Raw genomic sequence first — 54521 nt, 5'->3', positions numbered from 1 at the left:
GTAACCGAGGGGCTGAACTCGAAAATCCAGAGTCTCAAGTCCGCTGCCCGAGGCTTTCGCAACTTTCACAACTACCGGATTCGTATCCTGTTCTTCTGCGGAAAGCTCAATCTCTACCCACTATGATCCCCGTAGAAACCGGATATAGGATTGCACTCGCTCGTACTGCTTCTGTGTGACCATAGGTCCGATGGCAGTCTTTCGGTCGGCCGGGTCGCCGACTGGAAAGGCGGGCATGGCATCCAAGATTGCTCGCTTGACTTCGTCGAGCCGGTTCTTCGGCACGAGGAGCCGGGCCCCTGCGTCGCATGCTTGGCCACTGTTGAGAAATCCGATGACGAGCGCATTAGGGATAGCCTTTGTGAGGTCGGCGTCGTCGAGCAGGATATTGGGCGACTTTCCACCAAGTTCGAGCGTGACGCGCTTCATCGTCGTGGCTCCGTCGCGCATGATCGACTTGCCAAGGGAAACCGAGCCCGTAAACGAGATCTTCACCACATCAGGATTGCGCACAAGCTCTGCCCCGACCACATCACCGCGCCCGGTCACAACGTTTCAAAGCCGGTACCTTCTAACCCGTGCAGTTGTGAAGCTGGAACCAGCCCGATAGGCTGACAGCTGGTTCCAGCTTCACTGCCTCGCGAATGCATTCGAGCCACGTTTGCGTTTGCATTGCGCTCAGCTCACTGGGCTTAATGACCGCCGTACAACCGGCGGCGAGGGTGGATGCAAGCTTGGCAGAAAGAAAAAACGAGTTCGCGTTCCAAGGAGTGATCAGGCTGGCAACGCCGACCGGCTCGAAGGTAACTGTCGTCTTGGCTCAACTCCGGGTCAGCGGTAATTCCTGGAGCGCCTTTTCGGCCGCCAGGAACACGTTAGCGCCCGCCTCAATAATCAATCGAGAGAAGGTTTTTGAGGTACGCGTTTTGGGCTTCGAGGAATTTGATGTATTCGCGGTCTAGTGCGGCTTGGGCTTCGGCGCTGACGTTGAAGGTTTCGACGTGGGCCAGGTCCTTGCATCCGCTATCGAGTCTGACCTGCGTTTCACGAGGTTGGATGGAATTGAATTCTACGCTCATATGTATTCGTGTGTGCATTTCATAGGGGAGCCGATTCAAAGAACCGGAAAATCCTGTGAGCCCCTAGACGCGTCCGAACTGCATTTTCAGAACGGCGTGAAGCAATCTTTCACCTGACAATCCCTGCCGACGCTTCCTTCCTCACTAACAAAACGAATTGTTGCAAGTCGCCCTTGTTGACATCGGACACAGCCCAATACTCCATCCCGCCCTGCAGCCAGTGGAGCATATTGTAACCATGCCGTGTCAGGAGATCCTCTTTGGTCGTTACGGTTTGGTTGGCGGGCGAGATGAACAGATTGATGTAATGTTTCCGGCGCTGATATACGACGGCCGCCGTGGGGGAATCGGCCACGTAATCCAATCGCCCGCCGATTAACGGAAAGCCCTCGGCCGTCGGGTCGATTACGGGTGGTCAATAATTCAGTTTGCCGGTGAACCAGGGTTTGACGGTGTGCGGGTCTGCGGAGGCCACATCGAAGAGATGGTTGACCATGAGTGAACGGACGTGGGCGGAGAGGATCTCCTGCACTCTTTGATCCTCCGTCCAGTGTTGAGTCCACAAATGCAAAGTAACAACCGTAACCAAAGCCGCCGCGGCGAATGGAGCAAGCCACACTGGAAGTTTCCAATTCCAAGTCCAGCGCCAAGCGGGACGAGATGTCTCGGCACGCGCAGCTTTTCTGACCGCTGAGCGCACTTTACGTTCTAGGCCGCGGGGCGCATCGAAATAGAGCAATGGGCTGGTGATTGCCGCCCGCAGAGACTGATACTCCTGATGCGCGCGCGAACAAGCGGGGCAGCCCTTGAGGTGCTCTTCGAACTCCACGCGCCGCACTGAGTCCAGTTCAGCGTCGAGATAGGCATGGAGCTGATTTTTTGTGTCTTCGCAGCTCATTTACCCTCCTCTTGGATGAAGCCAATCAGTTGCGTGCGGAGGCGCTCGCGCGCGCGGGCCAACCGAGACATCACCGTGCCCAGCGGTATATTCGCGAGCTGGGAGATTTCATTGTAGGAAAAACCTTCGAGTTCGCGGAGTACGAGGACTTCTCGAAACTCCAGCGGCAGGCTGGCAATGGCTTTGTGCAGCAGCTCATGGTCCGCCTTCTCCAGCAGCAGCCGCCCGTCGGGCCCTCGAGTTTCATCCATGACACCATGCACTTCTTCGTCGAACGGTTCGCTGGTTTCCTCGCCGCGGTTCTGTTTTAGCCAATCGTAAAATACGTTCCGCACGATCCGTAGGAGCCATCCGCGGCTGTGCATGGCGAATTCCTAATTCGTACGTCCAAGGCCACGGACCTGAGGTCGGATATGCTTGCAGGACGGACGTCACTGACCCACCACAACCACCCCACCGACCAACTGCCCAATTTAGGCTCGGGGCAAGAAAGTAACTCCAGGCAACATTGCCTATTGCGCGATTTACGATGGAGATATGCTTCGCCCAATTCTTCACCTAAATCTTCACCTGGCGAGCGCTGGGAGGGCAATAGGCGAGCAATGGCGAGGCGGTGGACGAACGATCGCGAAAAGTGCTTGAACCCTCGTAAAATCAATGTATCCTAGTGCTTGAATTTGAGTGAGTTGCAATCGGAACGGTAAAGGTTCCTCGTTCGATTCCGACCCTCGCCATGCCTGGAGCAAATTCGGCAACGACTGTCCCTCGGACTGAATTAAACCCGATTTTTGACCCCAGTCTTGCGGTTGTTTGATCTCAGTGTCTGCGCGGGAACCTGTCCTTCGGAGGGGTGGTCAGGCACAATTCTCGTACCTTCATCCGAAAACAAATTGCCGACTGGCAGAGCCGCGCGTTGACGCGGATCAGTGTAATGACTCGCCGTCATTTGAATAGTTGAGTGCCGGAGTTGCGCGCTACCGGCAAAGATTCCATTTCGCTTGACGATGGCGTCGCCAAAGAGTTTCCGCAATTCGTGAACTTTCTTCTTCGCATCAATGCCGTTGCTCTCCAACCACTCGATCAGCGTCCGCCAATGCGGTTCACAACGATAGCGGCGATACGTCGTCTCCTTCCATTCCAACGGAGAATCTATTACGAAGCCATCTTGCTCCGGCGCTTTGAAGCTGAGCAGTTCTTTCATCAATGACGGGTCAACATAGACAGTGCCGCCTGAACCGTGCTTGGGCTCGATATACTTGTTGGCTTCGATTCTAATCGAGTTGTCATCGGCGTTCAATTGCGTCCACAGGCAAACAGGCAAACATCAGCTTCCCCTCGGCGAAGACCGGCACAAAGGCACAGGAGGAACAACTTGTACGATTCGGGACTGTGCGCGCGCAACTCATGGCGCGCTTTCGTTACAAGCCCCTCGTACGTGACACCGGCTGGCGCCTGGAACTTCATCGAGCCTGGGCGCTCAAATTTCACCGTCTCAAACCAGTAAACCTCTCGTTCCCCCCGCTGGCCGTCGGGTACTTTGAATTTGGGAACTTTTACGCGGAAGTTCGGTTTGCAAATAATCGCTTCGCTGAAAAGACTTTTCGTGCACCGCAGCCAACTGTTGAAGGAGCGGTTTACTTCGAGCTTCCGTCGCGGATCGCTCCCCGCCCGTTTGAGGCGTAACATCTTATAGTCGGCAACAGCGGCGGGCGTCAGCGCTGAAAGGGGAATTGCGTCAATCTGCTGCCGCCATGCCGTGGCCCCACCTTTCCAGTAGTCGAACCGCGAAGCGTCTGATTTCACTCCTTGGGCGTAAGCCGCGAACTGTCGCAAGCATGAACCGTAATAGCGGAACGTCTTCGGTTTGAGATTCGCCGTTCTTTCCACTTCGGCGAGGAACCCGCCAACGGTCGCGCAATCGTTGCCAATTTCGGCTAATGGCACCAACTGCGGAGCGAGTTCATTGACTGTGGCGGACCAGCCTTTTGCCAGGATGGACAGATAAATATCGCGCGCTTTTACTGCCGCCTCCTCCTTGTTCGCCGTTTCCAAATCGAAACTCTTTCGGATGCCTTTGAAGTGGATGCGGACTGACCATTCGGCAACCTCGAACGCTTTCCCATCGCGCGAATAGGTGCGATGTTCCAGCCGAGATTTCCAATAATTGGCATGAGTCTTCGGGTAAAACCGCTTCGTTGCGGTTTCGGTTGCTGCGGCAGCCGCACCGTTGGAATCGTCAGCGATATTTCCGGCGCTCATGCCCCAATGCCATCAGAAAACCAGAGCGCTCCGGTGTATCAGCCACACAAGATGCGCAAAGCCCACGTAGCTTCAAAAGCCGGGGTTGCTTGGCCAATTCTTGGCCAATTTTTCGGTTTTGGGCGGTTGCAACGAGTTGCGTCGAGTTTAGCCCTCAGGTGTGTAAAGCCTTGAAAACGTGGAGGATTTGCAACTAAATGCAACTTGTTACGACTGGCCAAAACCCTAGTTTTCCGAACTACGGATCAGAAGGTTTCAGGTTCAACTCCTGATGGGTGCGCCACCCAAAAAAAACTTCACCCTTCAAATCACTCGGTAAATCAAGGGTTTTGTCGCGATCAAATAACCGGAATCCGGTGGTCGGCCTCGCGGAAAAAACGGCGCTGACCCCCAAGGTGGGACCGATTATACACAAGCAATATCAGACGGTTTGAATTCCTGGCGCTTGAGACGTTTTCGGCTCCGAAAGGAAAGGACAAACTGTTCGTTCCCTTATGGCGGGACTGCCAGCCCGGAACCTGCGTCCCTGGCCGCCCCGGTGGGATAGTAGCCGTGCCCGCAAACTCGCAACGTTGCAGAGTTGAGACGTTGCAAGCTTGCAAGCAAGCTCCTGTTCTGCTAGAGAGAGATGCATGTTTCAAACCAGTACGCCCGTTGTCGGAAAAGGCTTTCACAACCGAGCCAGCGAGTTGGAAGCCTTATCGCGCAGCATGCAGCGTCTGGTGGCTGGCGAGCCACGATGGATAGCCATCTTGGGACCTCGTAAGATCGGCAAAACGAGCTTGGTGCTCGAGGCGGCCAGGCGTGCGCGCACGGACACCTTGCGGGTCATTACCCTTGACGTACAGGAACAAGGGCCTGCTTCATTGGCGATCTTCCGCCGTTTGGCTTTGGAGGTCCTGGACGCCGCAGTTGGGCGGGAACTGGGCGAATCCCTCGAGAGATTGAGCGGCCACCCTGCAGCTTATCGCAAGCTGCTTCAAAAGTCGGATCGCTTCGGGAGCTTGCCTGACTCACTCCGGAGCGAGCTTCTGGAGCTTGTGGAGGGCGAGATCAATACGCATCGCGCGGGTGCCTGGCTTGATTTGCCGGAGCAACTGGCTGCCCACTTGGGGCTATTCTTCGTTATCGCGCTCGATGAGTTCCAAGAGTTGGAGGGTCTGCGGGCACGAAAGGAGTTCAACGCCTTCATGTTCATGCGCAGCCGTTGGCAGAAGCATAGGAGGGTCAGCTATTTTATCTCGGGTTCAGCGCGGTCTATGCTGCTGAAGCTTGTCCAATCCCAACAGTCACCGTTTTTCCAGCACTTCGCGCTTCAGGAATTGGGGCCGTTCCGCCCTGATGACGCTGTCGATCTATTGCAGCAGGAGAGCGGTCCGGAAAAGCCCATTTCCAGCGAGGTTGCCGAGCTGGCTGTCAAAGCGATCGGTGGCTATCCGTTCTATCTTCAGATGCTGGGTGAGGAGTTGGTCGAGTCGCCAAGCCATCCCAGCCGGTCCTCCCTGAAGACCTCACTGCAAAAGTTGTTGTTTTCACGAACCGGGCGCCTTGCCCTCTATTTCGAAAGCGAATTTCAAAAACTGGTGGGACGCTCGACTTCTTTGGCCGCTACCCTCGACGCCTTGGCAGAGGGGCCGGCGAGCCTGACGGCCATTTCCAGGACCATTGGAGCTTCAACCGGCCCGACGGTCACTTACCTGGAACGTCTGCAGGATGCGGTTGAGCGAACAGCGGAAGGGCTTTACCGCCTCGCCGATCCAACGTTTGGTCTCTGGCTGCGCTGGCGACGCCCCGGCGGAACCATCGTGCCCATGAGTGTGGTGGGCGACGAGGCCGAAAAATCGGCAGCAGGTGCGCTCTCGGCCATGGGATTCGACCTGGTCTATCAGTCCAAAGGATCTCGGGGCGCCTTCGATTTGTTGGCGACACATGGCGCCCTGCAATTGGGAATCCAAGTCAAGCGGTCTCCGTTGCCGCTCAGATTCAACCGCAACGAATGGTCTAGAATGGTCGCTGAAGGGCGCGGTTTCCGCTGGCATTGGATTGTTGCGTCAGTGAGCCCCAGCGGAGAGGTGAACATGCTCGATCCGACCAAAGCTTCCGTGAAAAAGGGCATCACCCTATCGGGGAGAGCCGTGATTTCCAATCTTTTGCTGTGGCTGGACCAAAAGGGACCCGTTGCCTAAGTAATTACCACAATTTGCGCTGTGGATGGCGGTGTGGAAGCGAGGCGGGGTCATCTGGAACCCCCGTTATCAAAATCATGTTTCCGGTATAACCCACAAAGGCCTGGAAAATGAACTCGAGCCAGTATCCGAGCCAGTCGCCAAATTTCAGATAATTTCGCAGTGAGCGATGATCGCCGGCCGTCGAAACGGATTGACGCTCGAAGAATTTCTCCCACACGTGCCGGCTGCTGTTCCTGAACACATAGGGCGTGTTCAAGGTCACGAACCGGTTGGAGGACTCAATAAGCGACGGCAACAGCCGGGCGTACCAGATTTCTCCTTTGCCACCGGCATATCCGCTGCTGTTCCAACATCGAAGCTACCGCTTGCCCGCGATGTCCCATAGCTTGAGTCCGGGTGCGCCGACATCCATCACCTCGTAGAATGAGCAGTAGGAATCGTTCAAGGCGGCCATGGCCTTTTGGACATACTCGTATTCACCCGCGTGCTGGATATAGTGGACAAATAATTCGCCAAGAGTCGCGCCGGAGTAGCCATCTTGCGCATCGAGCACCATCCAGCCGGCGAAGAAAGCTGACGTCACCGGGCTCATCGGGGGATAGCTCGGCATGTATTTGTCTTGAAGGTCGGCCAGCTGATTATTGAACGGAACCAGATCGAGAATAACCAGAACCTGCGAAGCGAAATCGTTCGCCATATTGAGGGCGGCGGCATACGCGTGGAAGCTCGGATCGCCCGGCTTCCTATTGGCGTACGTTCCCGCGTGGATGGAGCGCAAGAGTTTCAGGTCGGCTTGACCGCCGTCGAATGTGAAACGATGGCCGAGGACTTTCGTCAGCAGCTTATCGGTTTTGCCCGCTCGCTGGTTGCCTCCCTTGAGCATATCGTCCATTAAGTCCGCCGCGATCTCTGGGCCACGAAGCCGGACTCATCCCCAAGATGGAAAACGATTCTCCCGGTCAATCTTCCGCCTTCCGGTTCCGCCCACCCTCGGCCCGAAACTTCGTCGCCTTCATCAAAGCCCTCGAAAGAGAAACTCACGCGCTTGCCCGAGGGGTCTTGCCTCCAATCCAAATTGGCCTCCACTGCACCAAAGGAAAATTGACCCCGCCCACCACTCGCAAAAGTAATGTGGCCGGGTGCTACCAAATCCACAAATTCCTGCTCCCACTGCTCCATTTCCACAATCCGCCATCGCCCGACAAACGAGGATTTCATACAATCAATAGCGGCTAATCTCTCTATCCCGCCTGCCACTTCGGCGAAGCGTTCGCGCTTTTCCAAGACGATTCGAAACATGTTTCGATCCCTCGCCGACGGTGGCAGCATGAGCTTCGCATTCACTCATAGCACGAGGTTAGCAAAAGGTGTGTTGGCCGCAAGACTCAGCCGGGCCAGGGGGATCCGTGCTGCGCCCGCTTCACCGGAGTCTCGCTTTTCATTGGATTGTAGGCTTAAATGCGCCCGGCCGGTTCCTCTATAGCGAAGACATACGACCGGAGAACTCGCTCTCGGCTGTCCGAGATGAAGACCATGAACCTTCTGTTCTCTGCTGCCTCCCGGTAAACCTGGCGCGTTTCCTCCCTTGTTCGTTTGGTCAAATCAGCGATGTAAGGCAAGGCAGGATAGGCAAGGACGACCTTTTCGCGAAGGCGATATTCAATGATGGGCTTAATGTCTTTGAAATCGTTGTAGGCCCGCAGGATTGTTGGCCAAATTTTTCCCAGGTGGCGCAGGTACACATCCTTAACTTTGCTCGATTTTCGCTTGCCCACGGGCCGCTTGCTCATGGAACCATCCTGGTGGAAGGGACGTGGATTATCCAGCAACATCGTGGTTGGCTTGGCCACCCTGCCGGGTTACCACCCAAGGCGCTTGACCGGCCTTCCGCGCGCAGACACGATACGACCGATGAGTGACGAATGCTCAAATCGAGCCGTGCCGTGGATAACCGAGGAAGGCTCTCTGGACGCGGCCAAGTTCCCCATTGACGGAATCTTGCAACAAGCCGTGGAGAGTGACCAAAGGAAGTTTGAATCGGGCGTGGCGATCCTGCGGCTGATGCATGGCAGCGGTCGAAAAGAGGCCGGCGTGTTTCTTATGGGCTTGTTGGCCGCCAGCGACGAAAACTGGGAGCGGCGCCTGACAATCGTGGAGGCGCTGCGCGACGTCCAAACGGAGGCCTGTGCCCGTCTGCTGTTCACCGAGCTTCGACGCGTAAAAAGCTCCAACACTACGCGACAGTACCTGAGCGGCATCATTAAATCGCTGGCTGCTATGCCTGCCGAACTGGTTGAGGAAGAGTTTCTGGCTCTCGCAATGGACTCCTCGTTCTCCCATAGGATGAGAAGCAAGTTCAAGGAGGCGACTGGCGGTAACGCGGATTTTCCGGCTCGGTGGAGTTGAGCGGAGTTGACCCAACCCTCGCTTTCTCACTGCGTTTGACTGAGTTTTGGGTGGGACACATTTTACACGCGGGGTCGGCACCGGATACCTGCCGATACCCGCCGCTGACTTTCATAAGCTTTTGGCAGCACGCAACCTTGCCCGAAAAATCGCTTCAATGTTTGACTACGGATCAGAAGGTTTCAGGTTCAACTCCTGATGGGTGCGCCAGTCCATCAATGACTTACGTAAGCCGCCCACCATCCCTCTCCGTCGAGTAGTTTCACGAGGATTGAATGAATCGCCACAGTCAATGATGTCGTCTCCCCGAATCTTGAGTAAAGCGAGCCGAGCTGCGGAACGAACCGAGGCATCAGGGTCCGATGTTGCTTTTTGGAGTTGGGGTATGGCGTCGGCAGCCCGGCGACCGATACGCCCAAGGGCCAGGGCAGCGGCAGAACGCACTTCCAAAGACTTATCACCCAGAGCCCTGGCCAGTGTCTCAATAACGGGCTTCCGGGCAAAACGGTCGGCGCCGAGTTCTTCTAAGGCTTCCTTCCGTGCAGTGGTTGATGAAGCGTTTGCCTGGTCCAACAGCGCCGGCACTGCCGCTATCAGAGAAGGGTAAACTGAATCAAATGCTCTAGCCCCAGCTTCGCGGGCGCGAGCATCCCCATGCTCGATCGCTTCCATTAGGGCTGGAATTGCGGGCAGACCAATAGTGGATAAACTGTGGGATGCGGAAGACACGACCTGCTCGTTTGTGTCCTGGAGCCGTGCAATGAGAGCCGGCACTGCAGGCGCAGCCCTTGGGCCGATTTGGCCTAAAGCAAAGGCCGCGGCGCGCCGCACCATGACATCGGGAGCTTTCAGAGCCTCGATGAGCGCAGGCACCGAATCCTGGCCAATGCTACCCAGGGCTGAAGCCGCCTCCCAGCGGACGCGCCCTTCCTTTTCCCGCAACGCCTTGGCCAGAGGATAAACCGCAGCGTTGGCCTGACTGCCAAGGATGCCAAGCCCATGCGCACCGGCCTCCCGATACACGAACGCATCAGGCTGGAGCACCTTTCGTGGAACCAAACCGCGCCATGGCGACCCCAGGCTCGGTGTAAGAGACCGCAGTCTCGTTCCTAAAAAAGACCGGTGATATTGCAATAGACCGAGCAACTCGGGGACCGCACGCTGACCCATGGATTTCAGGGCGCGCGTCGCGAGTGGGTCTCCCGAATTCGCGCGCAACGCCCATTCGGTTACAGTGTTGCCCTGGTAGGTTGGGCGGCTGGAATGCGGGACAGACACCAAAAGGCCAGCCAGGATTATGGTTCCCACGAGACCTAGACCGATAGACAGGCGCCTTTTCACGGCTACTCTTTAGTCGTTTCCATCATCCGCTCGCGGAACAGAGAATTCAAGGGAGAGTTCAGAGACTGGTCAAGAGACTCCTTACGTACGTCGTCTCCTACATCGGGCGCGAGACCTGCGTGTGAAAAAACGCCTCAGATCGAAATGGCGGTTTCGGTGTCCTGGACCTGCAGGTAATCGAGGATGTGTGTCACCGATTCGGCCACTGTCAACTGGTCGGTGCGCAATTCGAGCTCGGGCGTAAGCGGCGCCTCGTACGGGGCGGAGATGCCGGTAAATTCCTTGATCTCTTTCGCGCGCGCCTTGGCATAGAGACCTTTGGGGTCGCGCTGCTCGCAAATTTCCAGCGGCGCATTGACAAAGACCTCGATAAAACGGCCTTCGGGAAGAATCTTGCGGACCAGGTCGCGGTCTGCCCGGTATGGAGAAATAAAGGCAGTGATGCAAATCACCCCGGCATCGGCAAATAGTTTCGCCACCTCGCCGATGCGCCGGATGTTCTCGGCGCGGTCTTTGGGGGAAAAACCGAGGTCCGCCCCGAGGCCATGGCGGATATTGTCGCCATCCAGCACATAGGCGTGCCGCCCGAGCGCGAACAGCTCGCGTTCGAGTTCGGTGGCGATGGTAGATTTGCCGGCACTCGACAGGCCAGTCAGCCAGATGACGCAGCCGCGATGGCCGTTGCGCAGTTCGCGCTGGCGCGTGGTTATCTTGCCCAGGCTCCAGTAGATATTGTTGCTCTTATTGGCCGAGTCATGAGTCCGGCGCGGGTAATTGCCCGGGGCAATGATGCCGCCACCCGCCACGTCGAAACCATCGACAATAACAAAGCGGCCTGTAGAAACGATCTCGGAGTGGATGTCAAAGGCAACCGGCTTTTTCGTATGGAGCGTCAACTCGGCCACTTCATGCCGGCCCACAAACCTATCCGTCTCTTGGCGCGAAACGGGTTCCAATGAGGAAGCGTCGATGATTTTTTCTATCGATTCGATATGGCAATCAACCTCCTGGGTGGCCAGCTTGAGCTTGTAAGCCTTGCCGGGTTTGAAGGGTTGTTTGCCCAGCCAAAACAGGCGCGCCTTGAAGCTCGACAGCTCGAAGGGCGGCGCGGATTCGAGGGCCGCAATCGCCCCGCGCGCCACGAAGATTTGTTCGGCCAAGGTGATTCCAATCGATTCGCCCGCCGACGCGGTGTCGCTGGCTGGCGCATTCCAGCGTTCGATGGTTTTAACTGCGCTGGTTTTGTTGGTTGGGGAGAATACGAGCCGATCGCCGACTTTGATTGTGCCGGACTCGATGCGCCCGGCCAGAACGCGGCGGTGATCGAACCGATACACATCCTGTATCGGCAGCCGCAGCGGCTGGTGTTTGGGCAACTCGGCAACCTGAAACTCGTCCAAGGTCTCGAGCACCGTCGGGCCGCGCCACCAGGGGGTGTTGGCGCTGCGCGTAGCGATGTTGTCTCCGTGCCTGGCGGCGATTGGGATAAAAACTTTGGGCTCGACGCCCACCGTCTTCAGCCAGGCCCGATACTCGGCCTCGATCTGGTTGAACCGCGCCTGGCTGTAGGCTTGCAGGTCCATCTTGTTGACCAGCACTGCAATCTGCCGGATGCCCAGCAGGTTCAACAGGTAACCGTGCCGGCGCGAGTTCTCCTGCACGCCTTCGTGGGCGTCGATGAGCAGCAGCGCCGCCTCGGCGTTGGCCGCCCCGGTGACCATGTTCTTCAGGAATTCCTTGTGCCCGGGCGCATCGATGATGACGTACTGGCGGCGGCGTGTTTGAAACCAAATCTGGGCTGTGTCGATCGTAATATTTTGGTCGCGCTCAGACTGCAGGGCATCCATCAGGTTGGCCCACTCGAAAGGGACCCCGCGGCGCTCGGCGATTTTCTGGAGTTGTTCGAGCTTGCCGTCGGGCAACGAGCCGGTGTCGTGAAAGAGCCGGCCAACAAAGGTCGATTTGCCATGGTCCACATGGCCGACAATGACGATCTTAAGCTGCTCGCTGGGAACGCTGCCGTTGGAAGAAATCATTTTTAGTTATCGCTCACATGTAGCCGTCGCGGCGCAGTTTCTCGAAGGCGTCTTCGCTCTCTTTATCCTGGGCGCGGCCAGCCCGTTCCGGGGTTTTGGTATGGCGCAGTTCTTCGATGATGTCGCGCACGGTCCTGGCGTTTGATTTGATCGGGAACGTGCACGGGGCGCACCCGAGACTGCGGTAGCGTTCGCCCTTTGCATTCGCAAAATAGAGGGGGATGACCGGGATTTGCTCGCGTTCGATGTACTCCCAGACATTCAGCTCGGTCCAATGCAACAGCGGGTGAATGCGGATATGGGTTCCTTTATCAAAATCGGTTTTGAACTGGTCCCAAAGCTCGGGGGGCTGGTCTTCGACATTCCATTCCATGTTCTTGTCGCGGGGGCTGAAGTAGCGCTCTTTGGCCCGGGTCGGTTCTTCATCGCGGCGCACCCCCACAATGACCCCGGTGAAGTGGTGTTTGTCCAGGACCTCTTTGAGGGCGTCTTTCTTGAGGGTGCCGCAGCATTCGACACGCGTGGCTTTGCCGTTGGGGTAAGTGACACCGCTCTTGAGGACGGCCTCGTTCTTGCCCACCACCAACTGCAGGTTCCAATCCTTAACCAACTGGTCGCGATACTGGATCATCGACTCGATCTTATAGGTCGTATCGACGTGCACGAGCGGGAAGGGCACATGGCCCAGAAAGGCCTTGCGCGCCAGCCACAGCAGCACGGTCGAGTCTTTGCCGATGCTCCAGAGCATCGCCAGGTTATCAAACTTATTAAAAGCCTCCCGCAGGATGTAAATGCTTTGGTTTTCGAGTTTTGATAAATAATCCATGGTCAAATCTGGAAATCGATCTTCTTGGGCATGAAGGTGTGGATGCCGCACTCGACTTTGTTAAACCCGGTCCAGCGGCCAGCGCGTTCATTCTCGCCATTGGCGGCGCGGCGCGTGCAAGGCTGGCATCCGATCGAACCGTAGCCCTGGAGGTGCAACGGGTTGTAGGGAATCTGATGGGCGCGCAGGTAATCCCAAACGGCCTCACGTGTCCAATTGGCCATCGGATTGAGTTTCACGATGTCCTGCCCTGAGGCCTCGTCAAAGGCATACAGCTCGATGATTCCAATGCCGGCGCGGGTGTCGGATTGCTGGCGGCGCAAGCCGGTAATCCAGCAATCGAGTTCGGACAACTTATCCCGCAGCGGCAGGACCTTGCGAATTGTGCAGCACAGGTCTGGGTCGCGCTTCCATAATTCCGGCCCGTTAATATCGGCCTGTTCCGCAACAGTTAAGTCGGGTTCAAGCGATTCAATGGTCAGTCCGAAAAAGTCTTCGAGCCGTTTTTTCAAAGCAATCGTTTCCGGAAAAAGCAGGCCCGTATCCAGGGTGAATACAGGCAAAGGCAATCCATCCTTCTTCGCCAGATGGATCATCACCAGACCGGCCCCTTGAAAACTAGTGCCGATGGCAGCCCGGTTGCCGAATCGGCGCCAGCCCCATTCAAGGATTTGCTCGGTCCGTTGCTGATTGAACTGCTCGTTTAGCCAACGGACCTCCGCGGGCGTAAGTTTCTGGACTGCGCTTTGCAAGATGGTCCTGTAAATTGAAGCGGTTAATGCGCCGGTTGGCCGGCCAGCGCCGGTTCGGCCCAGATAACACGCCGGCAGAAATCACCCAACCGCTCGACCGGCTGGCGCTCTTGAAGATAGCGGACCAGCACCGCTCGGACTTCGGCGATGAGGTCATCGCTCTTCACGGAGTCCTTATAGACCCGGTTGAGCCGGGTGCTGGCCTCATTGCCGCCAAGATAAATCTGGTATTTGTTGGGCCCTTTGCCGACAAAGGCGATCTCAGCCGTGTAAGGCCGGGCGCAGCCGTTTGGGCAGCCGGTCATCCGGACAATGAGTTCCTCTTGGGGAATGTTTAATTCCGCTTGGAGCCGCTCGATCTGGGTCAGAATGCCGGGCAGGACTCGTTCGGATTCTGCCAGCGCCAGGCCGCACGTAGGCAAGGCGGGGCAGGCCATCGAGGCCAGGCGCGTGCGGCTGAATGGATTCGCCACTGAAACGCCATGTTCGGCCAGTGTTTGTTCAATTGCGGCGCGCTGTTCCGGCTTCACATTCACCAGCAGAATGTTTTGCGACGGAGTCAAGCGCACCTCGGGCTTGAACTGTTCGATGACTCGTCGCAGACCGGACTTGAGGCGGTAACCGTCGAAATCTTTGATGCGGCCATTCTCGACGAAGAGCCCGAGGAAAAAGTTGCCGTTGGTCTGCTGATTCCAACCGAGCAAGTCGCCTTGTTTGGTGAACTGGAATGGCCGGGCGGGTTCGACCTTGATGCCCGTTCGCTGCTCCAGTTCAATACGGAACCAATCCACTCCACGCTCTTCGATGATATATTTCAGCCGGGCATGTTTCCGATTGGTCCGGTCTCCAAAGTCGCGGTGAATGGTAATGACCGCTTTGGTCATGACTTCCAGGTGCTCAGGGCGGATAAACCCCACCACATCCGCAAGGCGGGGGAAGGTCTGCGCGTTGCCGTGGGACATCCCCAAGCCGCCCCCTGCCAGGAGATTGTAGCCGGCCAACCGCCCTGGCTCTTCGATTACTATGTAGCCCAAGTCATTGGTGAATACATCCACGTCGTTCAGCGGTGGGATGGCAAAACAGGTCTTAAACTTGCGCGGCAGATACGTTTTGCCGTAGAGCGGGTCAACAAACTCGGCGCTGCTTTCGGTCGTGAGGTCCAATTCCTTGCCCTCAATCCATATTGTGTGATAGGCCGGCGTCTTGGGCGCCAGTTTGCCCGAAAGCGCTCGCGCCTCAGCCAGGACTTGGTCCACCAGCGGACTGGTGGCAGGCGTGGGTGGTGCCATCACGTTGCGCTCGACATCGCCGCAGGCCGCAATCGTCGTTACCAGCGCCTCGTTCAAATGCTTCATGCTTTGGCGCAAATTCCCTTTGAGAATGCCATGGAATTGGAAGTCCTGCCGGGTCGTTATCCGCATGGTATTGTTCCCGTATTGGCCGGTTAATTCGTCGCACGCCACGTACTGTGGAGCGCTCAGCACACCCCCAGGAAATTTCGTGCGCACCATCAGCATGTAATGCTTGCCTATTTTCCGCTGGTCCCGATCATCCTGCTGATAAATCCCATGAAACTTCAGAAACTCGTAATCGTCCTCCGAAAAACGGTCTGTGGCAGAATCTGCCAATGTTTGAGCGATTGTCCCGCAAAGCAGCGGATTATTTTCCTTAAGTCCCTCATTGCGAGCGAGTTTAATAGATTGACTTGCTGAAATCATAAGTTAGTTGCCTATGTTAGTAATGATTCTCCGATCTCCGTCTGCTTTTGTCAACTGGAGTTTGCCAAAAAAGCGGCGGGAGCGCATCTCATATCTTTCAGCGGTGGGGTCTCCAATAGGAACGTTCAGTGGCGTTGAATTGGCGGCCAATGGTTAGAGTGGAAGGACCTCCAAAAGCGTTAGAGGACTACCGCAGTCCAAGATGCTTCGCGCACTCTGGTACGTTAATGCCAGTGATGCCGGGGATTGCATGGCGTTTTCATGGCACCCGTCCTGCTTCTCCTGATACGAGCATAGTCGAAAACAAATCTGCTGCTATGAATGACCTCGGGCACTGCCCAAATTCCGGCGTGGGTCTGCCGGCTCCTGCTCTGCGCTCCTTCCTATGCATCTAATCCGCCCGACGAATTTGCTCAAACGACTTTTCTATTTTTGGGCTCTTCTGGGTTTGGCTTTGACTGGCCGAAGCCAAGCCGGGTCCGGAGTTTCGGGCCAAGCCTGGCATGGGGCACCTGGGGTCCGGCAAACCACAGCGCAAATTGTGACCAAAGACAAAGAGCAGGCCGGCAAACCGAAGGTGCTGCACGTTGCGCCTCGGCATGTCCTCAAACCGCAGAGCACCGCATCAACCAATCAAGCCAGCTTCCAGCAACCGAACAATCAAACCGCGGGGGTGTCCCCTCAACCGCTCATTGCGCAGACCGTCAGCCCCACGATCAATTTTACGGCGGCAACTTTCAATGATTGCTCGGGCTGGCCGCCCGATACGATGGGGGCTGTGGGCCCGACTCAATTCATTATCGCGCTCAATGGGCGGGTGCGCTCGTTCGACAAAACAACCGGGTCGAAAGATGGAGCCATTGATGTCACCACAGATATATTCTTCAACTCGGTGATGACTCCAGGGTCCAATTTCACCACCGACCCGCGAATCCGTTATGATCGGCTCTGCGGGCGTTGGTTTATCACAATGATCGATGTCCCCGGCCAGAAGGGGACACTGCCCAATCGTGTGATGATGGCCATGAGCGACTCGAGCATCATCACCGCCGGCACGGTCTGGACCTTCTTTCAATTTCAGCAGGACCAGGTCGGAACGGCCCCGAATTCGGACACGGGGGATTTTGCCGATTACCCGACGCTGGGGATAGATGCCAATGCGCTGTATGTGGGTGTGAGTATCTTCAACAGTTCAGGCACTTTCGTCAATACGACGGCCTTTGTGATTCAGAAGAGTTCACTCCTCAGCGGGGGTCCCATCCAGGTGACGGCCTTTCGCGGGCTTATCTCGGGCAGCGGACCTTTCACCGTGCATGGCGCCGACAATTACGACGCTGCAGCGACGGAAGGCTATCTGATTGGGGTCGATGCTTCCAGCACCAGCCAACTGGACTTGCTGCGGGTATCAAACCCCGGAAGCTCGAGCGTCTCTCTTTCGGCCAGTATTCCCATTTCGGTGACTACCTGGGGCCCGCCTATCAATGTGACGGTTCAAGGCTCTTCTACAGCTATTGACGGGCTGGATGACCGCTTATTGGCGGCGCATTTTCGGAATGGTTCGTTATGGACTTCGCACAACGTGGGGGTCACTGGCAGCGGCAGCGTTGGGTCGCGGCGCCAATCGGCGGACAGGAATGGGGTTCAATGGTTTCAGTTAACGGGCATCCCGACGGGCCAAACGCCCGCGGTGGTCCAATCGGGCATCGTTTATCAGAACGGCTCGGTAGGAAGCCAGAGCTTCTGGATGGGGACGATCATGGTCTCCGGCCAGGGTCATGCCGCGCTGGACTTTACCACAGCGGGTCCGACGAACTACCTCGACGCAGCGACGACTGGCCGGCTGGTGGGCGACAGCCTCGGCACAATGAACACGCCCGTCAGCTATACCGCCAGCACCTCGGCCTACAACCCCACGGATGGCTCAACCCCGCATCGTTGGGGCGACTACTCATTCACGAGCCTCGACCCGGATGATGATATGACGATGTGGACAATCCAGGAGTGGTGCGCATTTTCCGGAAACGGCTTCGGGGTTCAGGTGGCAAAATTGTTGGCGCCCCCGCCTGCAGCGCCCCTGAGCTGCAGCCCGAACACAGTGACCCAGGGCGTCGCCAGCGTGAGCGTCTCGATTACCGGCTCGACGGCGAATGGCGCCGGCTTTTTTGATCCTGGCACGGGCTTTTCCAACCGCCTTGCGCTTGCGATTAATGGGGGCGGAGTCACTGTAAACAGCTTAACCTACAATAATCCGAGCAATATCACCGCGGTGTTGGATATTGCAGCCAATGCGACGACGGGTTCACGCCCGATCGCCGTTACCAATCCGGATGGCCAATCAGCCACCAGCGCCTCAGGGCTCCTGACGATTGCTCCCGGCTCCAGCCCTCCTCAGTTGACTCTCAGCCCGCCCGCTTTCGCCTTCGGACAGGTAGTCATCAGCCAAACCAGCACGCAGACCTTTCAGGTGGTCAACACAGGCAATCTGAGTCTGACTGGCTCGGCGGCAACGACTTCGCCCTTCAGCATCAGCAGTGGCAGCCCTTTTACAATCGCTGGAGGCCAAACTGGGCTGGTGCAGGTAAGTTTCAGCCCCACTACAGCCACCTTTTCGAGCAACGTGGTTGTGTTTACCAGCAACGGCGGCAACAGCACCAACACCGTTACCGGTTCGGGGGTTACCCCGGCCCAACTGGCGGTAGCTCCCGTCAGTTTAAACTTTGGAATCGTCGCAGTGGGTTCGAGTTCGCAATCGAGCTTCGTCATCACGAATGAAGGCGGGGCGGCTATCACCAACGGTGTCGCAGCCGTTAGCGGCGGCCCATTCAGCATCCTATCCGGCACACCATTTAGCCTGGCGGGTTTTGGTTGGACTAACCTTGTCATTCGTTTTGCGCCAGCTAGCGCGGCCAGCTTCAGCAACGCAGTCGTTCTGACGAGCAATGGCGGCGATAGCAGTAATTCCCTGACAGGGGTTGGAGCAATCCCGCCGGTCGCTGCGTTTAGTGGCAGTCCCACCAGCGGTGTTGCGCCCCTAACGGTCTCCTTTACCGATACCTCCACCGGCACGATTACCAACCGTTTCTGGGCATTTGGCGATGGGGCCACAACCAACACGACCGCTGTGAGCCTCAACCATACCTACGCCACGGCCAGCACCAACACCGTCTCGCTCACCGTTACCGGTCCGGTTGGAACCAACACGCTAACCCAGGCCAATTATATCGTGGCGACGAACCTGCCGCCGCCGGAGTTGACCGTGAGCCCGGCGTCGTTGAGCTTCGGGACGCTGGTGATTGGACAGACCAATACACAGAGTTTCCAACTGGTTAATTCCGGTGGGCTCAACCTGACTGGATCGGTTACCGCCACGTTGCCGTTCAGCATTAACGGCGGCACGCCTTTCAACATTTCGCCCGGTCAAACGGGGTTGGTGCAGGTCAGCTTCAGCCCGGCCAGCGCCGGCAGCTTCAGCAACGGGGCTGTATTTGTCAGCAACGGGGGCGACAGCACCAATGCACTTACCGGCTCCGGAGAGACGCCGCCGCAATTGGCCATTGCGCCGGGCGGTCTGGATTTTGGCATCGTGTCGGTAGGCTCAAGTTCGCAGGCTAGTTTTGTAATCACTAATGAGGGCGGGGCAGCCATAACCAACGGTGTCGCCACAATCAGCGGCGGGCCATTCACTATCGTGTCGGGCACGCCATTGACGCTGCCGGGGTTTGGCTCAACCAATCTCGTTATCCAGTTCGCGCCCACCAGCGCAGCCAGCTTCAGCAACACCGTTGTCGTTTCGAGCAATGGCGGCGACAGCACCAATTCACTGACAGGGGTTGGCGCGGTCTGGCCCGTGGCGGGCTTTACCGCCAGTCCCACTAGCGGCATTGTGCCGCTGGCGGTCTCGTTTACTGATACTTCCACCGGCACGATTACCAACCGCTTCTGGGCATTTGGAGATGGCGCGACCACCAACACCACAGCGGTGAACCTCAACCATACTTACGTCACGGCTAGCACCAATTCCGTTACCCTCACCGTTACAGGTCCGGTTGGAACCAATACCCTGATCCAGGCCAATTATATCGTGGCGACGAACCTGCCGCCGCCGCAATTGACCCTCAGCCCGGCCTCGTTGAGCTTTGGCTCTCTCGTGATCGGCCAGACCAACACACAGACGTTCCAACTGGTTAATTCCGGTGGGCTGACTCTTACTGGGTCAGTTGCGACCACCTTGCCTTTCACTATCGGCAGCGGCACGCCATATAACATCGCGCCCGGCCAAACCGGGTTGGTTCAAGTCAGCTTCAGCCCGACCAGTTCGGGGAATTTCAGCAACACGGCTGTGTTTCTCAGCAACGGGGGCGATAGCACCAATGCGCTCACCGGTTCCGCAGCAACGCCGCCGCACCTGGCGATTGCGCCGGGCGGCCTGGATTTTGGGACTGTGGCGGTGGGCTCAAGTTTGCAGGCCAGCTTTGTGATCACCAATGAAGGCGGGGGGGCCATCACCAACGGGGCTGCAACCGTGAGTGGCGGACCGTTCAGCATTTTGTCGGGCACGCCGTTTATACTGCCTGGGTTTGGCTCAACGAATCTCGTTGTGCAATTTGCGCCGGCCAGTGCGGCTGACTTCAGCAACATGGTTGTGATCACGAGCAATGGGGGCAACAGCACCAATTCGCTAACAGGAGTGGGAGCCATCCCGCCTATAGCCGGCTTTAGCGGCAGTCCCACCACAGGCCTTGCGCCACTGACAGTGTCGTTTACTGATACTTCCGCCGGCACGATTACGAACCGTTTTTGGGTATTTGGGGATGGGGCCAGCACCAACACCACCGCTGTGAGCCTCAACCATACGTATGTCTCTGCCGGCACCAACACCGTCACGCTCACCGTCACCGGCCCTGTTGGAACCAATACATTCACCCAGGCGAATTATATCGTTGCGACCAACCTGCCGCCCCCGCAATTGACCTTAAGTCCGGCTTTGCTGAGCTTTGGGACCCTGGTTATTGGACAGACCAATACGCAAAGCTTCCAACTGGTTAATTCCGGCGGTCTCACGCTGACCGGATCGGTTAGCGCCATCTTGCCTTTCGCCCTTAGCAGCGGCTCGCCGTTTAATATCGCACCTGGCCAAACCGGGTTGGTGCAGGTCACCTTCAGCCCGACCAGTGCCGGCAGCTTCAGCAACGCAGCAGTCTTTGCCAGCAACGGCGGCGACAGCACCAATGCGCTTACCGGCTCCGGACTGACGCCGCCGCAATTGGCGACTACACCAGCGAGTCTGGATTTTGGCATCGTGGCGGTGGGCTCAAGTTTGCAGGCCAGTTTTGTGATCACCAATGAAGGCGGGGCTGCTATCACCAACGGGGCTGCAACCGTCAGCGGCGGACCATTCAGCATTTTGTCGGGCACGCCGTTCACACTGCCTGGGTTTGGTTCAACCAATCTCGTTGTGCAGTTCGCGCCCCCCAGCGCCGCAAACTTTAGCAACTTGGTTGTGCTCACGAGCAATGGGGGCAACAGCACCAATTCGCTAATGGGAGTGGGAGCCATCCCGCCGGTAGCCGGCTTTAGCGGCAGTCCTATTAGTGGCCTTGCGCCGCTGACGGTCACGTTCACTGACACTTCGACCGGCACGATTACCAACCGGTTCTGGGCCTTTGGCGATGGCGCCACGACCAACACGGCCGCTGTGAACCTCAATCATACCTACGCCACGGCTAGCACCAACAGCGTCACTCTCACCGTTACAGGCCCGGTTAGAACCAACACGCTAACCCAGGCCAATTACATCGTGGCGACGAACCCGCCTCCGCCGCAATTGACCCTGAGCCCGGCCTCGTTGAGCTTTGGGTCCCTCGTGATCGGCCAGACCAATACACAGACATTCCAACTGGTTAATTCCGGCGGGCTGACTCTTACTGGTTCTGTTGCCACCACTTCGCCTTTTGCCATCAGGAGCGGCGCGGCCTTTGATATCGCACCTAGCCAAACCGGGTTGGTGCAGGTCACCTTCAACCCGACCAGCGCCGGCAGCTTCAGCAACGCGGCTGTGTTTATCAGCAACGGCGGCGACAGCACCAATGCGCTCACCGGCTCCGCAGTGACACCGCCGCAATTGGGGATTAAACCGTTCAGCCTGGATTTTGGGGCTGTGGCAGTCGGTTCAACTTCGCAGGCCAGTTTTGTGATTACCAATGAAGGCGGGGCAGCTATCACCAATGGCATAGCAACCGTCGGCAATGGTACGTTCAGCATTTTGTCGGGGACACCCTTTACCTTGGCGGGGTTTGGTTCAACCAATCTCGTGGTGCAGTTTGCCCCTGCCAGCGAGGCCAACTTTAGCAACGTGGTTGTCCTTTCGAGCAATGGGGGCAACAGTACCAATTCCCTGACAGGTCTTGGAGCAATCCCGCCTGTGGCAAGCTTTACCGGCAGCCCCACCAGCGGCCTTGCGCCGCTGACGGTCTCCTTTACCGACGCGTCCACCGGCACGATTACCAACCGGCTCTGGTCATTTGGCGATGGGACCAGCACCAACACCGCCGCGGTGAGCCTCAACCATACCTATGCCTCTGCCGGCACCAATACCGTCACGTTGACCGTTAGCGGCGCCCTTGGCACCGATGGTCTGGCCCAAGCAGCTTTTATCGAGGTGACAAACCTTGGACCCGTTACGATTACCATCCAGCTTTTGAACAGTCAGGTGCAGCTTCTCTGGTCGGGCGGCACGCTCCAATCGGCTCCCCGCCCTGCGGGGCCTTTCACCAATGTTTCCGGTGCGATCTCACCCTACATCATCCCTCTACCGGCAGGGACGCAGTTCTTCCGGGTGCAGGTCAATTAAGAGTGACCTGTTTGGAGCCAGCGCCTGGGAAATTCCTGGGCAAAACCTGGTCAAAGCACCCCTTGCCTGCGACGCTAAAGGCACTATATTCGCCTTCATCAGCGGGCGGCTTGTTAGGGGTAGCGATAGCGCTGTTCCTTACACTTGTTTGGGCAGAACAGGCAGGCTCATTCCAATGGAGGAACTTCCTTGCGCATGGGAGAAGAAGAGCGGGTACCTCGCGAAGGCAGCGGTTGTCCGGGAACAAGACACCGCCGCCGCGGGCTCCGAGGAACAGGAGCCAATCCAGGTTGGTATAATGTCTGCTTCTGCCCTCGATGAGCGGGCTTGTAAAAAAGCTGAGAAGGGATATGCTGAAAACTGATAAGAAAGCTATGAAAACGCCTGCTCAAATGCAATCTGCGCAGTCGGAAAGGGTTGGAGACGAAATGAGGAGACAGCATCGAGCCTTCACCCTGGTGGAACTGTTGGTCGTGATTGCCATCATCGCCATTCTGGCGAGCCTGCTTTTGCCCGGCCTGGTCATCGCCAAGCTCAAGGCGCAGGGGACCTATTGCATGGGCAATCTCAAACAAATGCAATTAGGCTGGGCCATGTACAGCCAGGATTTTAATGATTACCTGGCGCCCAACAGCGATTTGGGCAATGAAGGCAAAGACCTGGATAATCCGGGGTGGGTGGCTGGAAACATGAGTTATTCCACTGACCCGGCGTCCCTTTCTGACGACACCAATATCGACCTGCTCGTGGGTCCGGAATGGGTCCCATTTGGTTCGCTGGGCCAATACACCAAACATGCTGGGGTCTATCACTGCCCCGGTGACCGGAGCACCGTTATTGCCGGCGGGATGAGTTATCAACGTGTGCGCAGCTATTCGATGAATGGGTGGGTGGGATTCGATACGCGCGATTGGCAGCAGCCGCCAGCTCCGCCTTTTTATAAACTCAATTTCAAAATGAGCGACCTCCAAAACCCCAGTCCCTCCGACACATGGGTTTTCCTCGACGAGCGCGAAGACAGCATTAACGATGGTTGGTTTGCGGTGGATATGGTCAACCAGGGCGGCCAGGCGCGGTGGGTGGATTTTCCGGCCAGTTATCACAATCGCGCCGCGGCGCTCTCGTTTGCGGATGGCCATGCTGTGGTCCATAAATGGACCGACCCGCGCACTTACCCGCCCCTGGTGAGCGGGGCGCCTATCGTTAAAAGCCAGTTTTGCCCCAATAATCCAGATGTCTCCTGGCTGCAGAGCCATACCACCGGTCTGGCACAATAAGAATCGATAATCGATACTCTCGTGCAACTTCATCCGCCGCCTTAACGAGCTGACGGAATTTGGCGGTAACCACACAGACATGCCTACACGCCACGAACTGGGAAAGGATACTTGCTTCAGAACACTGGCATTCACCCCGTTGATATGCCTGTTGCTCGGCTGGCCGGGAAGGGTATTTGGCCAGGGTTATATCATTAGCGACCTGGGCTCGAACGCATGGAGCTACAGCGAGGCCCATGGGATCAATGGCTCGGGCGCTGTCGTGGGAGAGTATGAGCCGACGACTTTTTTCTATGTCCTGGCCTTTCTTTACACAAACGGCACGATGACCGATTTAGGGCATCTCTCGGGCCAGCCTTATGCGATTGCTTACGGGATTAACAACACCAATGGAATTGTGGGGGAGTCGGATACGTCCAACGCGACCTATGCGTTTCTCTATGTGAACGGGAAAATGACCAGTCTGGGTACATTAGGCGGGGTGGTCGGGGGCTACAGCAGCGCCCATGCGATCAATGAGTTCGGGCATATCGTTGGGGAGGCAACGCTGGCCAATGGCAGCACCATCCACGCCTTTCTCGATGTCACCGGGACTAAAACCGACCTCGGGGCTTTGGGAGGCAATTACAGCAGCGCCAGCGCGATCAATAGTTCTGATGTCATCGTGGGCGATTCTGATGTCGTTCAGGGTGGGGTCACGAACGACAATGCCTTCGTTTACCGCAACGGCGTGATGAGCAATTTGGGTACGTTGGGAGGCAGCTACAGCAGCGCCAAAGGCATTAATGATGCCGGAGTAATCGTCGGAGAAGCCGAGGGCGTCATTGGGGGCAACACTTATCTGCGTGCATTTGTGTACCGCAACGGAGTCATGAGTGATTTGGGGACATTGGGCGGCACGACCGGCAGTGCCAGCGCCATTAATAATAATGGTCAAATCGTTGGCTATGCGACCGATTCTAATGAGGTTGCAAACGCCTTCCTATACAACGGCTCGACCATGATCAATCTCAGCGACCTCATTCCACCCGGTTCCGGCTGGACCAACCTGGCTTCTGCTGACGCGATCAATGACGCCGGCCAAATCGCCGGTTCAGGCTACCTCTCAGACGGTTCCTACCATGCCTATCTCTTGACGCCGGCGGCCGCTCTGACGGTTTCCATCACCAATCCTGCTCCCAATGCAACGTTTCAAGCACCGGCTAGTTTTCAGGTAAGCGCCTCGGCTTCGGACACCAGTGGTCTGGTGACGAATGTCGAATTCCTGGTCAACAACGCGGTGATAGGCAATGCCAGCTCGGCGCCTTACAGCGCCACGGTCAACAACCTGAGTGCCGGCGCGTACACCCTGACGGCCATCGCCTCGGATGACGGCGGGGCGCAGGCTACTAATTCTATTAACGTGACCGTTACCGACGCTGCGCCCACCGTGACAATCACAAACCCGGCAGCCAACGCTACTTTTCAAACCCCGGCCACCTTTGTCGTGAGCGCCTCGGCGTCCGATCCCGATGGGACAGTGACGAATGTCGAGTTCCTGGCCAATGGCGCCGTCATGGGCAACGCCGTCTCGGCGCCTTACAGCGCTACGGCCACAGGCTTAAGCGCCGGCGCCTACACCTTGGCTGCGGTCGCCTCAGACAATGCCGGCCTGAAGGCGACCAACTGGATCACCGTCACGGTGACGGATGTTCCGCCCTCGGTCGCCATCACGAACCCCGCCCCCAATGCAACCTTCCTGGCTCCGGCCACAATCCAGGTAGGCGCGTCGGCTTCGGACGCCGATGGGCAGGTGACGAACGTGGAATTCCTGGTCAACAGCGCGGTCATTGGCAACGCAACCGCCGCTCCCTATGGCGCCATGGCCAATAATCTGAGCGCCGGCACCTATACCTTGACAGCCATCGCATCAGACAACGCCGGACTGACGGCTACGAACGCCATCAGCATTACGGTTACCAATGGCGCCTTGTTGCCTATCAAGCTGTTTAGCCCGGCCTTGATCGGCGGCAACTTCAGCTTCGCGTTTGCGACTCAATCCGGTTATACTTACGATTGCCAGTACGTGGCTCCGCTTGCACTGAGCAACAACTGGGCGACCTTCACCAACTTTATCGGAGATGGCTCAGTGGCGCAGGTCACAAATTCCAACCTGACGGATGAACAGCGATATTATCGAGTCCTCGCTCATTAAGTCATCAAGGCAGCCGGCGCTCGGGAATGGCTTGTCCGGTGCGGACTCTGCCACCGGGCCTCAGGAACGCCCCTCCATCCAAGGAAAATTCTTTTTCACGGGCAACCAGAAGTTTTACATCCGGGGCGTGACCTACGGACCATTCCGTCCGGAGTCTGACGGGTGCGATTATCACTGTGCCGAGGTAGTCGCGCAGGACTTTGCCCAAATGCGGCAGCATGGAATCAATTCAGTTCGGACCTATACGGCTCCCCCCAGTTGGCTGCTGGACCTGGCAGCGGAATATCAACTGCGTGTGCTGGTTGGGTTGCCTTGGGAGCAGCATGTCACTTTCCTGCGAGAGCGCCGAGGGGCAAAAGCAATCAGAGACCGTCTGGCACAGGCTGTGCGCGCCTGCGCCGGTCATCCCGCGGTCCTGGGCTACGCTATCGGGAACGAAGTCCCCTCTGCTATCGTGCGGTGGCACGGACATCGCCGTGTAGAGCGCTTTCTCGAACGGCTCTATTGGACGGCCAAGGACCAGGACCCCGAGGGGCTGGTCACTTATGTCAATTACCCCTCGACGGAGTACCTGGAGTTGGCCTTCCTGGATTTTGTTGCCTTTAATGTTTACCTGGAGACCCCGGAGAAACTGCGCGCCTATCTGGCGCGACTGCAAAATATCAGCACCGAGCGGCCGCTGGTCATGGGGGAGGTTGGCCTGGACAGTCTGCATCATGGACAACTCAAACAAGCAGAGGTGCTCGGCTGGCAGGTGGAATCGGCCTTCGCCGCCGGTTGCGCGGGGCTGTTTCTGTTCTCATGGACGGATGAATGGCACCGGGGCGGCCATGATATCGACGGCTGGCAATTCGGGCTGACTACGAGAGCGCGTGCGCCAAAACCAGCTCTGAAACGAGTCGAACAGGTCTTCCATCGCGTTCCGTTTCCTGCGGAACGGTCCTGGCCTGTAATGTCAGTGGTGGTGTGCTCCTATAATGGCAGCCGGACTTTGCGAGCGTGCTTGGAAGGGGTCCTGCGGCTGGATTATCCGAACAAGGAGATTATCGTGGTTGATGACGGGTCCACGGACAGCACGGCTCAAATCGCTGCAGAATTCGATGTGCGCGTGATCCGAATCCCCAATGGCGGCTTGAGCAACGCCCGCAACATTGGATGGCAGGCGGCCAAAGGCGACATGGTTGCCTACCTGGACGACGATGCATGTCCCGATCAGCATTGGTTGAGCTATCTGGCCTCCTCGTTCCTCACGTGCGATTTTGCCGGTATCGGAGGCCCCAACCTCTGTTGGCCCGATGATGGCCTGGTGGCCGAATGTGTCGATCACGCCCCCGGCAATCCCACCCATGTCCTGGTCACCGATCAAGAGGCAGAGCATTTGCCGGGCTGCAACATGGCCTTCCGCAGAAGCTGCCTGGAAGCCGTGGGCGGGTTTGATTCGCAATTCCGGATAGCCGGTGACGATGTCGATTTATGCTGGCGCCTGCACCAACGCGGCTGGAAACTGGGCTTTCACCCGGCTGCGGCGGTTTGGCATCATCGTCGAGGGACTCTCCGTGGCTATTGGGGGCAACAAGTCAATTATGGCAAAGCCGAAGCCATGCTCGAACGGAAATGGCCGGAAAAGTACAACGCGGTTGGCCATGCAACCTGGAGCGGACGGCTGTACGCCAAGGGGCTGCTTTCATTCCTGAGTTGGAGCCAGCGCCGGATTTACCATGGGACCTGGGGCAGCGCTTTGTTCCAATCGGTCTATAGCCGCGCCCCGGGGACTCTGTCTTCCGTACTCATGCTGCCTGAATGGTATTTGGTTATTGTTCTGCTCGCCGCCCTGTCGGCTTGTGCCCTGCTCTATCCGCCGCTGCGGTTCGCCCTGGCGCTGCTGGCCCTGTCTTTTATTCCTCCATTGGCTCACGCCTTATTGAACGGCGCCCGCGCTTCCTTTCGGACTGGTCGCCGGGGTGGTTGGGCGCGGCTCAAGCGCTCGATAGTCACTTCGTGCTTGCATTTCATTCAGCCCGCTGCGCGTCTCTGGGGCCGCTTGTGCCATGGCTTGACACCCTGGCGTCGGCGCGGGAGCGGACAGTTGGTAATGCCTTTGCCACAGGCCATCGACCTGTGGTGCCAAGGCGATTGGCAGAGCGCCGAGCAGCGTTTGAAATCGTTCGAGGATACACTCCGCGCGAGGGGCGCTGCGGTGATTCGCGGAGGGGCTTACGACCGATGGGACCTGGAGGTGCGCGGCGGCTTGCTTGGCACTGCCCGCTTGATGCTGGTCATCGAGGAACATGGCGAGGGGCGGCAATATGTCCGGATGCGCCTTTGGCCAATCGCCAAATTGTCTGTACTGCTGGCCGCTCTGCTGTTCGCCTGTTTTGCCATCGTCGCAGCCCTGGACCTCGAATGGACCGCCTGGGCGCTGCTGAATGTGCCCGCAATCCTGCTGGTCGGCCGGACTCTTTACGAGTGCGCCAGTTCGATGTCTGCGATTCGACAGGTGGTGTCCTGCAGCGGACAACCACACCACCTGTCCTCCGTGAAAGCAACGAGGCAGGTCGAGCCACTTCCTGTCGAGTCGCCTATCGATACATCGCAGGCCAGTCTTAAACCTGCTCCACCACCGGTAACGTAATAAATGGAAGCGACCATCGAACAACAAGCGTCCGGCACGCTCCAGGCCAGCGCCCGGTTATTACGCAAGTTTTTACCTGGCGAAACGCGGTGGGTACTCCTCGGCCTGATACTTTTGGTTGGGGCATCCGGGGCGGCGCTGCTGCAGCCCTGGCCTCTCAAACTGGTGCTGGATTCTGTCGTCGGCTCCAAACCGCTCCCCGTGGTATTCGCTGCGCCCTTGCGGATTCTGGGCACAAGTGGGTTCGCCGCGGCGCATCCCAAGCTGAACTTGCTGCTGGGTCTGTGCCTGGCCTTGCTATTGATCGAACTGTTGCTGGGCGCACTCAATGTCCTGAGCGCCTACCTGCTCAATTCTGTTGCGCTACGGATGGTCTTCAGGCTGCGCTGCACCCTCTTCGATCATGTCCAGCGCCTGTCACTGGCGTTTCATGATAGCCGCGCGGTGGGAGACTCGCTCTATCGGATTACCTGGGACAGCTACTCCATTCAGGCGATCTTCAGCGAGGGGGTAGTTCCTGGGTTGACTGCCGGCGTAACGCTTCTTGGCATCGCGCTGGTGATGCTCAGCAGGGATTGGCGGCTTACATTGGCTGCCCTGGCCGTGGCGGCGCCCTTGCTGGTGCTGATTCGCAAGCTGGACAAGCCGATGACGGAGCAAAGCACCCGTGTGCACGAATACGAAAGCGAGGTCAGCACGCGCGTGCAGGAAACCCTGGTGGGCATCCGAGCTGTCCAGGCCTTTGGCCGTGAGCAGTTTGAAAGCGACCGGTTCCGCAGCAAAGCCACTGCCAGCCTCCAGGCCAATCTGCGCCTGACGATGGTCCAGACCGCCTCGCAGGCCCTGGTGGGTCTGGTGCTGGCAGTCGGCACCGCAGCGGTCATTTGGATCGGGGCGCGGGGTGTATTGCAAGGCCGTATCACTTCCGGGGACCTGGTGCTGCTGGTTTACTATGTCGCCATGGTGTTTAAGCCTCTTGAGACACTCGCCTACACCGCCGGGGCGGTGCAGAGCGCGGCCGCTGGCGCTCGCCGGGTTTTAGCGGTCCTGGACGCTGCGCCCGAAATTGCTGAAGCGAAAGATGCCATCGAACTGCCTCATCGAGCGAAAGGAGAGATTGTTTTTGAAAACATCTGTTTCGGTTATAGGCGCGACCTTCCGGTCCTGCGCGGCATCAATCTGAGAATCCCGGCTAATTCGAGCCTTGCCCTGGTTGGGCCTTCGGGGAGCGGCAAAACCACTCTGGCCAGTTTGCTTTTACGGTTCTACGACCCGGGGAGCGGACGCATCACTCTGGACACCCTGGACCTGCGGGCGCTCACTTTGGAGTCCCTCCGCGCCAACATCGCGCTGGTCACCCAAGAGCCGATCCTTTTTGCCTCAAGCATCCGCGAAAACATCGCTTATGGCCGCCCTGGGGCAACCTCGGCAGACATCGAATCTGCAGCACAGGCTGCAGGGGCGCACGATTTTATTGAGGGGTTGCCCGAAGGATACGAAACCCAACTCGCCGAACGCGGCGCGACCCTCTCGGGCGGCCAGCGCCAGCGGCTGGCTATCGCCCGCGCATTCCTCAAAGACGCGCCAGTTCTGATTTTAGACGAGCCGACCAGCGCGCTGGACGCCCAGACCGAAGAGGCGCTGATGCACGCTCTCGAGAGCCTGATGCGGGGACGAACCACTCTGATCATTGCGCATCGGCTCTCGACCGTGCGCTGCGCCGAGCGGATCGTCGTGCTCAAAGAAGGGGTTATCGAAGAAAGCGGCTCGCATTCCGAACTCATAGCGCGCGGCAGGAGCTATGCCCACTTATTCCAGTTGCAGTGTGGAGAGGCCGAATCCTTGACGGCGCCGGCGCCTTTGCCCAATCTGCCTTTGTGAACCCAAACCCGAGACTCGAAATTGGAACTTCAAAATCATCAATCAAAAAAGGGAGCCGGAGATTGGTTGGACGGCGCTTTGCCTGAGAACGTCCAGCTAGGTCCTGATACCGTTCTGAAAGGCGACCAGGCCTTTCTGCGCTTCCACAGCCGCCTGAGTCCTGCCTTGATCATCGGCCAGCACTGCACCATGGATGGAGTCCATTTTGCCCTGGGCGAACAGGGGCGTGTCACGATAGGTGACTATTGCTATTTCTCGAATGCGATTCTGCTTTGTGAGCAGGAACTGCGAATCGGCAACTACGCGATGATTGGCTGGAACGCGACGATTGCCGACAGCGATTTTCATCCCCTTTCGCCTGCCGCGCGGATTGCTGATGCCATTGCGTGCTCCCCTTTGGGAAAAGACCGCCCGCGACCGGCCATCTGCACCAAGCCGGTCATTATCGAGGATGACGTTTGGATCGGGCCAAACGCGACTATACTCAAGGGTGTGCGGATTGGCGCTGGGGCCTGGATCGAACCTGGAGCCCTGGTCACGCGGTCTGTTCCGCCTCGAGCGCGAGTTATGGGCAACCCGGCGCAAATTATCGAAAATCTATGAGCGTGACCCTGGCGGATCGCAGCCTGGCCGGGGATTGGCATGACGGCAAGATACCCGGCAACGTAGTCCTGGCCGAGAGCGCCCACCTGGAAACCACCTACAGTTTTCTGCACTTCCGCAGCGAGCAACCTGAGGGAGTCCGGATTTCTGCGGGAGCGACGGTGTACCTGGGCACCATGTTCGACGTGGGTCGTTGTGGCCAGATCAGCGTGGGCCAGTTCGCCCTGGTCCATGGCGCGTGGATTATTTGTGACGCCGCCGTCGAGATTGGTGATTACTCCTTAATTTCGTGGAACGTTGTCCTGATGGACAACTATCGCGCGTCGCGCGACCTGCAGACGCGCCGCCGCGCGCTCGAAAGCGTCCCCCGAGACTCACGGCGCCGTCCGGCAGGCAATACACCGGCACAACCGATCCGCATCGGACGCAACGTCTGGATTGGATTTGATTGCTGCGTGTTGCCCGGGGTGGCCATTGGCGAAGGGGCCGTGGTCGGGGCTCGCTCGACGGTCTTCGACGATGTGCCACCCTACACCCTGGTCGCGGGCAATCCGGCGCGCGTCATTCGGCGTCTTGAGAATGACGAGAGGCCCGAGACGGCTCTGCTGTGAGATGAAGACGCCAGCCCTTCGGCCCAAGATCATCGTCTTTGGCATCCTTTTCTGGTACCCGCTGGCCGGGGTGACATACCAATTCCTCCATTACCTGCTGGCTTTACGAAGGCTCGGGTATGATCCCTATTACATAGAGGACTCTGGTCGCTGGCTGTATAATCCACAAATCAATGACCTCTCGCCCGATCCGTCCGGCAATTTAAAAGCGGTTGTGCCAATTCTCGAAGCCCACGGCCTGGGCGGTCGCTGGGCCTTTTGGGGCCATTATCCCGGAGGCCGCTGCTTCGGCCTGAGAAGACAGCAAATCCTTGAACTCTATCGTGAAGCCACGGCGTTCCTCAACGTAACGGGCGCGCAGGAAATACGCGACGAACATATGGCCTGCCCGCGCCGTATCTATGTGGAAACCGACCCGGTCGCCGCCCAGGTCAAAGTTGCCCAGGGGGACCACCAAACCATTGTGGCCCTCGAAGCCCACGATACACACTTCAGTTTCGGCGGCAACTTCGGAGCGCCCGATTGCCGGGTTCCCCTGGAGCGCTTTAAATGGCTGCCAACCCGCCAGCCGGTGTTATTGGATTTTTGGGAACAATCAGATCGAGCGCGCCAAAACGGCGCTGCCTACAACACAATCGCCACCTGGCAAAATCAGGGCAAGGATTTGGTCTATCAGGGCGAGACATATTACTGGTCCAAGGACCGGGAGTTTCTGAAGATTTTGGACCTGCCGCTGCGGCGGAAGGCGCCCTTCGAGCTGGCGGTGGGAGTCGAGGGGCCGGCGCGAAGAATATTGCGGGAGAATCGATGGCGGCTCCGCGACCCGCTTGCTTTGTCCAGCGATTGCGCTCGTTATCGCAATTTCATCTGCCGTTCTCGTGGTGAGTTCACGGTAGCCAAAGACCAGAACATCCGCCTCCGCAGCGGCTGGTTCAGCGACCGCAGCGCCTGTTATCTGGCTGCCAGCCGTCCCGTGATTAACCAGGATACGGGCTTCGGCAGTTATCTGCCCACCGGCAAGGGCCTTTTTGCATTTCGGACAATGGAGGACATCCTGGCAGCGGTGGATGCCATTGAGTCGGACTACGCGGGCAATTGCCATGCCGCGCGGGAAATAGCTGGGGAATATTTCGCTGCAGAAAAGGTCGTTGGCAGCCTTCTCAAACGCGCCGGTATTTAGCCACCATGAAGCGACGCTTAATTGTCAATGCCGATGACTTTGGGCTCAGCCCGGGTGTTAACCGCGGGATTATTGAATCCTTCGAGCGCGGCATTGTGACCAGCGCCAGTTTGATGGTCCGCCAGCCGGCGGCCGCTGCTGCCGGCGCCTATGCGCGGCAACACCCTCAGCTCAGCGTCGGCCTGCACCTTGACCTCGGTGAATGGGTCTTTCGAGGCCAGGAATGGGTGCCTTTGTATCACGTGGTCCCAACAACCGATGAAGCATCCGTCCAGGAGGAGGTCGCCCGGCAACTAGCCGAGTTCCGAAGGTTGACGGGTCGTGCTCCGACGCATTTGGATTCTCACCAGCACGTCCATCGCGAGGAACCAGTCCGATCAATTCTTCTTGCAGCGGCCCGCCAATTATCCGTTCCGTTGCGCGAATGCGCTCCAGGCATCAGGTATTGCGGTGATTTCTATGGCCAGACCGGGGAAGGCGAGTCCCTTCCAGAGGCCGTTTCAATAGCCAGTTTGGAAACGATTCTGGCTTCTTTGCCCGATGGCACGACTGAACTGGGTTGCCACGCCGGCTATGACGACGGCTTGGCGACGGCTTATCGCGCCGAACGGGCAAAAGAAGTTGAAACCTTATGCTCGTCCCAGGCTCGGCAGGCTTTGGCCGGACTTCATATCGAGCTGTGTTCGTTCAGCCATCAATAAACCGTCGCTCGATAGTAGATGTTCGTCAGGTTCGGGATGTAGCGAGTATCGATAATGGTGACGTTGGTGTTGACGCCCGTGATGTTGTCCTGAACGGTTTGCCAGCTGACCAGGTCGATGGATGAATCGAGCCTGTAGGTCCGGTTGGTTGAGGTGGAGAACGTGACCTGGAACCGGCCATCTGAGCCGCGCGCGGCGCCCACAATATAGAATTTCGAAGCGGCGTTGGTCGGGTTTGTGTTGGCCCGGTATTCCTGCCAATTGACCATGCCATCGCCGTCGGTATCGGCGACCTCCGCGTTGGTGAGATTGCCGCTGAACCCGTAGTACAAGAGCCACGGAACCGGAGTGCCATAGGGGAGCGGCGGATAGTTAGTCACGAACGAAGCGAGGCTGTTTGTGTCGAAGGAGAACCACTGGCCCCCGGCAAGAATGTTCGTATAGATGGAGTTATCGACCGCGATCAGCGCCAGGGCGTTGCTTGGGTTGCTCAGAATATCGTTGAATTGGAAAGTGACTAGCGGACCAAATCCGACGAAGGGCAGGCTGGTGGCTTGATCTTGAGGATTAGGGCTGCTCAACAGCAACCACGTGCTGCCATCCACGTCATTGCTCTGGGTCATGCTCCAGCTAGAGAGCATCTCTCCGGAGTTCGTCGCGTCCAAAATCGGGGTGCAGGGCCAATTGGCTTGATAATGAAAACGAAGCTGGCGGACAAAACGCGGGATGTAGGTGGCTCGAAGTGTAATCCCGGAGGGCTCGACCTGATCATCGAGAACCAGGCGCAGCGTCCCATTGGTGACAGGCCCGGTATATTTGCTGGGGTCATAGGAGGCGAGGCTCGAGTTTTGCCATGATATTACAATATTGGTCGTCATATTGGTGCTCGGGGGGACGGGTGGGACGGGGTTGGTGCTCAAGCCCGAGGTGGTCCAGGGGTCCGGCGCGGCGCTCAGGCCCTGGTAGGAAAGCAGGAAGTATGGGTCGAATACCGAGTTAGTCCCGCGGCGCAAAGTGGCCCAGCGCAAGTCATATAGGGCCTGGATGTCCTTGCTGGCGGAAGCGAACTCCTCAAAGAGGTTGGTGGGACTCTGCGCGATATACAGCCGGCCAATGGTGCCTGCGGTAATATTCCCCAATGTTGCCAAGTCCGGATTGGCTCCAAAGGCCACACAGTCGATCTTTACTTTCGCGGCCACCGCCATCGCAATCACCTGGTCCGATGTTACCGTGCTGGAATAATCGACACCGTCGGAGACAAAAATGATATAGTGCTGCTCGTCCGGATTGGAGGCGCCGAGGGCTGTTATGGCGTCGCTCAATGCGTCCCAGCACCGCGAGCCGGCGTAGAAACCCTGCACGTAATTAGTCCAGATTCCTCCAATCGCACTGTCGAGCAAGCCTTTGTTCTTTGTGAGGGCAATGACTTGCTGAGGGTCTTCATCGTCGCGGTGAAATTCATAAACGCCCATCTGTGATCCGATCGGCTGTTCATCAACAAAATACTTCGCGCCCGCCAATTCGTAATCCACGGCATCGGAGATGCCATCGTTATCGCTGTCGCCGTTGAGCAGCGGGTCGGAGATGCTGTCGCTAAAATCCAGCACCAGGTAGGACTTAAACACCTTGTTGTTGCCCCGCGCGATGAAGATTCCCGATTCCTCGACGATATTGGTAATGAGCGCGGTGGCGGTCGGCACGTTTGGCGCCGGAGCGCTGACGGTTCCATTTGGCAACAATTCCATGCAAGTCGGCGTTATGAGCGAGGGTTTTGTGACGATCCCGGCGTTTTGCGCGTTATCGCGGAGCGCGAATTGGAAATCGAGCAGAAAGGGCGACGAGTAAATGGGGACCAGCCCCTGGATCGCGAGGCTGTTGATGCTGACATTGGCAATCGTGAACTGGAGCGTTGCGCTGCCGATGCCCCATTGGTTTGATGCGCTGATGGTGGACAAGAATGTGCCCGCAAAAACGGGTATGCCGGAAATCAAGCCGGTAGCTGGGTTCAGCAACAGGCCCGTGGGCAGATTTTGCGAGCCATAGGAGGTCGGAAAATTTGAGGCTCTGATTTGATACGAGAACGGAGAACTTTCGGTCGCGGTGGCATTGGTGGCGCTGGTTATCACGGGCAGCGCAGGGGCCAGCGTGAGCACCAGGGTTTGGCTATCGGAGGAACAAGCATTGAAGGCGCTCAGCACCACGCCAAAGGTCCCGTTTTCCTGCGGAATACCCGAGATGACGCCCGAATTGGTATTGATGCTCAAACCAGCCGGGAGGAACAGGGCGCTGAAGCTCGTCGGGGTGTGCAAGGCCGTCGTCGCATAAGTAAAAGAGACTCCCTGCGTTCCGGAAGCAGCCAGCGAACTGGTAATCGAAGGAGGTTGAACAGTCACCGTCAAAACCGCCCCGGTGCTCATCGAGCCAAACGCGTTGGTGATTAAGACGGTATAGGGGCCCGCATTGGCCGGCGTCACATTGGTTAAGGCGAGGCTCGGTTGGGTTGCGCCGGTGATCGGCTGGCCCTGAAAGGACCATTGATACGCCACAGGCGCGGAGCCGCCGGCGACAACCTGAAAAGAAAGATTATCCCCGCAAATAGCGGTTTGATCCAGAAGCGGGACGGTGACGACTGGAGCGCCGCCGACGGCATTGAGAATGGCAGGAGAACTGGTCGTTGAACTATACGCGTTACGAACGATAACGGTGTATGGACCGCTATCGGCAGGCTGGACATTGGTTAGATTTAGGCCCTGACTGGTAGCCCCTGCGATATTGGTTCCATAATGCTGCCATTGATAAGTCAAAGGCGCTGTGCCCGTCGCGATGACCTGGAAGGTTGCTGTTTTGGTAACCAGCACAGTCTGGCTGAAGGGTTGCAACAGAATAAAGGGATTGCCGTCGCCCTTGATTGAAAGGTTGTGATAACCCCCGGCAGAAATCGAAATATAACCCGAGTCGCCCGGGTTGAGGGTCGTTTGGCCATAAGTATTGTCGCCCCAGGCGGCCAGTGTGCCGTCTGTCTTTAAGGCCAGACTGTGCAACGCCCCTCCGGACACGGCCACGGCTTTGAGGTTGGCCGGAATCGTTGTCTGCCCATCGTCGTTTCGGCCCCAGCCCACTACCGTGCTGTCGCTTTTTAGCGCCAGGCAATGATCCCCTCCGGCCGCTATCGCGATAACATTCGATAATCCCGCCGGAACATTGGTTTTGCCGTAAGAATTGTCTCCCCAGGCGACCACCGTCCCGTCAATGCGCAGGGCGAGGCTCTGCCCGTTGCCTGCAGCAATGGCAACGACGTTGCTCAATGTCACTGGGACATCTGTTTGTGTGCCCCAGGAAACCACGGTGCGGTCGCTCTTCAAAGCCAGGGAGTGTGTCCAGCCGGCTGCGATAGCTGTGACGTTGCCCAATCCGGAAGGGGCAGCCGGCTGACTGCCCCACAGGACCACGTTTCCATTGCTCTGCAGCGCCATGCTGTAAGTAGCCCCGGCGGCAATGGCTGCCACACTGGCCAGGTTCGATGGAACATTGGTCTGGCCGGAAAGGTTATTGCCCCAAGCCACCACGGTGCCATCGGCCTTGAGCGCGACGCTGTGGGAAACGCCGCCTGCAACCGCCACGATATTCGTTAGGTTAATCGGAATCTGAGATTGCAAGGAGCTGTTGTCTCCCCAAGCCACCACGGTGCCCGCAGCGTGCGAACAGGTGAGCGAGATGGGGCTTAATAGGGAAACCAACGCCAGGCTAATCCAGGCAACAGGGGCCGGAAAGCGGGAGGAAACTCGTGGAGCATTCATGCAAGTAAATAGCTTATCAAACTGCATACACCGTCTGCCAGACGCGATCAGATTGGCGTAAGCACCCGATCAAGGCGCAGACTCAAAGGCGCAAAAAACCGTCCCCCGGCTCGAGCGCCAGTTCTGCCACATCCAATTCATTGTTTTGCCGACAAGAGCCAGACTGCTTGGTTGGAGGCGCGCTGACAAGATTATTCGAGCCGCAATTGATCGAAAACTGAAAGTTTGTAGGGGTTTTCCTCACAATTCCTCACAAAAGAGGGTTGGATTATGCCGAACCAAATCGCCATAATCTTTATGTACAGTTAGCCCCATGACGCAGCCGGCTATCGTTTACTTCGATCAGAACGCCACCACGCGAGTTGCACCCGAGGTGGTCGAGGCGATGCTGCCTTTTTTAACCCAGCTCTGGGGAAATCCTTCCAGCGCTTATTCGTTCGGACATGATTTACGCCGGCCATTGCAGCAGGCGCGCGAAGAAGCCGCGGCGCTCATCCATGCCGAACCTCGTGAGATTGTTTTTACAAGTTGCGGAACCGAGAGCAACAACTCGGCATTGCACAGCGCCTTGATGAGCCACCCGGAAAAAAGGCATCTCCTGACCACGGCCATCGAGCATTCGGCAACAGCCCGCTTTTGCGAGCATCTCGAAAAACGGGGTTACGCCGTAACCACCTTGCCCGTGAGGCCCGAAGGGAGCCTCGATTTGGGTTTGCTCGAGCGCTCGATCCGGCCCGACACGGCAATCGTCTCGGTGATGTCGGCGAACAATGAGACCGGCATTGTTCTGCCGATTGCCGAGATAGCGGCCATTTGCCGCAGCAGAGGGGTTCTCTGCCACAGCGATGCTGTTCAGATGGCCGGCAAAGAGCCTATTGACGTAAAAGAGACTGGTGTGGACTTCTTGTCGCTCTCCGGGCACAAGTTCCATGCGCCAAAGGGTATTGGTTTGCTGTATGTAAAGCGGCAGACAAAATATGTGCCGTATGTAATAGGGGGCGGCCAGGAACGGGGTCGCCGCGGGGGGACCGAAAACGTCGCGGGCATAGTAGCCCTTGGCCGGGCGGCTGAGCTTGCCCTCGAAAAGCTGCCCCAAGCCAATACGCGCCTGCGAGTTCTGCGCGACCGCCTCGAGCAAGGGATTCTAAGCTCAATTCCCGGCACGTCCCGAAATGGGGCGCAGGAGCCGCGTTTGCCAAACACAACTAATCTTGCCTTCGAAGGGGTCGAAGCGGAGGGAATTTTGCTGTTGTTGGACCAAGCCGGCATTTGTGCCTCGAGCGGCTCGGCTTGCACGACCGGGTCGCTGGACCCGTCACATGTGTTGTTGGCAATGGGTTGCAGCCCGGCTCGGGCCCGCGCCAGCGTCCGATTCAGCCTCGGGCTGGACAACACAAAAGAGGAAGTGGATTACCTATTGCTGCAGTTGCCGTCGATAATAGAGAAGCTGCGGGCCAACACCCCTCTGGGGTCGATTCCTCCCATTTTATCGCCCAAATCTCCATGACGGTTGCCAAGGTTGAAATCTTTCTGCTATTCTGGATGTCATGAAACGGACGTTTGCCTTGGTTCTTCTGGCTCTGGCCACCGCGCTGTCGGGACGGGCGCAAGGGTTGGACGATCAGTATGCCCAGATTTTCAATCTCATTCAGGAGGCGGACGGCCTCAGCACGACTGACCCCAGGCAAGCGCTCTCGAAATACATCGAAGCCAAGATGACCCTCGAAAGATTCCAGAAAGGCAACCCCGATTGGAATCCGCAGGTGGTGGATTTCCGGTTGGGTTATCTTGCTGAAAGAATCGCTGCTGTTTCTCCCAAAGCACCTGTTCCCGCCGCTTCTGCTCCCGGCGCTACTAACGCCCCACCCGCAGGCGCTCAGAGCGCTCCTGCAGCCCCACCCGACTGGCAGGACCAGCTCAATGCCGCCAAGGAACAGGTCCGCCAATTGCAGGCTAATCGCGTCGTGCTCGAGGCCAAGCTCAAAGAGGCCTTGGCCGCCCAACCTGCTGCCACCGACCCGCGCGAGCTGGCCCGCGCCCAGGAGCGGGCCCGAGCGCTGGAAAAGGAAAATGAATTGCTCAAGGCCTCGATTCAGACCCAGAAAGCAACACCGGCTCCCATTGTGGATGCCAAAGGTGTGGAACAGCTCCAGCAGCAGTTGGCTGAGGCGAATCGAGACCTTTCTGCCCAAAAGGAGATCGCAAGCAAGCTCGTCCTGGAAAGGACCGCGCTTGAAACGCGTCTGCAGCAGGTAATCGCCACCGCGGCGGCCAGCAGCGCGCCGGCGGTTTCACTGGAAACACCAAGCGCACAGGTGCTCCGCTTGCAAGGCGAGCGCGATGAACTGCAGAGAAAGCTGGATGTCGCCGAGCGCGAGCTGCATGGCCGCAAGGGTAAGCGCACGACGGCGCAGACCGAGGAACTTGAAACAGAACTGGCCAACCTTCGCGCCCGCATCGAGATATTTGAAGCCCGGCAGGTGCCCTATTCGGCGGAAGAGCTGGCCCTGTTCAAGCAACCCACCCCCTCGCTTTCACAACCTGAGGCAAAGCCGGCTAGAAGGTCCATTAAGGAGCTGTCTCCTGCGGCGGCGAGATTGGTCATTCAGGCTAAGCGCTATTACGACGCGGGACAATATGACCAGGCGGAAAGCGCTTTTCTGGATGTCTTGCACGAAGACCCCAACAATGTGGGCGCCTTGGCCAACCTGGCTGCCGTTCAAGTTCGCTCAGGTCACCTGGATATGGCAGAACGGAACATTAAACAGGCGCTCACCATCGAATCGGATAATCCCTTTGCCGTCTTCGTTTTGGGTTGGCTGAGGATGGCCCAAGGCAAGTATGACGACGCCCTGGATGCGCTGGGGCGGGCGGCCAAACTCGACCCACAGGACGCTGAGGTTCAGGACTTTATCGGATTAGCCTTAACTCAAAAGGGCCAACGCGAGCCAGCGGAGACGGCTTTCCGCAAAGCCATCCAGATAGACCCCGGCTTTGCTCATGCCCACTATGACCTGGCCGTCGCTTATATCAACGACCAGCCGCCCGCTATCGAACTGGCCCGGTGGCATTACCAAAAGGCCCTGGCGGCTGGCTTGCCCCACAATCCCAATCTCGAACAGAAATTTGATGCGCAAAAATGAACGCTTTTTGTCCCTCGGTCGCTCGAAAGCAGCAGGTAAAATGAAGAGTAATTCACAAGGCAGTGTTCGTTTCATAAGACGCCCGGCGACCCGACATGGCCTCCTTATGGTAATTGTGGCGATTGGCGCCTGTGCGTTTTTCGAGACGGGCTGCCGATCCCCTGGTGTGGCCCGAAAACCAGCCGGCAACGCAGTTGCTTCGGTGGAAATCCGCGGCAATACACCCGGCCAGATTAGCAGCGTAACCGAGCAGGTCTTCTCCTCAAAGGGCTACCAGTTGAGCCAGCCGGGCCTGGACAAAATGGTTTTCGAGAAAAAGGGCAGTACGTTCCAAACGCTGGCCTACGGAGATTGGCCCGGAGACGTCCCGATTTGGATTCGGGTGAAGGTCTCGATAGTTCCGGCGGGGGACAGTGCTTTCCTTTTGGAGTGCAAGGTCTTCCGCGTGAGCGATAAAGGCTATGCCATCGAGGAGGAAATCCCCATCAGCAGCGGCGGTCAGTACCAGGATTTGCTCGATGAGGTAGCTGCTCGATTCCGCGCGCCTGGCCCGAACCCGGCCTAGGATTTACCAATTCTTATTTATTCGACCTCAACTGGCAAGGCGGGGCGGCGGGCAAATCCAATGCCCAGGCGCACGCAGAGCATGAAGGCCTTGTGGCAATCCCGATCATTCTGAATCCACAGCTCCTTTTCCCGCTGACGATTGCGATGCCCGCAACCGTTCCGCACTTCGCACCGAATGCCCGCCTGGATAAATTCCCGGCTTACCGCTTCGACCTCGGACAGGTCGGACGAGAAAAACAACATCTTCATGACTGCATCTAACTAAGAAGAATGTCCAGTGCCGCCTGGCTGAGGGCAACCCGGGGAGTGGCTGAAAGATGCCCAGGGGATTCCCCGGGGGGGACTCTATCGATGGGCAAATCGCGCCCTTACAACAAAAACACTTAACGAAGGCTCAAGATTTTTTTGAACGGAACTGCGGCCCATCCTCTCAAACCTACGTTGGGGTTAGTTGTGGTTTCAGGAGACGGTTCCGGCAACGGGCCGTCTCCTTTTTTTCCGTACTGCCCATGGTTCACAGCACGAGCGAAGAGAAGCGCTTGGATTGCCTCTCTAATTCCTTGAACCGTGGTCACAAACCGTTCAGTCAACGCATCCGCGCGTAATTTATCGCTCGAACTCGACGCGTCGCCTCGCCAATCTCGCGGGGTTCACCCCAGCGCTGCAGCGCCAGACCGCCAATGAAGCAGAAACGCCAGCCTTGGTCCTCGCAGATCCTTTGGAGTTCCTCGGCCGCTCGGATGACTTCAATCACGGCGCAGCGCCAGCATGAACCAGCGTTGTTGCTCTACAAGACCGGAACTGGGCTTTGGTGCTCGAGGAGCCACACGGTAATCGGCTGGCCCGCATAACGTCCCGGCGCAATCGTTCCATCACCTCCCCGGCTCCTTCCAAGCCTGAACCCAACGCTTGCCCTGTGCAATCTGCTCCGGCGTCCAACCGGCGAGGCTTGAAGGTCCCGCATTCATAGCCTGAATCATCCCATAACCCGGCAGATTTGCCATCACAAATGCCTAACCTCAGGAGGCGTGAGATTTGAAAGGCACGACCTCACCGGCGAGGCGACAAAGACAATCAACAAATCCGTGGGAGCTGTTCACCGCTGGCCATATCCAGGATGCGCTGGGCGCCGATGATGCTCTTGAGCAGGACCTTGCGTGAACGCTCGCTGGTGACTGTCCCGATGCGGCACGCGCCTTGTCCGGCGGGATGGGCCCGAAGCGCCTCCAAAGCGCGCTCGGCGTCCTTCTCAGGCACAAAGGCGGCCAAACGCCCTTCGCAGGCAACATGGAAAGGGTCCAGCCCAAGTATTTCGCAAGCGGCCCGCACGTCTTCACGCACTGGGACTGGTTTTTCTTCAATTTGAATAGCCAAACCTGCTCCCTCGGCGATTTCGTTCAAGACGCTGGTCAGCCCGCCGCGCGTGAGGTCGCGCAGGCAATGGACCTGGATGCCCGTGCTCAGAAGGGAGAGCACCAGGTCAGCAAGTGGGGCGGAGTCGCTTTCGATGGCGCTCTCAAATTCCAGGCCCTCGCGCACGGCCATAATCGCCATGCCGTGCCGGCCGACGTCGCCATTAACGAGGATGGCGTCTCCGGGCCGCACGCTCTGCGGGGCGATGGTCAGCGAGTGCTCGACCAGGCCAACGCCGCCGGTGTTGATAAAAAGGCCGTCGCCTTTTCCTTTATCGACCACCTTGGTGTCCCCAGTGATGATTTGGACGTTTGCCTTGGTTGCCGCGCGTTGCATGGACGAGACGATTTCCCACAGGGTATTCATTGGCAGGCCTTCCTCGATGATGAACGCCGCGCTGAGATAAAGCGGACGCGCGCCGCTCATGGCCAGGTCGTTGACGGTGCCGTGGACTGCCAGGGAGCCGAGATCGCCTCCGGGGAAGAACAATGGATGGACTACATAGGAGTCGGTCGTGAGAGCCAACCGGTTGGTTCCGATTTGAAACACGCTGGAGTCGTGCTGTGATTCCAAAAGCGGATTGCGGAAAGCGGGAAGGAACATCTTGCCAATAAGCTGGTGCATGAGTTTGCCGCCCCCGCCGTGGGCAAGCAGGATATTGGGATAGTTTTGGATGGGGAACGGACACGAGAGAGCGAATTCGAGCGTATTGGCCATTTCGGGAGTTTTAGGGATGATTAGCTCATCAGGCGGTAAAGAACAGGCGCGAGTCAAACCGGCGCCGGTTCGCGCCGATAGTGGTAATAGGCGGCGCAGGCGCCTTCGGAGGAAACCATCGTGGCGCCCATCGGATGTTCGGGGGTGCAGCGCGCGCCAAAGGCGGGGCACTCGTGCGGCTTGAGTTTGCCCTGCAAAACCAGCCCGCTCAGGCACTCAGCCGGTTCCTGAACCGAAAGACCCGCCAAGCCGAACCTCTCCTCCGCATCGAATGCTCCGTAGGCCGCACTCACCCCCAGACCGCTCGAGGGGATTTCCCCCAGACCGCGCCATTTTCGAGGAACGATTCGGAACACTTCACGGATGAGCCGCTGCGCCGAGACATTGCCTTCCTGGCGCACTGACCGGCTGTATTGATTTTCCACTTCCGCCCGGCCCGCCTCGAGTTGCTGGATGCACATCAGCACCCCTTGCAGGATGTCCAGCGGTTCAAAGCCAGTCACCACAATCGGCACCCGGTACTTGTGCGCGATGGGCTTGTATTCCTCGTAACCCATGACCGTGCAGACATGGCCGGCGGCGAGGAAGGCCTGCACCCGGCAATCCGGCGCGCTCAGGATGGCTTCAAGCGCGGGCGGGACCAGCACATGCGAGACCAGCAGGGAAAAATTCTTCAAGCCTTTCATCGCGGCCTCATAGACGGCCATAGCGGTTGCGGGCGCCGTCGTCTCGAAGCCGACGCCGAAGAAGACGACTTGTTTCGATGGATTCTGCTCAGCCAGCACAACCGAATCCAGAGGCGAATAGACGATGCGCACATCACCCCCTTTTGCCTTTACCCCTAATAGGTCCATGCCGCTGCCGGGCACACGCAACATGTCGCCGAACGAGCAAAAGATCACTCCTGGCCGAGAGGCAATTTCCAGCGCCTTGTCAATCAGTTCGAGTGGTGTAACGCAAACCGGGCAACCCGGACCATGAATAAGAGAAACCCCCTTGGGCAATAAGTCGTCGAGGCCGAATTTGAGGATGGCATGGGTCTGGCCGCCGCACACCTCCATGAGAGTCCAGGGCCGCGTGGTGATGCGAGCAAGCTGGTTCGCATATTTATGCGCCGCTTCGCTGTCCCGGTATTCATCCAGAAAACGCATGCGATCAACCGGACGGTTTGCCGGAAGGAGCAGCCGAACCGGTGTCCTCCAGTTCGGCCAAATCCTCCATCTGGCGCAGATACTCGAACACTTTGTTGGCCTCCTCCTCATCGAGGCGACTGAGGGCAAATCCGACGTGGACAATGACGTAATCGCCTACTTTGGCTTCAGGCACATAAGCCAGGCTGACTTCTTTGAGGACGCCTCCAAAATCAATTTTGCCCATGCGCAACAGGGCGTCCTCTCCGCTGATGCAGGTGATTCTTCCTGGGACTGCAAGGCACATGACACCACAGCCTACACTCGATGCCGCAAGGCGGCAATGACTTGGCCCAAAGAAATTCCACCGTCATTAGGCGGTACCCGCTGATGCCAATAAGGACGAAAACCCTCTTCCCGCAGACGCCGAATGGTCCGTTCGGTGAGGTAACAGTTTTGGAAACAGCCGCCCGAGAGGAGCACCTTCTCTTGAGCGGCCTGCCGGGCAACCTTGATGAGGGCCTCGACGAGGCCATTGTGGAACCTGGCGGCGATTGCAGCGCACGGGGTTTGTCCCTTGAGGTCGTTCACAATCGCTTCCAATAACGGCTGCCAATCCACAAGAAACCTCGAACGCTCCATGCCCAGCGCGGACCCATCGACAGAGGGTGGCGTAGGCGTCCTCGCCTGCGAGTGGACCGGGCGTCCCGCCCGGTCCAAGAGGGCCAACGGGTAAGCGTCGTCTGTTGAGAACCTGGCGGTGGCAAACTCAAGTTCCATGGCGGCTTGGCCTTCAAAACGAACGCGCTGTCGCAAGCCCGCGAGAGAAGCGGCAGCATCGAAGAGGCGTCCGGCGCTGGAAGTGCGAGGTGAATTGAGCTTGCGCTTGAGCATGGTCTTGAGCGAACGCAGCTCTGCAGGGGAAAAAGAGGCGATGGGCGCCAAGTCTCCCATTTCGAAAACTGCCTCGCCAAAGGCCTCGTAGAGCAGACCAAGCGCCGTCCGGCGCGGTTCCTTAACCGCTTGCTCCCCACCTGGCAGGGGAAAGGGGCGCAGGTGTGCGAACCGTTCAGAGCCTGGTTGCAGAACCACAAAAAACTCACCACCCCAAACCGTGTTGTCGAGTCCGTAGCCGGTGCCGTCCCAGGAGACCCCGAGGAGGGGCGGTTCGAGGTCGTTTTCGGCCATGCAGGAAAGGATATGGGCGAGGTGATGTTGAACGCCAACATAGCGGGGAACTACAGGGGAGTCTGCCACATGTGCTACAACCGTAAACTGCCGAGGATTCTCCCTCTCCTCTTTAGAAGCGGAGAGGGCCGGGGAGAGGGGTTCCTCTCTGTTTAGTCCATCCCGCTGTCCTCCCAGTAATGCGCCCGCAGGTGCTGCGTTCGGACCAGTCGATACGAGTTCTCGAGCGAACCGGGTCGAGAGGTAGTCGGGATGTTCGTCTGCGGCGATGGTTGTGGGAAGTGTTCCGTACAGCCTTTCGAAATCTTCAATCACGCCGCAAAACGCGCGATAGGCAAGGTCGGTTTCCAAATCGCCGATGTGCTGGCTGATGAAGACCTGGGACCCCACGGAGAGCGCCACGGTATTTTTCAAGTGCGCCCCGACCCCCAGAACACTGGCCGAGGCCCCGCTGCGGAGTTGTATCGGCAGGGGGGCGTAGCCCCGGGCTCGGCGCAGGACCAACTCGCGTCCGGCCATGATACGGGCGATGGAATCATCGACGTGTCGGACAATGGGGCGATTGTGAACCAGGAACAAGTCGGCCACGTTGCCCAGCCGTTCCAGGGCGTCGTGTTCGTCGGTGCAAATTGGCTCATCACTCAGGTTGCCGCTCGTGGCAACGATGGGAAAACCCAGCACGGCCAAAAGCAAATGATGCAGTGGCGTGTAGGGGAGCATTACCCCGAGATACGGATTGTGGGGGGCAATCGACGCTGCCAAGGGCGGTGTGTCCATCGCCAACTGCCCCCGGCGCCGGAGCAAAACAATCGGGCATTCGGGGGAACGGAGGAGGCGTTCTTCGAGTGGGGCGACTTCGCATTGTGTCTTTACTGCCTCAACGGAAGGGAATATCAGCGCGAAAGGCTTTTCTTCGCGCTGTTTAAGCTCGCGCAAACGGGCCACAGCGCTTTCATCGTGAGCCGCAACAAGCAGGTGAAAACCACCCAGGCCCTTTAGAGCCAGGATTTGCCCTGAACGGATGGCGTCGGCTGCCATCGCGAGAGTTGCATGGGTGGGATTAGGGGAAATGGGGTGCGCTGCGCCCGAGGACGGGCGCACTCCGGTGGGGGCGGGGTTGCTGCGCCCGAGGACCTTTCGCGCCTTGTCCCACAGCTCGATGCGCGGCCCGCACACCGGGCAGGCATTGGGCTGGGCATGAAAGCGCCGGTCGCGCGGGTCTTCGTATTCGGCCTGGCATTGCGGGCACATGCGGAAAGCCTTCATCGAGGTGTTCGCGCGGTCGTAAGGGAGCGACTCGATGATGCTAAAGCGCGGTCCGCAGTTGGTGCAATTGGTGAATGGATAAAAGTAACGGCGGTTGGCCGGGTCAAAAATTTCCCGCGCGCAATCGGGGCAGGTGGCGATATCGGGGAGAACCAAAGCGGTCCTGGGTCCAACCGAGTCGCTCTGGCGGATTTCGAACGAGCCATAGCCGGCCGGGTCCAGCCAGGAGGCCTCAAGGCTCTGAACGAAACTGCGCGGGGGCTTCTCGGTTTCAATGCGCAGGAGAAATCTTTCAAGCTGTGCGCGGGGACCTTCGACTTCGATCAAGACGCCCTGGGCCGAGTTGTTCACCCAGCCTCGCAGGGTCTGTTCGGTTGCCAGCCGGAAAATAAAAGGCCGAAAACCAACGCCTTGGACGGCGCCACGGACCGAGACCCGGAGCCGCCCTTCGCGGGCGCCTGCGCCTTTGAAGGTCAGTCCAGACGGACGCACGATTCCATCTCCCGGATTGAATTCGGCCTGCATGGGTCTCGTTACTGAGGATCCCCACTAAGCCTTTCTCTAAGAATTTCTTTAAATTGCTCGATTCCCTGGTCGAAGGCCGCCGCGATGGGCAGCACCGGCGTTTTGCGGATATGGCGTTTGAATGTTTTGAGATTCGCCTCGGCGGCGGGCTCGTCCATTTTATTGGCGACCACCAGGCGCGGCTTTTCCAGCAGGGCGGGGTCGTAGAGTTCGAGTTCGTTGAGCAAGTTTTTGTAGTCGTCCCACGGCGCGCGGCCATCCTGGGCGGCCATATCGATCAAGGTCACGAGGAGTTTGCATCGTTCGATGTGTCGCAAGAATTCGTGTCCCAGGCCCACGTTGCGGTGAGCGCCTTCGATAAGGCCCGGCACATCGCATACCGTAAGGCGATGAAAGTCCGGGAATTCGACGATGCCGATTTGAGGGTGCAAGGTGGTGAAGGGGTAGGGGGCGACTTTAGGGCGCGCGTGGGAGATGGCGGTCAGCAAGGTGGATTTGCCCGCATTGGGGTAGCCCACCAGACCGACATCGGCGATAATCCGCAATTCGAAAAGGAAATCGCCTTCTTCGCCGGGTTCGCCCGGCTGAGCGAATCGGGGCGTCTGGCGGGCGGCGGTAGCAAAATTGCGGTTCCCCAAACCGCCCCGTCCGCCCTTAGCCAGAACAAAGCGCTGGCCATGGGCGGTCAGGTCGACGGCCAGGTCCCCTTTTGATTTCAATGAGAGAGAAGCCGGCGAGGGAGCGGCCTGTTCTTCGAGGTCCACCTCGATGGCCCGGGCGCTGGCGCCGGTGCGCAATAGCCCGCGGCGGCTGGAGCTGGCGCGAAAAGAGGCTGGGCTGGAGGAATCGGGTGGATCCGGTTCAGATTCAGGGGCCGTACTGCCGGGCAATCGCCAAACCAGGGTGCCGCAGGGGACTTTGATCAGCAGGTCCTTGCCCGCGTGGCCGTCCATGCCCTTGCCCATGCCCCCCTCGCCTTCCTGCGCAATGAGGCGGGGCTGATAGTATTGGGCTATCAGATTATTGAGGTCGTGGTCGGCCTCCAGGATAACGTCTCCTCCGCGCCCGCCGTTACCACCGCTCGGACCGCCTTTCGGCCGGTACTTTTCCCGTTGAAAGGCCACGCAGCCTTTGCCGCCATGGCCGGCTCGGGCATAAACTTTTATTTCATCGATAAACATCCGAAAGGGCCAAAGAGAAAAGCAGGGCCAATGACAAGGTCGGTTCCAAACCTTTGCAGGAGACGACGTATGATCAAGATTGACTGCCGCCGCCTTTGCCTCACCGGAAGTTGCTAATCAGAGACTCCTTACGTCGTCTCCTACACTCAGGAATGACGGCTCGTTGCTTCGTTGATCCAGGCTTACCCCGCAGCCGGTCCAGCCGCTGGTTCCTTCGCGGCACCCACGGTTTCCGCTTTGACATTCACGCGGCGCCCGTCCTTATCAAAATTAACCTTCCCATCAGCTAACGCATAGAGCGTCCAATCCCGTCCGGTCCCAACATTTTTTCCGGCAACGAATTTAGTGCCGCGCTGGCGGACCAGGATGCTGCCGGCGGTGACCGCCTCGCCTCCATACCGCTTGACCCCAAGCCGTTTGCTGACGCTGTCGCGTCCGTTACGGACGCTGCCTTGACCTTTCTTATGTGCCATAAAATCTGGAAAATGGGATGTGACTGCCGGCTGTGGCAGCAGGGACGTTTATTGGCTTTTGATCTCTTTGATTTTCACGAGCGTCAGTTCCTGCCGATGGCCGATGGTTTTATGATAACCTTTGCGCCGTTTCATCTTAAAGGCAATTTTCTTTTCGCCCCGGATATGCTCGACCACATCAGCCACGACCGTGGCATTAGCGATGGTTGGAGCGCCGACGGAGAGCTTGCCCTCGTTATTGAGCAACAGGACCCGGTCAAAAGTCACCGGCTGCCCGGCTTCGATGTCGAGCCGCTCGATTTGGACCGTATCACCCGCGGTGACACGGTACTGTTTGCTTCCTGTTTCTAAGACTGCGTACATAAAAAAGTTCCCGCCAAAATGGGGGCAGTGAATAAACCAGAACCTGCCATCTATGTCAACGGCCTATTTTCGAACCGCTAACCCCGTAACACCGTAAAACGCTAATGAACGCACGACAGAATTCTTCAGGGCAGTGCGACTCATTACACACCCCCGCTTCAGGGTCGCTTCAGCGGGGTGTCGGCGAGTCCGAGTGGCAAAGAAAACCGTTTTCAATTTTCAACGGTTTCCTGCCTTGCGCTCGCGGCCACTAACAATTATGCCTCTCCAGTGTCTGCGTACTTTGGAGCTTGCCGCGCCCGGTACGGGCGCACGCCAATGCGTTCCTCTGCCGTTTTTCTTATCGCCCTTTTCATCGCGCTCGCTGCTTGCGCCGCCCAGCCCGCCCCCGCCTTTTTCGGCGCGGCGCCCGGGGCCCTCCTGGAAACCAAATCGCGGTTGGCTCGCGGCGACCCCTCCCTCGCCCTCGCCATCGAGAAACTCAAGCTGGACGCCCACCGCGCGCTCGAGGTCCACCCGCCTTCCGTGATGGATAAAACCTCGCTCCCACCCAGCGGTGACAAACACGATTACCTTAGCGTCGGCCCTTATTTTTGGCCCGACCCGGCAAGCTCGAACGGCCTGCCTTACATCCGCCACGATGGCCGGGTCAACCCGCACACCCGTGGCGGCGCCTTCGACCACCGCTCGATTGGCCGCATGGGCGGCTTGGTCGAGACCCTCGCCCTGGCTTATTACTTCACCGGGAATGAGGCCTACGCCCAGTGCGCGGCGCTCTGCCTGCGCGCATGGTTCCTCGACCCAGCCACCCGGATGAACCCCAACTTCAACTACGCCCAAGCCGTCCCCGGCATCACCGAGGGGCGCGGCACGGGCATTATCGAGGCGCGCGGCATTGCCCAGGCCGCCGACGCCGCCCAGTTGCTCGCCGGTTCCCCGGCCTGGACCGCCCAGTCCGATGCCGCCCTCAAGGTGTGGCTCAATTCGTTTCTCGATTGGCTGTTGACCAGCAAGAACGGGCGCGCCGAGGCCGCCGCGCGCAATAACCACGGCACATTTTATGACGCCCTGGTGGTCCGCCTGGCCCTGGTGCTGGGCAAAACGAAACTCGCGCGCGCAGTGGCCGAGGCGGCAAAAGAAAAGCGCATCGCCGCCCCAATTTTGCCGGATGGCCGGCAGCCCCGCGAGTTGGCCCGCACGGCGTCGCTGGGGTATTGCCGGTTCAATACCGAGGCCCTGTTCGAATTGGCCACCCTCGCCCAATATACAGCCGTGGATTTGTGGCATTACCAAACCCCGGATGGACGCTCGATGCGCAAGGCGCTCGATTTCCTGCTGCCCTTCATTGGCCCGGGCGCAAAGCCCTGGCCTTACCAGCAAATCCGCCGCATCAACGCCGCTGATTTCGCACCGCTCCTGCGCCAGGCCGCCCTCGCTTACGGCGATCCCGTCTTCGAGGCGCTCCTTCATAAGCTCCCCGGCGCCGATTCGAGCCGCTTCCAACTCCTATGCCCATCCGTTGGGCCGCAAAATTAAAATTGAACTGGTGCCGGAGAATTGCGATGCAGCGGCCTCGGTTCCGGGTGGGTTGTGCATTGAGGCCCGCGCTCTGCCGCAGGCAATTCGATCCAGAAGCGGCTGCCTGTGCGGCCATCGGACTCAACCCCCACCGTGCCGCCCATTTTTTCCACTGACCTGCGCACGATAGCCAGCCCCAGGCCGGTGCCCTCGAACTTCTCCTGCGAGTGGAGTCGCACGAATAGCCGGAATAACCGTCCCTGGTGCGCTGGCTTAATCCCAATCCCATTGTCCTCAACCCATAGGCGCACGCGCTCGCCCCGCAATTCGGTCCAAAGCCGCACGCGCGGCGCAATGCCGCTGGCGACGAATTTAACCGAGTTGTGAAGCAGGTTCGAGAGCACCTGGCTCAGGGACGACTCATGGCCGAGCACGGGCAGCAATGGGCGATCGAGGGTGATGCGCGCGTGTGGGGCGTGCAATTTGGCAAATTGGCCGACGAGTTCGCGCGCGAAGGAATCCAGAGCCACTGGACAGAGCTGTGGCCCGAGGCGGCCAAGCCGGCTGTAGCTCAGAATGTCCTGAATGAGCCGGTCCATCCTCAGGCTGCTGCGAACAATGCACTCGAGGAACTCTCTGCCCCGCCCATCCAATCGCTCGCTGTAATCTTCTTGAACGGCCTTTGCAAAACCTTGCATCGCGCGCAACGGGGCGCGCAGGTCGTGCGAGATGCTGTAAGAAAACTCCTCCATCTGCCTAAGGGCCTCACGCAGAGACGCCGTGCGCTCCTGCACGCGCTGTTCCAGGGCCTCATTTAGCCTGGCCAGTTGCGCCCGGCCCCGCTCCGCCTCGGCCAATTCCATCCGCGAACGAACCAGCTCTTCGCGTTGTTTTTCGGTTTCCCGCGCGCTCCGTAATTGCAGAGTCATCCAATCCAACTCAGCCGCCGGGCTGATGCGTTCTCCGGCAATGGGACTCGCCAAACTGCTTGGTTCAGAGGCCCTGTTATGACTGCCGAGGATTAATGGAGCCCGGTAAAACCAATTCCGGCAGAATTCCTCTCCCAGGACCGCCACCGGATGGGTGTGAAGGGCTGCCAGCAGAATCTCGGGCCCCAGCCATGAGAGATTGTACTGACAAATCATGCGCGAAGGGAATTCGCGCAAAAGCAATTCGTTGAGCATGGCCTCCCAGAGCTCCAGTTCCCCGGCGCTAATCGACGGGCCGAGTATCCAGGTCATTTCCACCGCAAAGCGAATCCCCTTAAACCCAGCCGCCGCTGCCTCATCAATCAGGGCACGAACCTGGCGGGCCTTTTTGGAAGCATCAAGAGCGCCCGGCTGGCGCCATTCCGCGCGTGTCCAAAGTCTCAGGCGATCCTTGGCGCGCGCTGCGGCAACGTCGATGCCATTGTGCTCGAGGTCCGACGAGAGTTGCTCGACAGGCTGGTCATCGGCGATATAGATGACCTGTTCATCGCGGGCGAGGCCTTCGTGGATGTAGGGAACCAGGACCGGCAGTTGCTCGGCAGGCTCTTTCTCGTAAAACAAGCAAAGATGCTCGCCCGGCTTCAGGTTTGAAAGTTCGAAGGTTAAATCAGGTCTTATAATGCTCATCAGCCCTCCTCAAAGGCGGTCCGATCCGTTCCCCTCCGTAGCATAAAGGCAGATCGGGCGAAATCATCCGGGGTTAGATCCTACCCTGCTGCACGGCGGCTGCCGCACACCTCGGCAACCACGCCGGTCGGAGACGCCGGAGGAAGCCTGCCGCGTGCTATCACCGGCGGCTGGGAGGGCCAAACCGCCGGCTGACCCAAGTCGATGGCGAAGACTGGCAATCACACGGCAACACGGCAACACGGCAACACGGCAATTAAAATGCTCTTGACATCTGATTGTACCTTGCCATGCTTAAGAAGCTCTTTTTTTGCTGTGGATGCGCTTCATAAGCAGGCCGTTCGGCTCGCGTCAAGGCCCTTGCGAGTTATCGCCGCAAGTGCTGACCAAAGCACGCGACTTGCCATCGAGCAAGTTGTCAAGGGGCAGACGCCTTCCGGCTCGTTTGAGATCTATCCGAGTCCGTCCGAGGTGTTGCGCCAGCCAAAATCCCCTCCTCCCACCCTTGTGCTGGTTGATTTCTCCAGGGGCGGGGCTTCAATGGCCAGATTTGTCGGCAAGGTCAGATGCTTGTTTCAAGATATTCCGGTTATCGCGCTCGTCCCCACCGGAGAGGAGAGTTCGATCCTGCCGCTCCTGATGGCCGGCGCAATGGGATGTTTGGTTAAACCGGTTGGTACGGCAGATTTGGCGATGGCAGTCGCTCAGGTAACTCACGGACGACTCGTGTTATGCAAAGAATCTGAGCGGGTGCTCGTCGGATGGCTCCATCGTATGGGCCGCTGGGGTGACCAGCTTGGTCTTACCCCGCGGGAAAGGGAGGTTATGGCCTTTCTGGCCGAGGGGCTAAATCATAAGGAAGTTGGCAAACGCATGGGCATCTCCGCCGAGACCGTTCACGCGCATCTGGTCAAGATATTTAAAAAGCTCGGCGCGCATGATGCGACACAAGCAATCAGAAGCTTTTTGCACTAACCCTAGCAGAAATGCTGAAAATCTAACCCAAAAATAACCCCTCTGGACTCTCGACCTCTGGCGCTGACTGTGCTTTTATGGGAGCGTTGCGATGAGCTTTCGGATTCAAGCGCCGCCTTTGTCCGGCCGCCGATGGTCGCCTTCTCGGGGAACTCAAGGGTGCGGAACGGCGCGGGGCTCCATGCGAGTCTGGTTCGGCGGTTCTTGTTTGGTTTTGGCGTTCATGGTCCTCTCTGTACGCATGGCTGGCGCAGATGAGACCTCTCGGATGGACCAAGCTGCGGGGGGTGATTCCGAGAACGTGAAGGCGTTCAAATCCTTTACGGAATCACCGCCAATTATCCTAAGTCTCACAGCACGTGTGCACATTCGCGGAACTTCGTATGGCTTACTGGACCATGATATCACGAACATCACCTTGCTGGCCGACAAGCTCAAGGAACCGCCGGACGCTATTTCCCAATATTTGCGGACAAATTTATCCAGGATGGCCTCGCGGTTACTATCCAACTATGACGGTACCAAGCCGCAGGCCGAACTGCAGAACCTTTTGGTTCGAGACATTAATAGCACCATTTTCAGCACCTCGCTGTACGAAACCCAGCGGTTCGCACGAGTAAGACTTTCTCCGCAGGCCGCTGGAATGCTCGGCAAAAAGCTGGTCGGGCCTGATTTGGCCAAGTTGAACCGTTTGCTGCTCTTTGATGCTTTCAACGGCGAGATTGCCAACGCGGGTCGTTCGTTCGAGAGGAATTTGGTGATGGAGATGCGGTATCAGAAGAACGCATTTTTTGTGAAGATTGCGCTGAATCGGGAGGAACTTCTCGCGTCACATGTCAGAAGCGTCAATTACAACCAGCAGGTCGCCGGTTTCAAGGTTTACGATTCGCTTGCGGCCGGTTGGTTTGACAAGGATTGCTGGCGCATCGTCAACGGATGGTTGACGTTGGACACGCTTCCGGACGGCTCTGACCATTTTCCCGAGATTGTTATTCTGCCTCTGGTTCTGCCATCAAGGGTGTTGAACATGGGTTTGCCAGCGCTTGGACCAGCGACTGTGAAGTGGTCCGGTAACTCTACTCAGGGAACCGACTGGCTTGGTCGGGTTTTTAAGGCCAAGTTGCAGGTGAATGGGAGTGGCCGGCCGACCGGCTTGTCGATTGAGTACCCCCAAGAGCAACCGCATGCCGGGCGCAGTTTGAACTCGCAGATTGAA

Annotated in this window: 45 protein-coding genes and 1 tRNA gene; 19 read left to right on the top strand and 27 right to left on the bottom strand. The window is 58.1% G+C overall.

Annotated features, from left to right (window positions below):
- The coding region (locus tag VG146_20670) for a transposase (protein HEV2394772.1) at window positions 1-126 on the top strand (126 nt) is incomplete at its 5' end.
- Here the strand turns inward: VG146_20670 and VG146_20665 are convergent.
- The 8 genes from VG146_20665 to VG146_20630 all read right to left on the bottom strand — a co-directional run bounded on the left by VG146_20665 (window position 121) and on the right by VG146_20630 (window position 4236).
- The gene (locus tag VG146_20665) at window positions 121-549 is read right to left on the bottom strand and encodes an aldehyde dehydrogenase family protein (GenBank protein HEV2394771.1); all 429 of its coding nucleotides are present in this window, start codon (window positions 547-549) and stop codon (window positions 121-123) included. The genes VG146_20670 and VG146_20665 overlap by 6 nt on opposite strands.
- A gap of 22 nt (window positions 550-571) precedes the next feature.
- A complete protein-coding gene (locus VG146_20660; GenBank protein ID HEV2394770.1) occupies window positions 572-775 on the bottom strand; it encodes an aldehyde dehydrogenase family protein in 204 nt (67 codons plus the stop codon).
- Between the two features lie 112 nt (window positions 776-887).
- A complete protein-coding gene (locus VG146_20655) occupies window positions 888-1079 on the bottom strand; it encodes a hypothetical protein (protein ID HEV2394769.1) in 192 nt (63 codons plus the stop codon).
- A gap of 109 nt (window positions 1080-1188) precedes the next feature.
- Entirely contained in the window at window positions 1189-1434 is a 246-nt protein-coding gene (locus VG146_20650) for a hypothetical protein (protein ID HEV2394768.1), read from the bottom strand.
- Between the two features lie 60 nt (window positions 1435-1494).
- Window positions 1495-1977 (bottom strand): zf-HC2 domain-containing protein, encoded by a 483-nt coding sequence (locus VG146_20645; protein HEV2394767.1) that lies wholly within the window; start codon window positions 1975-1977, stop codon window positions 1495-1497.
- Window positions 1974-2342: a sigma-70 family RNA polymerase sigma factor gene (locus tag VG146_20640; GenBank protein HEV2394766.1), complete on the bottom strand. Its 369-nt coding sequence runs from the start codon at window positions 2340-2342 to the stop codon at window positions 1974-1976. Before VG146_20640 ends, VG146_20645 begins: the two co-directional genes overlap by 4 nt.
- A gap of 410 nt (window positions 2343-2752) precedes the next feature.
- Window positions 2753-3178, bottom strand: a complete 426-nt coding sequence (locus VG146_20635) for a hypothetical protein (protein HEV2394765.1) — start codon at window positions 3176-3178, stop codon at window positions 2753-2755.
- A 92-nt stretch (window positions 3179-3270) separates the two neighbouring features.
- Window positions 3271-4236 (bottom strand): hypothetical protein, encoded by a 966-nt coding sequence (locus tag VG146_20630; GenBank protein HEV2394764.1) that lies wholly within the window; start codon window positions 4234-4236, stop codon window positions 3271-3273.
- 199 nt (window positions 4237-4435) lie between these two features.
- Between VG146_20630 and VG146_20625 the strand changes: the two genes are divergently transcribed.
- Window positions 4436-4519: transfer RNA gene (locus VG146_20625), tRNA-Gly, on the top strand.
- A 349-nt stretch (window positions 4520-4868) separates the two neighbouring features.
- Entirely contained in the window at window positions 4869-6422 is a 1554-nt protein-coding gene (locus VG146_20620) for an ATP-binding protein (GenBank protein HEV2394763.1), read from the top strand.
- A 4-nt stretch (window positions 6423-6426) separates the two neighbouring features.
- Here VG146_20620 and VG146_20615 read toward each other — a convergent pair whose 3' ends face one another.
- The 4 genes from VG146_20615 to VG146_20600 all read right to left on the bottom strand — a co-directional run bounded on the left by VG146_20615 (window position 6427) and on the right by VG146_20600 (window position 8275).
- On the bottom strand, window positions 6427-6720 hold the full coding sequence (locus VG146_20615; GenBank protein HEV2394762.1) for a hypothetical protein: 294 nt from the start codon (window positions 6718-6720) through the stop codon (window positions 6427-6429).
- A gap of 63 nt (window positions 6721-6783) precedes the next feature.
- On the bottom strand, window positions 6784-7317 hold the full coding sequence (locus VG146_20610; GenBank protein HEV2394761.1) for a hypothetical protein: 534 nt from the start codon (window positions 7315-7317) through the stop codon (window positions 6784-6786).
- Window positions 7317-7724 (bottom strand): hypothetical protein, encoded by a 408-nt coding sequence (locus VG146_20605; protein ID HEV2394760.1) that lies wholly within the window; start codon window positions 7722-7724, stop codon window positions 7317-7319. Before VG146_20605 ends, VG146_20610 begins: the two co-directional genes overlap by 1 nt.
- A gap of 155 nt (window positions 7725-7879) precedes the next feature.
- Window positions 7880-8275 carry a hypothetical protein gene (locus VG146_20600; GenBank protein HEV2394759.1) on the bottom strand — a complete coding sequence of 132 codons (396 nt, stop codon included), beginning with the start codon at window positions 8273-8275 and terminating at the stop codon, window positions 7880-7882.
- A gap of 25 nt (window positions 8276-8300) precedes the next feature.
- Here VG146_20600 and VG146_20595 point away from each other — a divergent pair, with 25 nt between their 5' ends.
- On the top strand, window positions 8301-8831 hold the full coding sequence (locus VG146_20595; protein HEV2394758.1) for a hypothetical protein: 531 nt from the start codon (window positions 8301-8303) through the stop codon (window positions 8829-8831).
- Window positions 8832-8996: 165 nt separating this feature from the next.
- Here the strand turns inward: VG146_20595 and VG146_20590 are convergent, their stop codons facing one another.
- The 5 genes from VG146_20590 to VG146_20570 all read right to left on the bottom strand — a co-directional run bounded on the left by VG146_20590 (window position 8997) and on the right by VG146_20570 (window position 15504).
- A complete protein-coding gene (locus VG146_20590) occupies window positions 8997-10172 on the bottom strand; it encodes a HEAT repeat domain-containing protein (protein HEV2394757.1) in 1176 nt (391 codons plus the stop codon).
- A gap of 134 nt (window positions 10173-10306) precedes the next feature.
- Complete coding sequence (gene cysC / locus VG146_20585; protein ID HEV2394756.1) at window positions 10307-12208, bottom strand: adenylyl-sulfate kinase; 1902 nt, start codon at window positions 12206-12208, stop codon at window positions 10307-10309.
- Window positions 12209-12221: 13 nt separating this feature from the next.
- Window positions 12222-13034 carry a sulfate adenylyltransferase subunit CysD gene (gene cysD / locus VG146_20580; protein ID HEV2394755.1) on the bottom strand — a complete coding sequence of 271 codons (813 nt, stop codon included), beginning with the start codon at window positions 13032-13034 and terminating at the stop codon, window positions 12222-12224.
- Window positions 13035-13036: 2 nt separating this feature from the next.
- Window positions 13037-13786, bottom strand: coding sequence for a phosphoadenylyl-sulfate reductase (locus VG146_20575; GenBank protein ID HEV2394754.1), 750 nt, complete (start codon window positions 13784-13786; stop codon window positions 13037-13039).
- Between the two features lie 23 nt (window positions 13787-13809).
- Entirely contained in the window at window positions 13810-15504 is a 1695-nt protein-coding gene (locus tag VG146_20570; GenBank protein ID HEV2394753.1) for an NADPH-dependent assimilatory sulfite reductase hemoprotein subunit, read from the bottom strand.
- A 541-nt stretch (window positions 15505-16045) separates the two neighbouring features.
- Between VG146_20570 and VG146_20565 the strand changes: the two genes are divergently transcribed.
- The 9 genes from VG146_20565 (at window position 16046) to VG146_20525 (ending at window position 33433) form a co-directional block, all read left to right on the top strand.
- Window positions 16046-22354, top strand: a complete 6309-nt coding sequence (locus tag VG146_20565) for a choice-of-anchor D domain-containing protein (GenBank protein ID HEV2394752.1) — start codon at window positions 16046-16048, stop codon at window positions 22352-22354.
- A gap of 428 nt (window positions 22355-22782) precedes the next feature.
- Window positions 22783-23631 (top strand): type II secretion system protein, encoded by an 849-nt coding sequence (locus VG146_20560; protein ID HEV2394751.1) that lies wholly within the window; start codon window positions 22783-22785, stop codon window positions 23629-23631.
- Window positions 23632-23710: 79 nt separating this feature from the next.
- The gene (locus VG146_20555) at window positions 23711-25825 is read left to right on the top strand and encodes an Ig-like domain-containing protein (GenBank protein HEV2394750.1); all 2115 of its coding nucleotides are present in this window, start codon (window positions 23711-23713) and stop codon (window positions 25823-25825) included.
- Window positions 25791-28457: a glycosyltransferase gene (locus VG146_20550; protein HEV2394749.1), complete on the top strand. Its 2667-nt coding sequence runs from the start codon at window positions 25791-25793 to the stop codon at window positions 28455-28457. Before VG146_20555 ends, VG146_20550 begins: the two co-directional genes overlap by 35 nt.
- A 3-nt stretch (window positions 28458-28460) precedes the next feature.
- A complete protein-coding gene (locus tag VG146_20545) occupies window positions 28461-30338 on the top strand; it encodes an ABC transporter ATP-binding protein (protein HEV2394748.1) in 1878 nt (625 codons plus the stop codon).
- 21 nt (window positions 30339-30359) lie between these two features.
- Entirely contained in the window at window positions 30360-30941 is a 582-nt protein-coding gene (locus VG146_20540) for an acyltransferase (protein ID HEV2394747.1), read from the top strand.
- Window positions 30938-31552, top strand: a complete 615-nt coding sequence (locus tag VG146_20535) for an acyltransferase (protein HEV2394746.1) — start codon at window positions 30938-30940, stop codon at window positions 31550-31552. The genes VG146_20540 and VG146_20535 overlap by 4 nt, the downstream gene beginning before the upstream one ends.
- Window position 31553: 1 nt before the next feature.
- Window positions 31554-32732, top strand: coding sequence for a hypothetical protein (locus tag VG146_20530; protein HEV2394745.1), 1179 nt, complete (start codon window positions 31554-31556; stop codon window positions 32730-32732).
- Between the two features lie 5 nt (window positions 32733-32737).
- Entirely contained in the window at window positions 32738-33433 is a 696-nt protein-coding gene (locus VG146_20525; protein ID HEV2394744.1) for a ChbG/HpnK family deacetylase, read from the top strand.
- Here the strand turns inward: VG146_20525 and VG146_20520 are convergent.
- Complete coding sequence (locus VG146_20520; protein HEV2394743.1) at window positions 33427-37230, bottom strand: immunoglobulin domain-containing protein; 3804 nt, start codon at window positions 37228-37230, stop codon at window positions 33427-33429. The genes VG146_20525 and VG146_20520 overlap by 7 nt on opposite strands.
- 313 nt (window positions 37231-37543) lie before the next feature.
- On the opposite strand from VG146_20520, the gene nifS reads away from it, so the two are divergent.
- From nifS to VG146_20505, 3 genes are all read left to right on the top strand, one after another.
- On the top strand, window positions 37544-38737 hold the full coding sequence (gene nifS / locus VG146_20515) for a cysteine desulfurase NifS (GenBank protein HEV2394742.1): 1194 nt from the start codon (window positions 37544-37546) through the stop codon (window positions 38735-38737).
- 40 nt (window positions 38738-38777) lie between these two features.
- The gene (locus VG146_20510; protein ID HEV2394741.1) at window positions 38778-40373 is read left to right on the top strand and encodes a tetratricopeptide repeat protein; all 1596 of its coding nucleotides are present in this window, start codon (window positions 38778-38780) and stop codon (window positions 40371-40373) included.
- A gap of 166 nt (window positions 40374-40539) precedes the next feature.
- Window positions 40540-40938 (top strand): hypothetical protein, encoded by a 399-nt coding sequence (locus tag VG146_20505; GenBank protein ID HEV2394740.1) that lies wholly within the window; start codon window positions 40540-40542, stop codon window positions 40936-40938.
- A gap of 17 nt (window positions 40939-40955) precedes the next feature.
- On the opposite strand, the gene VG146_20500 is transcribed toward VG146_20505, so the two are convergent.
- From VG146_20500 to rplU, 8 genes are all read right to left on the bottom strand, one after another.
- Window positions 40956-41189 carry a hypothetical protein gene (locus VG146_20500; GenBank protein HEV2394739.1) on the bottom strand — a complete coding sequence of 78 codons (234 nt, stop codon included), beginning with the start codon at window positions 41187-41189 and terminating at the stop codon, window positions 40956-40958.
- A gap of 825 nt (window positions 41190-42014) precedes the next feature.
- Window positions 42015-43070, bottom strand: a complete 1056-nt coding sequence (gene hypE / locus VG146_20495) for a hydrogenase expression/formation protein HypE (GenBank protein HEV2394738.1) — start codon at window positions 43068-43070, stop codon at window positions 42015-42017.
- A 53-nt stretch (window positions 43071-43123) separates the two neighbouring features.
- Window positions 43124-44221 (bottom strand): hydrogenase formation protein HypD, encoded by a 1098-nt coding sequence (gene hypD, locus VG146_20490; protein ID HEV2394737.1) that lies wholly within the window; start codon window positions 44219-44221, stop codon window positions 43124-43126.
- 4 nt (window positions 44222-44225) lie between these two features.
- The gene (locus tag VG146_20485; GenBank protein HEV2394736.1) at window positions 44226-44507 is read right to left on the bottom strand and encodes a HypC/HybG/HupF family hydrogenase formation chaperone; all 282 of its coding nucleotides are present in this window, start codon (window positions 44505-44507) and stop codon (window positions 44226-44228) included.
- 11 nt (window positions 44508-44518) lie between these two features.
- Window positions 44519-47179 (bottom strand): carbamoyltransferase HypF, encoded by a 2661-nt coding sequence (locus VG146_20480; protein ID HEV2394735.1) that lies wholly within the window; start codon window positions 47177-47179, stop codon window positions 44519-44521.
- A gap of 8 nt (window positions 47180-47187) precedes the next feature.
- On the bottom strand, window positions 47188-48360 hold the full coding sequence (obgE, locus tag VG146_20475; protein ID HEV2394734.1) for a GTPase ObgE: 1173 nt from the start codon (window positions 48358-48360) through the stop codon (window positions 47188-47190).
- Between the two features lie 182 nt (window positions 48361-48542).
- Window positions 48543-48833, bottom strand: a complete 291-nt coding sequence (gene rpmA / locus VG146_20470; protein ID HEV2394733.1) for a 50S ribosomal protein L27 — start codon at window positions 48831-48833, stop codon at window positions 48543-48545.
- A 48-nt stretch (window positions 48834-48881) separates the two neighbouring features.
- Window positions 48882-49196 carry a 50S ribosomal protein L21 gene (gene rplU / locus VG146_20465; protein ID HEV2394732.1) on the bottom strand — a complete coding sequence of 105 codons (315 nt, stop codon included), beginning with the start codon at window positions 49194-49196 and terminating at the stop codon, window positions 48882-48884.
- Between the two features lie 318 nt (window positions 49197-49514).
- On the opposite strand from rplU, the gene VG146_20460 reads away from it, so the two are divergent.
- Window positions 49515-50732, top strand: a complete 1218-nt coding sequence (locus VG146_20460; protein ID HEV2394731.1) for an alginate lyase family protein — start codon at window positions 49515-49517, stop codon at window positions 50730-50732.
- Here the strand turns inward: VG146_20460 and VG146_20455 are convergent.
- Entirely contained in the window at window positions 50729-52330 is a 1602-nt protein-coding gene (locus VG146_20455) for an MEDS domain-containing protein (protein ID HEV2394730.1), read from the bottom strand. The genes VG146_20460 and VG146_20455 overlap by 4 nt on opposite strands.
- Window positions 52331-52534: 204 nt before the next feature.
- On the opposite strand from VG146_20455, the gene VG146_20450 reads away from it, so the two are divergent.
- On the top strand, window positions 52535-53305 hold the full coding sequence (locus tag VG146_20450) for a response regulator transcription factor (GenBank protein ID HEV2394729.1): 771 nt from the start codon (window positions 52535-52537) through the stop codon (window positions 53303-53305).
- 214 nt (window positions 53306-53519) lie between these two features.
- Window positions 53520-54521: hypothetical protein (locus tag VG146_20445; GenBank protein HEV2394728.1), on the top strand; the 1002-nt coding region annotated here is incomplete at its 3' end.

Source organism: Verrucomicrobiia bacterium, from assembly GCA_035946615.1.
In the GTDB taxonomy this organism is placed as follows: Bacteria; Verrucomicrobiota; Verrucomicrobiia; order Limisphaerales; family UBA8199; genus DASYZB01.
Note: the sequence above shows the minus strand (reverse complement) of the source record. Positions and strands in the feature narration are given on the sequence as shown.

Bases quoted from the DNA above. Each gene is read 5' to 3' on its own strand.
- VG146_20525 (HEV2394744.1), top strand. From the start codon at position 32,738: ATGAAGCGACGCTTAATTGTCAATGCCGATGACTTTGGGCTCAGCCCG.
- nifS (HEV2394742.1), top strand. From the start codon at position 37,544: ATGACGCAGCCGGCTATCGTTTACTTCGATCAGAACGCCACCACGCGA.
- VG146_20520 (HEV2394743.1), bottom strand. From the start codon at position 37,230: ATGAATGCTCCACGAGTTTCCTCCCGCTTTCCGGCCCCTGTTGCCTGG.
- VG146_20635 (HEV2394765.1), bottom strand. From the start codon at position 3,178: ATGAAAGAACTGCTCAGCTTCAAAGCGCCGGAGCAAGATGGCTTCGTA.
- VG146_20455 (HEV2394730.1), bottom strand. From the start codon at position 52,330: ATGAGCATTATAAGACCTGATTTAACCTTCGAACTTTCAAACCTGAAG.
- obgE (HEV2394734.1), bottom strand. From the start codon at position 48,360: ATGTTTATCGATGAAATAAAAGTTTATGCCCGAGCCGGCCATGGCGGC.
- VG146_20610 (HEV2394761.1), bottom strand. From the start codon at position 7,317: ATGGACGATATGCTCAAGGGAGGCAACCAGCGAGCGGGCAAAACCGAT.
- VG146_20510 (HEV2394741.1), top strand. From the start codon at position 38,778: ATGAAACGGACGTTTGCCTTGGTTCTTCTGGCTCTGGCCACCGCGCTG.
- VG146_20640 (HEV2394766.1), bottom strand. From the start codon at position 2,342: ATGCACAGCCGCGGATGGCTCCTACGGATCGTGCGGAACGTATTTTAC.
- VG146_20450 (HEV2394729.1), top strand. From the start codon at position 52,535: ATGGCGAAGACTGGCAATCACACGGCAACACGGCAACACGGCAACACG.
- VG146_20550 (HEV2394749.1), top strand. From the start codon at position 25,791: ATGAACAGCGATATTATCGAGTCCTCGCTCATTAAGTCATCAAGGCAG.
- VG146_20480 (HEV2394735.1), bottom strand. From the start codon at position 47,179: ATGCAGGCCGAATTCAATCCGGGAGATGGAATCGTGCGTCCGTCTGGA.
- VG146_20530 (HEV2394745.1), top strand. From the start codon at position 31,554: ATGAAGACGCCAGCCCTTCGGCCCAAGATCATCGTCTTTGGCATCCTT.
- VG146_20630 (HEV2394764.1), bottom strand. From the start codon at position 4,236: ATGAGCGCCGGAAATATCGCTGACGATTCCAACGGTGCGGCTGCCGCA.
- VG146_20485 (HEV2394736.1), bottom strand. From the start codon at position 44,507: ATGTGCCTTGCAGTCCCAGGAAGAATCACCTGCATCAGCGGAGAGGAC.
- VG146_20560 (HEV2394751.1), top strand. From the start codon at position 22,783: ATGAGGAGACAGCATCGAGCCTTCACCCTGGTGGAACTGTTGGTCGTG.
- cysD (HEV2394755.1), bottom strand. From the start codon at position 13,034: ATGGATTATTTATCAAAACTCGAAAACCAAAGCATTTACATCCTGCGG.
- VG146_20500 (HEV2394739.1), bottom strand. From the start codon at position 41,189: ATGAAGATGTTGTTTTTCTCGTCCGACCTGTCCGAGGTCGAAGCGGTA.
- VG146_20555 (HEV2394750.1), top strand. From the start codon at position 23,711: ATGCCTACACGCCACGAACTGGGAAAGGATACTTGCTTCAGAACACTG.
- VG146_20460 (HEV2394731.1), top strand. From the start codon at position 49,515: ATGCGTTCCTCTGCCGTTTTTCTTATCGCCCTTTTCATCGCGCTCGCT.
- VG146_20545 (HEV2394748.1), top strand. From the start codon at position 28,461: ATGGAAGCGACCATCGAACAACAAGCGTCCGGCACGCTCCAGGCCAGC.
- hypD (HEV2394737.1), bottom strand. From the start codon at position 44,221: ATGCGTTTTCTGGATGAATACCGGGACAGCGAAGCGGCGCATAAATAT.
- VG146_20655 (HEV2394769.1), bottom strand. From the start codon at position 1,079: ATGAGCGTAGAATTCAATTCCATCCAACCTCGTGAAACGCAGGTCAGA.
- VG146_20570 (HEV2394753.1), bottom strand. From the start codon at position 15,504: ATGATTTCAGCAAGTCAATCTATTAAACTCGCTCGCAATGAGGGACTT.
- VG146_20620 (HEV2394763.1), top strand. From the start codon at position 4,869: ATGTTTCAAACCAGTACGCCCGTTGTCGGAAAAGGCTTTCACAACCGA.
- rplU (HEV2394732.1), bottom strand. From the start codon at position 49,196: ATGTACGCAGTCTTAGAAACAGGAAGCAAACAGTACCGTGTCACCGCG.
- rpmA (HEV2394733.1), bottom strand. From the start codon at position 48,833: ATGGCACATAAGAAAGGTCAAGGCAGCGTCCGTAACGGACGCGACAGC.
- hypE (HEV2394738.1), bottom strand. From the start codon at position 43,070: ATGGCCAATACGCTCGAATTCGCTCTCTCGTGTCCGTTCCCCATCCAA.
- VG146_20605 (HEV2394760.1), bottom strand. From the start codon at position 7,724: ATGTTTCGAATCGTCTTGGAAAAGCGCGAACGCTTCGCCGAAGTGGCA.
- cysC (HEV2394756.1), bottom strand. From the start codon at position 12,208: ATGATTTCTTCCAACGGCAGCGTTCCCAGCGAGCAGCTTAAGATCGTC.
- VG146_20645 (HEV2394767.1), bottom strand. From the start codon at position 1,977: ATGAGCTGCGAAGACACAAAAAATCAGCTCCATGCCTATCTCGACGCT.
- VG146_20535 (HEV2394746.1), top strand. From the start codon at position 30,938: ATGAGCGTGACCCTGGCGGATCGCAGCCTGGCCGGGGATTGGCATGAC.